Source organism: Leptolyngbya sp. NK1-12 (assembly GCF_032598965.1).
In the GTDB taxonomy this organism is placed as follows: domain Bacteria; phylum Cyanobacteriota; class Cyanobacteriia; order Elainellales; family Elainellaceae; genus Elainella.
Window position 1 is genome coordinate 2750619 of sequence record NZ_CP053586.1, and the last position, 57671, is coordinate 2808289.

General features: G+C 51.0%; 44 protein-coding genes (1 of these 44 only partly in view). 18 read left to right on the top strand and 26 right to left on the bottom strand.

Translation table 11 applies throughout. The annotated features are described in order from the left end of the window. Window positions 1-546: the 3' portion of a histone deacetylase gene (locus HJG54_RS11535; RefSeq protein ID WP_316435089.1), read on the top strand. It extends 387 nt beyond the left edge of the window; only the last 546 of its 933 coding nucleotides appear in the window; the start codon falls outside the window, past its left edge; it ends in the stop codon at window positions 544-546. 66 nt (window positions 547-612) lie between these two features. Continuing rightward, window positions 613-1020, top strand: a complete 408-nt coding sequence (locus tag HJG54_RS11540; RefSeq protein WP_036004904.1) for an ExbD/TolR family protein — start codon at window positions 613-615, stop codon at window positions 1018-1020. A gap of 23 nt (window positions 1021-1043) precedes the next feature. On the opposite strand, the gene HJG54_RS11545 is transcribed toward HJG54_RS11540, so the two are convergent. The 8 genes from HJG54_RS11545 to pheT form a co-directional block, all read right to left on the bottom strand. Next, a complete protein-coding gene (locus HJG54_RS11545) occupies window positions 1044-1817 on the bottom strand; it encodes a Uma2 family endonuclease (RefSeq protein WP_316435090.1) in 774 nt (257 codons plus the stop codon). 103 nt (window positions 1818-1920) lie between these two features. Next, window positions 1921-2307 (bottom strand): hypothetical protein, encoded by a 387-nt coding sequence (locus tag HJG54_RS11550; RefSeq protein WP_316435091.1) that lies wholly within the window; start codon window positions 2305-2307, stop codon window positions 1921-1923. A gap of 19 nt (window positions 2308-2326) precedes the next feature. Next, window positions 2327-2671 carry a type II toxin-antitoxin system RelE/ParE family toxin gene (locus tag HJG54_RS11555; RefSeq protein WP_316435092.1) on the bottom strand — a complete coding sequence of 115 codons (345 nt, stop codon included), beginning with the start codon at window positions 2669-2671 and terminating at the stop codon, window positions 2327-2329. After that, window positions 2671-2985: a UPF0175 family protein gene (locus HJG54_RS11560; protein WP_316435094.1), complete on the bottom strand. Its 315-nt coding sequence runs from the start codon at window positions 2983-2985 to the stop codon at window positions 2671-2673. Before HJG54_RS11560 ends, HJG54_RS11555 begins: the two co-directional genes overlap by 1 nt. Window positions 2986-3012: 27 nt before the next feature. Next, window positions 3013-3249 (bottom strand): hypothetical protein, encoded by a 237-nt coding sequence (locus tag HJG54_RS11565; protein WP_316435095.1) that lies wholly within the window; start codon window positions 3247-3249, stop codon window positions 3013-3015. A gap of 199 nt (window positions 3250-3448) precedes the next feature. Further along, window positions 3449-3949, bottom strand: a complete 501-nt coding sequence (locus HJG54_RS11570; protein WP_316435096.1) for a GTPase — start codon at window positions 3947-3949, stop codon at window positions 3449-3451. A 97-nt stretch (window positions 3950-4046) separates the two neighbouring features. Continuing rightward, window positions 4047-4994 carry a HEAT repeat domain-containing protein gene (locus tag HJG54_RS11575; RefSeq protein WP_316435097.1) on the bottom strand — a complete coding sequence of 316 codons (948 nt, stop codon included), beginning with the start codon at window positions 4992-4994 and terminating at the stop codon, window positions 4047-4049. A 49-nt stretch (window positions 4995-5043) separates the two neighbouring features. Further along, entirely contained in the window at window positions 5044-7548 is a 2505-nt protein-coding gene (gene pheT, locus HJG54_RS11580; protein ID WP_316435098.1) for a phenylalanine--tRNA ligase subunit beta, read from the bottom strand. A gap of 460 nt (window positions 7549-8008) precedes the next feature. Between pheT and HJG54_RS11585 the strand changes: the two genes are divergently transcribed. Further along, a complete protein-coding gene (locus HJG54_RS11585; RefSeq protein WP_316435099.1) occupies window positions 8009-9292 on the top strand; it encodes a family 10 glycosylhydrolase in 1284 nt (427 codons plus the stop codon). Between the two features lie 48 nt (window positions 9293-9340). Here the strand turns inward: HJG54_RS11585 and HJG54_RS11590 are convergent, their stop codons facing one another. Further along, entirely contained in the window at window positions 9341-11605 is a 2265-nt protein-coding gene (locus HJG54_RS11590) for an ATP-dependent RecD-like DNA helicase (protein WP_316435100.1), read from the bottom strand. Then, window positions 11602-11805 (bottom strand): hypothetical protein, encoded by a 204-nt coding sequence (locus tag HJG54_RS11595; RefSeq protein ID WP_316435101.1) that lies wholly within the window; start codon window positions 11803-11805, stop codon window positions 11602-11604. The genes HJG54_RS11590 and HJG54_RS11595 overlap by 4 nt, the downstream gene beginning before the upstream one ends. Here HJG54_RS11595 and HJG54_RS11600 point away from each other — a divergent pair. After that, window positions 11805-12320: an NUDIX hydrolase gene (locus tag HJG54_RS11600; RefSeq protein ID WP_316435102.1), complete on the top strand. Its 516-nt coding sequence runs from the start codon at window positions 11805-11807 to the stop codon at window positions 12318-12320. The two genes, HJG54_RS11595 and HJG54_RS11600, sit on opposite strands and share 1 nt — an antisense overlap. Before the next feature lie 411 nt (window positions 12321-12731). Here HJG54_RS11600 and HJG54_RS11605 read toward each other — a convergent pair whose 3' ends face one another. Beyond that, the gene (locus HJG54_RS11605; protein WP_316435103.1) at window positions 12732-19013 is read right to left on the bottom strand and encodes a PAS domain S-box protein; all 6282 of its coding nucleotides are present in this window, start codon (window positions 19011-19013) and stop codon (window positions 12732-12734) included. 611 nt (window positions 19014-19624) lie between these two features. On the opposite strand from HJG54_RS11605, the gene HJG54_RS11610 reads away from it, so the two are divergent. From HJG54_RS11610 to HJG54_RS11620, 3 genes are all read left to right on the top strand, one after another. Beyond that, window positions 19625-20887, top strand: a complete 1263-nt coding sequence (locus tag HJG54_RS11610; RefSeq protein ID WP_316435104.1) for a hybrid sensor histidine kinase/response regulator — start codon at window positions 19625-19627, stop codon at window positions 20885-20887. A 115-nt stretch (window positions 20888-21002) separates the two neighbouring features. After that, window positions 21003-22004 carry a diguanylate cyclase domain-containing protein gene (locus HJG54_RS11615; RefSeq protein WP_316435105.1) on the top strand — a complete coding sequence of 334 codons (1002 nt, stop codon included), beginning with the start codon at window positions 21003-21005 and terminating at the stop codon, window positions 22002-22004. A 201-nt stretch (window positions 22005-22205) separates the two neighbouring features. Further along, complete coding sequence (locus tag HJG54_RS11620; RefSeq protein WP_316435107.1) at window positions 22206-23951, top strand: putative bifunctional diguanylate cyclase/phosphodiesterase; 1746 nt, start codon at window positions 22206-22208, stop codon at window positions 23949-23951. Here the strand turns inward: HJG54_RS11620 and HJG54_RS11625 are convergent. The 6 genes from HJG54_RS11625 to HJG54_RS11650 form a co-directional block, all read right to left on the bottom strand. Next, the gene (locus HJG54_RS11625; RefSeq protein ID WP_316435108.1) at window positions 23914-26514 is read right to left on the bottom strand and encodes a response regulator; all 2601 of its coding nucleotides are present in this window, start codon (window positions 26512-26514) and stop codon (window positions 23914-23916) included. The two genes, HJG54_RS11620 and HJG54_RS11625, sit on opposite strands and share 38 nt — an antisense overlap. A gap of 12 nt (window positions 26515-26526) precedes the next feature. Continuing rightward, window positions 26527-26988, bottom strand: coding sequence for a response regulator (locus HJG54_RS11630; RefSeq protein WP_316435109.1), 462 nt, complete (start codon window positions 26986-26988; stop codon window positions 26527-26529). 36 nt (window positions 26989-27024) lie between these two features. Then, window positions 27025-30717, bottom strand: a complete 3693-nt coding sequence (locus HJG54_RS11635) for a PAS domain S-box protein (RefSeq protein WP_316435110.1) — start codon at window positions 30715-30717, stop codon at window positions 27025-27027. A 220-nt stretch (window positions 30718-30937) separates the two neighbouring features. Beyond that, a complete protein-coding gene (locus HJG54_RS11640) occupies window positions 30938-32038 on the bottom strand; it encodes a saccharopine dehydrogenase family protein (protein WP_316435111.1) in 1101 nt (366 codons plus the stop codon). Window positions 32039-32190: 152 nt separating this feature from the next. Next, the gene (gene crtO, locus HJG54_RS11645) at window positions 32191-33894 is read right to left on the bottom strand and encodes a beta-carotene ketolase CrtO (protein ID WP_316435113.1); all 1704 of its coding nucleotides are present in this window, start codon (window positions 33892-33894) and stop codon (window positions 32191-32193) included. A gap of 85 nt (window positions 33895-33979) precedes the next feature. Beyond that, the gene (locus HJG54_RS11650) at window positions 33980-34270 is read right to left on the bottom strand and encodes a hypothetical protein (RefSeq protein ID WP_316435114.1); all 291 of its coding nucleotides are present in this window, start codon (window positions 34268-34270) and stop codon (window positions 33980-33982) included. Between the two features lie 408 nt (window positions 34271-34678). Between HJG54_RS11650 and HJG54_RS11655 the strand changes: the two genes are divergently transcribed. After that, entirely contained in the window at window positions 34679-35614 is a 936-nt protein-coding gene (locus HJG54_RS11655) for a hemerythrin domain-containing protein (RefSeq protein ID WP_316435115.1), read from the top strand. Between the two features lie 97 nt (window positions 35615-35711). Here the strand turns inward: HJG54_RS11655 and HJG54_RS11660 are convergent, their stop codons facing one another. The 3 genes from HJG54_RS11660 to HJG54_RS11670 all read right to left on the bottom strand — a co-directional run bounded on the left by HJG54_RS11660 (window position 35712) and on the right by HJG54_RS11670 (window position 39633). Continuing rightward, window positions 35712-38129 (bottom strand): GAF domain-containing protein, encoded by a 2418-nt coding sequence (locus HJG54_RS11660; RefSeq protein ID WP_316435116.1) that lies wholly within the window; start codon window positions 38127-38129, stop codon window positions 35712-35714. Window positions 38130-38411: 282 nt separating this feature from the next. Further along, window positions 38412-38630, bottom strand: a complete 219-nt coding sequence (locus tag HJG54_RS11665) for a hypothetical protein (protein WP_316435117.1) — start codon at window positions 38628-38630, stop codon at window positions 38412-38414. Further along, the gene (locus HJG54_RS11670; protein ID WP_316435118.1) at window positions 38614-39633 is read right to left on the bottom strand and encodes an aldo/keto reductase; all 1020 of its coding nucleotides are present in this window, start codon (window positions 39631-39633) and stop codon (window positions 38614-38616) included. Before HJG54_RS11670 ends, HJG54_RS11665 begins: the two co-directional genes overlap by 17 nt. Window positions 39634-40135: 502 nt before the next feature. On the opposite strand from HJG54_RS11670, the gene HJG54_RS11675 reads away from it, so the two are divergent. The 6 genes from HJG54_RS11675 to HJG54_RS11700 all read left to right on the top strand — a co-directional run bounded on the left by HJG54_RS11675 (window position 40136) and on the right by HJG54_RS11700 (window position 45950). Beyond that, window positions 40136-41026 (top strand): M23 family metallopeptidase, encoded by an 891-nt coding sequence (locus HJG54_RS11675; protein ID WP_316435119.1) that lies wholly within the window; start codon window positions 40136-40138, stop codon window positions 41024-41026. 108 nt (window positions 41027-41134) lie between these two features. Next, complete coding sequence (locus HJG54_RS11680) at window positions 41135-42637, top strand: AAA family ATPase (protein WP_316435121.1); 1503 nt, start codon at window positions 41135-41137, stop codon at window positions 42635-42637. 49 nt (window positions 42638-42686) lie between these two features. After that, window positions 42687-43154: an SH3 domain-containing protein gene (locus tag HJG54_RS11685; protein WP_316435122.1), complete on the top strand. Its 468-nt coding sequence runs from the start codon at window positions 42687-42689 to the stop codon at window positions 43152-43154. Between the two features lie 78 nt (window positions 43155-43232). Next, a complete protein-coding gene (locus tag HJG54_RS11690) occupies window positions 43233-43724 on the top strand; it encodes an SH3 domain-containing protein (RefSeq protein WP_316435124.1) in 492 nt (163 codons plus the stop codon). 248 nt (window positions 43725-43972) lie between these two features. Then, window positions 43973-44143, top strand: coding sequence for a hypothetical protein (locus tag HJG54_RS11695; RefSeq protein WP_316435125.1), 171 nt, complete (start codon window positions 43973-43975; stop codon window positions 44141-44143). 430 nt (window positions 44144-44573) lie between these two features. Further along, a complete protein-coding gene (locus HJG54_RS11700) occupies window positions 44574-45950 on the top strand; it encodes a peptidoglycan-binding domain-containing protein (protein ID WP_316435126.1) in 1377 nt (458 codons plus the stop codon). 17 nt (window positions 45951-45967) lie between these two features. On the opposite strand, the gene HJG54_RS11705 is transcribed toward HJG54_RS11700, so the two are convergent. The 4 genes from HJG54_RS11705 to crtH all read right to left on the bottom strand — a co-directional run bounded on the left by HJG54_RS11705 (window position 45968) and on the right by crtH (window position 51163). Next, window positions 45968-46690 (bottom strand): amino acid ABC transporter ATP-binding protein, encoded by a 723-nt coding sequence (locus HJG54_RS11705; protein ID WP_316435127.1) that lies wholly within the window; start codon window positions 46688-46690, stop codon window positions 45968-45970. Next, on the bottom strand, window positions 46683-47405 hold the full coding sequence (locus tag HJG54_RS11710) for an amino acid ABC transporter permease (protein WP_316435128.1): 723 nt from the start codon (window positions 47403-47405) through the stop codon (window positions 46683-46685). The genes HJG54_RS11705 and HJG54_RS11710 overlap by 8 nt, the downstream gene beginning before the upstream one ends. Before the next feature lie 1002 nt (window positions 47406-48407). Further along, window positions 48408-49205 (bottom strand): transporter substrate-binding domain-containing protein, encoded by a 798-nt coding sequence (locus HJG54_RS11715; protein ID WP_316435129.1) that lies wholly within the window; start codon window positions 49203-49205, stop codon window positions 48408-48410. Window positions 49206-49564: 359 nt separating this feature from the next. Next, window positions 49565-51163 carry a carotenoid isomerase gene (gene crtH, locus HJG54_RS11720; RefSeq protein WP_316435130.1) on the bottom strand — a complete coding sequence of 533 codons (1599 nt, stop codon included), beginning with the start codon at window positions 51161-51163 and terminating at the stop codon, window positions 49565-49567. 372 nt (window positions 51164-51535) lie between these two features. Here crtH and HJG54_RS11725 point away from each other — a divergent pair, with 372 nt between their 5' ends. Continuing rightward, entirely contained in the window at window positions 51536-52921 is a 1386-nt protein-coding gene (locus HJG54_RS11725) for an MATE family efflux transporter (protein ID WP_316435131.1), read from the top strand. Here the strand turns inward: HJG54_RS11725 and HJG54_RS11730 are convergent. Next, the gene (locus HJG54_RS11730; protein ID WP_316435132.1) at window positions 52918-53967 is read right to left on the bottom strand and encodes a potassium channel family protein; all 1050 of its coding nucleotides are present in this window, start codon (window positions 53965-53967) and stop codon (window positions 52918-52920) included. The genes HJG54_RS11725 and HJG54_RS11730 overlap by 4 nt on opposite strands. Before the next feature lie 468 nt (window positions 53968-54435). On the opposite strand from HJG54_RS11730, the gene HJG54_RS11735 reads away from it, so the two are divergent. The 3 genes from HJG54_RS11735 to HJG54_RS11745 all read left to right on the top strand — a co-directional run bounded on the left by HJG54_RS11735 (window position 54436) and on the right by HJG54_RS11745 (window position 56162). Beyond that, window positions 54436-55152 (top strand): hypothetical protein, encoded by a 717-nt coding sequence (locus tag HJG54_RS11735; RefSeq protein ID WP_316435133.1) that lies wholly within the window; start codon window positions 54436-54438, stop codon window positions 55150-55152. A gap of 215 nt (window positions 55153-55367) precedes the next feature. After that, entirely contained in the window at window positions 55368-55637 is a 270-nt protein-coding gene (gene rpsO / locus HJG54_RS11740) for a 30S ribosomal protein S15 (RefSeq protein WP_036004973.1), read from the top strand. A gap of 15 nt (window positions 55638-55652) precedes the next feature. Beyond that, window positions 55653-56162: a PAM68 family protein gene (locus HJG54_RS11745; RefSeq protein WP_316435134.1), complete on the top strand. Its 510-nt coding sequence runs from the start codon at window positions 55653-55655 to the stop codon at window positions 56160-56162. 69 nt (window positions 56163-56231) lie between these two features. Here the strand turns inward: HJG54_RS11745 and HJG54_RS11750 are convergent, their stop codons facing one another. Continuing rightward, window positions 56232-57650, bottom strand: coding sequence for a hypothetical protein (locus tag HJG54_RS11750; protein WP_316435135.1), 1419 nt, complete (start codon window positions 57648-57650; stop codon window positions 56232-56234). Window positions 57651-57671: the final 21 nt, after the last annotated feature.

A 57671-nucleotide genomic window follows, 5' to 3' on the forward strand; every position in this document is an offset into this window, starting at 1 on the left:
CCCAGCTATGGTTCTGGCTTCTGTATCTTCAACGATCTGGCGATTGCGGCGCGGGTGCTGCTAGAGCAAGGACGGGTCGAAAAAATTTTGATTGTGGATCTGGATGTGCACCAAGGAGACGGCACAGCCTTTATCTTTCAAGATGAACCGCGTGTGTTTACCTTTTCAATGCACTGCGAAGTCAACTTTCCCGGCACGAAGCAGCATAGCGATCTCGACGTAGCTCTCACTGAAGGTATGGAGGATGACGACTACCTGCAAGTTTTAGGCAGCTATCTGCCCGATTTGTTAACCGAAGTCAAACCCGACTTAGTTTTCTATGATGCTGGTGTTGATGTGCATTTGGGCGACCGACTGGGCAAATTAGCCCTCAGCGATCGAGGATTGCTTTGCCGCGAAATGCAGGTATTGAGCACCTGTTTGAAACAGGGCTACCCAACGGCTTGTGTGATTGGCGGCGGCTACGCCGATGACTTTGAAGCGCTGGTGTATCGCCATTCGATTTTGCATCGAGTTGCCAGCGATGTGTATCGCCAATATCGTTAGGCTGGTAGGACAAACAAGCTATGCTGATAGCTGATGTCACGGATCAGGCTAAGGCTGAATCAACCTATGCGATTTAAACGGCAGCGACGCGGCTCGGACATTCCGACCGTCAATCTGGTACCAATGCTGGATGTGCTGATGGTGGTGCTGACGTTTTTCATTATTGTGTCGATGACGTTAACGTTACAGCAAGGGGTAGAGGTGCAGTTGCCCAGCCAGGATACACCGACGCCAGTGGAACCAGAACCCAAAATCGCGATTGTCGAACTCAATCCGGAAGGCGAGATTTTGTTTGACGACCAGCCTACAGAAAAAACGGCACTGACGGCAGCGGTGAAAGCCTTTCTGGAAGAAAATCCCAAGGGCATTGTGGTGCTGCAAGCGGCGGAGAAATTGCCCTATGAGCAGGTCGTGACGCTGTTGGGAGAAATGAAAGCTGTGGGCGGCGAGCGGGTGTCGTTGGCGATTGAGTAGCAGTGAGTGGCAGTTCAGTCAAGCTACTCGCTTCTGAATATCGAATCGGGATCCACACCCAATTCTCGTAGCTTGGCGGCTAGTTTTTCCTTCTGCTGCCGCTCCAACTCCTTCTGCTGCCGTTCGGTTTCGAGCTGGGTCTGGGTTGTTCTCAGCACTTCTTCTGGAGTTGGCACGAGTTCGCCCGTTGGCGTAAAAAAGCGTAGTTTGCGGTCGTGGATACCAAGAAATAGCTGAAGTTGCTGGCTCCACAACCAGCCCTGCTGATTTGGCTCTAGCTCGAGGTATTGCCCATCAACCAGATGAAAGCCTTTGAACTCTAACGTTTCTGGATCAAACCAGAAGTAGTCAGGCGTTCGGAATATATCTTGATAAATTTGCTTTTTAGTCGTGCGGTCTGTCTCAGCCGTAGAGGGAGACAGCAGCTCAATAATCACGTTTGGATATTTACCATCTTCCTCCCAAACTACCCAACTACGTCGCGGTTTGCGTTCGGTGCCTAATACTACAAAGAAATCCGGTCCACGTGAATCTTCGGATTTTTTCTGGTTGGGACTGAAATAGACCGTGAGATTACCAAAGGCATAAAAATCCTGCCGATCTTGCCACAGCCATTCAATCATTTGGATCAACAGCAAAATTTGACGAAGATGCAGTTCGGCTTCCACAGGCGGTTCGTTGCTATAGAGATGTCCGGGCGGAAAGACAATTTCTTCGCTCGGCGGTTCCTGAGAAAGCTGGGCTAGCAAAGCGGCTGAGGCGTCGCGAGGATCGGCCAATTCGGGAGGAATCGTCATAACAAAAGCGCCCGATTGATGAGTACAGTTGCTCTGAGTGTAGCAGAACTAGCTTGGAGGTTATCAATTAGGAGGCGCAGAAGCAAACTGCTTGTGAACTTCTTTACTTTGGTTCTTCCATTACTCCTTCCAGCAATGCAATCGCCGCTTTACCCAACGGATTTTGCTCGGCATAATGCTCGCCAACTTTGAAAGCAGCTTTCTTACCTCCGTTCCATAACCGCTTTAGGTTGAGGAAGTTTTGCCACCGCCAAGGTTGGGACCGCTTCATTTCTGTAAATTCTGCATCAACTACTTGAAGCGCTGTTTCGTCAGTAGCATTAGGATATTGCTGCTGTAAATCGTTGAGGAATTGCTTAAAATCGGCCAGTATCACTTCAACAGTTTGTTCTGGGGCATTGATAATTTGATCGCCTTGCACCGTGCCACCAAGATTGACAGCAGTATTATTTGCGTTAAAGTTACCGATATTGAAAGTATTGTTTTGCATGGTAGTTATGGAATGGGTTTCAAGGTTCTAGCGCTTGGAAGCGAGCAATAATTTCTCGAATTTTATCGACTGCAATGTCGTTCTGATCAGACTTAGAGTAAATAGTCACCAATAGGACAGAAACAGAATCTTTAAGCTGGTAAATGACGCGATAGCCTGCACTCTTACCTTTTTGAATGTCGCTGTTTTTGAGCCGGACTTTGAAAACGGTGTACCCAATTCCAGGATGATCGCCAATTAAGTTACCAGCTTGGAGGTCATTAAGTAGGGGTTGCAGATCAGATCGAATGTGTCGATATCGTTTGGCTAGGATTCGCAGCCGCTGTTTGAATTCGTCAGAGAAGAAGATTTGAAACTGAACCATCAGACATCAATGCCGTCCCACAGTTCGGATATGGGATGAACTTTGCCCTCGCAGATCTGTTGAAGTGAGGTGCGCAGACTCTCTAGAATGAGTGTTTCGGGTTCGTCATCGGGATCGTTTGCGATCGTTCCAGAAACATCAATGTTACGATTGGTCAGGAGCTGTTGAAATTCGCTCTGGGGGATTCTAGCGAGTTGGGCAGCTTGGTCAAAGGTGATGTGTTGCTGTTGGAAAAGGGCTATTGCGATTTCTTGAATCAGAGTTGCCTGATCCAGTTGGGCAAGATTATCAGGTAGGTTAATTGTGATCTGCATAGTAAGCGCTGTTTCTACAGTTCTATTTTAGGGGTCGGGCTTGTGAGGTGGATTAATGATTTGAGCGCCTTGCACCGTGCCGCCCAAATTGAGAGTCGAGTGATTGGCATGGAAGGTTTCGATAATGTAGATTGTCTGCCCCTGATTCTCGGTTCCAGCCTCCTGTCTGGCTGGTGCAGGGGGAGTAAATTTGGCAATATCATAGTTATAGAATTTGCACTGTTCTTGAATACCGAGAATTGCCCAAAGCGCTTGCCATTGCATCCTTGAAGAAATCAGCCTAATGAGGTCAGGTAAATGTTCAGCAGTCACATTGCCTTCAATTTGACTTAATACAATAGCAATACCCCAACAACTACTGGAATCTAGCTCATCGTCTTTCAGTAGTTCAATCAATCCAGAGGCTACTTGCTGATTGCCGAGCTTCACTAAGGCTGCAATGATTTCTTTACGGATGTTTGGATCAACATCTCCTAATGCAGTAAGTAGCCTGATGGGTTTCTAAAGGCAATGTATGCCGTTTGAAGAATTCTCGAATCAAGTCAAGCACTGAAGCCTGGTAATAACGAAGTTCTACCAACACAGGAATTCTAGTAGTTTCGTCAATGTCTCCTTGGCTGTGTTGGGCTGCTTCTAGCAGCAACCGTGCTAGTGCAGTTGATTTGCCTGAACCGGGTCGGCCAATCAACAAAACATGCGTGGCTTCAGTTAAAGAATCGCGCAGTCCCTTCAGTACGGGCTGCCGTTCTGGATTCTCAGTTCTCTCCTGTCCTGAGGTTTCTGGTGCTTTGTTTTTTACGGCCTGCACCATTAGATCAAAAGCAAATGGCGATGTTCGCTTGTTTTTGTTGCTGTTGACTGATTGGTTCCCTTCAATCTCTGTCAGGGTGTAGAGGGTTCGCCATTCTGCATAGTGGCGTTGAATGGATTGGAGATACGGTTGAAAATTGATCAGGTCAACCATACAGTCCGAAAGGCAAGAAGTTGCCTCTATGCTAATCGATTATCCTCCAAGCTTCACTGGCTACCCTCAGAAGTCGATTCTAAAAACTTTACTGAGATTACAGCTCCGCTCTCAACCCATCCGGGCGCAGATCGAGCTGTTGCTGAATGCGGGTAGCAAGTTCGCGGTCGTCTTGGTAGATGCGCAGGGCCGCCAGAGCAATTTGAGCATCGGGTTTGCTGCCGTTTTGAATTAAATCCAGCAGAAACTCGATCGCTGCATCGTTCCGCAGCATGGCGATGGCTAACAGTCCGGTTTGGCGCAAATCAGCGTCTTGCGTTTGTTTCCACCAGGTTTGCAGCAGCGGCAGGGCTTCTGGAATCCGAGATTCGCCTAAAGCCAGTGCCGCCATTTCGCTAATTTGGGGATTGGCCTGATTCAGGAAGCGAGCCACCAGCGGCAGAGAAGTGGGAGTTAAGCGCAGCAGGGCGGCAAAGCATTCCGATAAAACAGCAGCCTCGTCTCCGAGCTGGACTTTGAGGCGAAGCAAAGGCACCGCCTGCGGATCCGAGGTGTAGGCCAAGGCACGCACCGCGCCAATCCGGGCTTCGGATTCCGGGTCGGCCAGCAGATCGGCCAGTTCCACCATCACATCGGGGTAATTCATCCGCACCAAGCCAAGCGCACAAGTGGCCCGCAGTCCGGGAGCCGTATCCACCTGACCGCCCCAAACGGGTTCCATTTGCACATGGTGAATGCCGCTGAGAAACAGGAACTCCTCGGAATACTCCAGGTGATACAGCGCTTCCGCAATTGCTTTTTTGCCGAGGCAGTTGGGGTCAGCAGTGGCCGGATTCTGCATCAGGCGATTAAAGGCCGTCACCAGATCGGGCATCAGTTCGCGCAGGTTGGCATCGCGGATGATCCGGGCGGCTTGGGCAATGGCGATGTTGTGTTTACTGGCGAGAATTTGCCGCAGGACTGCAACCGCCTCGTCGGTGGTTGGTTCAGCCCGGATCTGGTTGAGCTGCGCCTGGAGTTCTTCGAGCTTGCGGGATTTTGGCATGAATCACCCAGGATTAACGGCGGGATTGAGGGCGGGATTGAGGGCGGGATTAACTGCGGAGCGCGGCCTGGAATTTTTCCTCTAGTACTTCCCGCACATTTTGATGCACAGGGTCGATGTCTTCGTCGGTGAGGGTGCGGTCGCTGGCCCGATACACCAACCGAAACGCGAGACTGCGCTGACCCTCTGGGACATTTTTACCGCGATATTCGTCGAACAGCTCCACCGACTCTAGCAGCTTGCCGCCCGCCTGCCGGATGGCTCGCTCGATGTCGGCCACCGAGAATTTAGCTGGCGCAAAGAAGGCAATGTCGCGGTCGGAGCTGGGGTAGCTGGAATAGGGTTGGAAGACGGGAATTAGTTTATCTTCTTGCAGCATGTGATCCAGCAGCACATCTAGATCCAGCTCAAAGGCATAGACTTCGTCGGGGAGGTTGCGCTGTTGCCGCACTTGGGGATGGAGCTGCCCAAAGGTGCCGAGCCGATCACCATTCAGCCACAGCGAGGCGGTGCGTCCGGGGTGGAGTAGGGGATTGCGGCGATCCGGCTGGTATTCTACCTCTAGCCCCAGTTGGGTAAAGACGCTTTCCAGCATGCCCTTGGCTTCGTACCAGGTGAGCGGCTGCGGGCGGCCACTCGTGACCCAGCGGCCCCGAAACGGATCGCCTCCCATGATGCCGGCGACCTGATCGGCTTCGGTCAGCCCTTCTTCTTGTCGCCAGAATACTCGCCCGATTTCAAAGGCATTCAGCGGTCCGTTGCCCTGCTCCAGGTTGTACTGAAAGGCATCGATTAGACCGGGAATCAGCTCCATTCGCAGCGCCGAATACTCGGTGAACAGGGGATTGGCCAGCACAATTTGCTGTTCGTTTTCTGGTTTACCCAGCGTGTAGTGGATCACTTCTGTCAGTCCCACAGCTCGCATCGTGGCATGAATTCGGCGTATTGCAGCCTGTTCTTCCGGCAAAAATCCGGCTTCGGTCTTATCGGGCAGGGTGTCGCAGAAGTTGTTGTAGCCGTAGAGCCGCGCCACTTCTTCGATCAGGTCAATTTCCCGCTCTAGGTCGCGATAGCGGTAGGGCGGTACTGTCACCATCCAAACATCGGACGTATCGGTAGAAGCCAGCTCACAGCCGAGGGCGGTCAGGATACGCTCGACATCTGCGGCTTTCAGTTCGCCCAGTTCATCAGAGGCTGGCTCTCCATTGCGGGCGGAGCCATTGCTGCGACGCGAGTCACCATTGCGATGCTGAGCATAGGCGCGTTCCGATTCCAGTAGCACCGGACCGAGGATCTGATTCACCCGTTCCAACCGCAGTTCAATCGTGCGCGTCGTGGTCTGATGGCGGACTTCCTGCACCGCCTGAGTGCCAATCGTGCCGCCCGCCATTTCGGTCATGAGTTGAATTGCCCGCCGACAGGCCAACATCAGCTCGGCCTGGTTAACACCCCGTTCAAATCGAGCCGACGCTTCAGTCCGCATCCCCTGAGAGCGAGCCGACCGCCGAATCGCTGCCGAATCGAAGACCGCCGCTTCTAGCATCACATTCTGGGTGCCGGCATGCACCTCGGTGGATTCACCGCCCATCACACCCGCTAGAGCCACAGGCTGGTCGTTGGCGGTGATCAACAGCGTTTGCTCTTGTAGGCTGCGTTCCTGGCTGTCGAGTGTGGTCAGGGTTTCGCCAGAGTGGGCATAGCGGACACCAATCGTCAAATTTTGACTGTTGGTGACGGTTTGCAGCCGGTCTAGATCAAAGGCGTGCAAGGGCTGGCCCCATTCCAGCATGATGTAGTTGGTGACATCAACGATATTGTTAATTGGGCGACTGCCGGCAGCGATGATGCGCTGTTGCAGCCATTCCGGTGAAGGTGCGGTTTTCAGTCCTTTGATCACCGTCGCGATATAGACCGGGCAGCCCTCCTCGATTTTGACGCTGAGGTCACTTCCCTGCTGCACCGAGAATTCTGGAATCGACGGCAGTTTCAGTGCGGCTCCGGTAATGGCGGCCACTTCGCGGGCAATTCCTACCATGCTAAGGGCATCGGCCCGGTTTGCGGTGGAGGTCAGGTCCAGAATCACATCATCGAGGCCGAGATAGGGGCGGGCATCGCTGCCAACGGGGAGATCGGCTTGCGGAAAAATGTGAATCCCTTCCGATTCTTTGGTAAGGCCCAGTTCGGCCAGCGAGCAAATCATCCCTTCCGAGGGCACATCCCGCAGTTTGCGCGGCTTGATCTTCAAATCTACTTTCGGTAAATAGGTGCCCACCGTTGCCACCGCGACATAAATGTCGGCTCGGACATTGGCGGCTCCACAGACGATGGTAGAGGGTTGCTTCGCCCCAATATCGACCGTACAAACGCTGAGCTTATCGGCATTGGGATGCTTTTCGCGGCTCAACACCTTGCCAATCACCACGCCATCCGCCCAAGCCCGACGGTCTTCAATGTCCTCGACCTCAAACCCAGCCATAGTCAACGCATCGGCCAATTCTTCCGGGGTGAGGGTGATATCCACGAGTTCTCGCAGCCAGTTTAGAGAGATACGCATTGCGCCGCCTAATTTGCTTCAGTCGAGATGAATAATTTTGACCCACCTATTGTATCGCTTTGTATCGCTTTGTATCGCTGAGTTGGCTGGATAGTTGTAGGGTGGATGGGCGTAGGGGAAGATGGGTGGCTTCTGCGCCGTGCGGCAGCCAGGCGCGACGGCTGTTGGGGATGATTGAGATAGGTTAGATTGACTGTCAGGTTTTGGCTAGGCAGCCGGAAGGAAATCGTGGTTGTCAATCAGTCGGAATTTTTTGGATTTGCAAGGAATATAAGAATCGTAAATTAAGCAAAATTAGCTGAAATGTTATAGGAGCCATTTTTAGAGAGAGAGGATAAGATAAACCCATACGTTAAAGGGTATATATTTTGCTTGGGTAATACTCGGTTAGCCAGATCTCTCGTTTCAGCCATCTTCTTATCTCAGTTCCAATTTGTCGGCTACTGTAAGGAGCTATTAGATGTCGCAATTAACAGTCGTTCGGAATACGGTTTTTAAAAGAATGCCGGCTCAGTCTTTTCTGTTGCCAGCTCGTGATAAAGCTAGTGTCAGTGCTGGCAGCACATTGGGAATTGAATATGCCTTCCGGGTTGGGCAGCATGGTTTCGTCAAGCTGAAGCAACCCATCGACCCAGTGGGCAGGTTTGGCTATTTTTTTCTGCCTCATGTTCAAGTACAGTTACAGGAACTGCGCGGTGCATGGTTGACGAATGTTGATAGTGATGTCCTCTGGTCTCGTCACAGTATTGAGACTGGCCTGCAACAACTAAAGGCACTGGGATTCACGACAATTTATCCGGTTGTATGGCAGCGGGGGTTTACGCTCTATCCTAGTCCGGTCGCAGAGACATTTACGGGTGCTTGTGTCTCTCCCGATCCTCATTTTGCCAACCGCGATATGCTGGCTGAACTGGTGGACGCTGCCAAAACCTGTGGATTGCGGGTTGTTCCCTGGTTTGAGTACGGCTTAGCCATTCCGGCTAACTCACCGCTGCACCATCGACAAGCCCACCTGCTGACGCTGGATCAACGCGGCGAACCGATTCGGATCAACCATATGACTGGGCAGCCCGATGTTCACGTCTGGCTCAATCCTTGCCGAGTAGAAGTGCAGCAATTCATGGTTGATTTAATTGCCGATGTGGCGGCTCGCTATGCGGTTGATGCCGTGCAGTTGGATGATCATTTTTGTTTCCCGGTGGAGCTAGGCTACGACTCATTTACGCAGGAATTGTACAAAACAGAAACGGGTAGGGTCATGCCTCAGGATATGTCTAATTCACAGCGGCTAAGATGGTTGGCTGATAAGCTGACGCATCTGTTAACGCAGATTTATAGCGCTGTTAAATCCAAATCTGACTGTCGGATCTCCCTGTCGCCCAATCCGCTGGCGTTTTCCAAAGCTAACTATGCCCTAGACTGGCGAAACTGGGAACGGCAGGGCTTAATCGAGGAACTGGTGCTGCAAGTGTATCGCGATAACATGACCAGCTTTATTAGCGAAATCAGCAAAGCCGAGGTGATGGATGCCCAAAATCATATTCCAACCGCCGTTGGGATCCTCACGGGGTTGAGAACTAGATCAGTCAGTACTGGCCTGGTAGAGCAGCAGCTGCAAGAAGTCCGCCGCCGCAATTTTGCCGGAGTCTCCTGCTTTTTCTACGAAACTCTATTCCACGAGCAACTCTCTCCAACGCCAGTAGCGCGGAGTATGACCGATTTGCAGCGATTGTTTGTGGCATAGTCAGGAGTCAGGAGGAAAAACAGCATACTTGTCCAGGAAAAGGTTCAGTCAAAATGCCTGAAGCCGTTTCGCTAATAGTGTATAGCGCTGCTGATTTTTGATTTGACGCACGGAGAAGCCAATCGCCTTTTGAGTACCGACGAAAATTGCCAAGCGTTTGGCGCGAGCCAAGCCGGTATAGATGAGATTACGAGAAAGCAAAAGGTAATGCTGCATGTATATCGGTAAGATAACAGCCGGATACTCACTGCCTTGACTTTTATGAATGCTGACGGCCCAAGCTAAGTCAATTTCGTTCAGATCGGCCAAATCATAAACCACGGAACGCTCACCGAATTGCACAGTCACATCTTGTTCTTCGACATCGATGGTGCTAATGGTGCCCAGATCGCCGTTAAACACCTCTCGGTTATAGTCATTCACCTGCTGAATCACCCGGTCTCCGACTCGCAGGATCCGGCCTCCCCGAATCAGTTCGGCTTTGGCAGCGCTAGGCGGATTGATCAATTGCTGCAACGCTTGGTTTAAGCTGCGCGTGCCGATTGCACCCCGCGTCATCGGACAGAGGACTTGCACATCGCGGGTCGGCTCAAACCCCAACTGGGGAATTAAATCGGTGACTAAATCGCGAATCGCCTGGATGCCGTCTTCAGGTTGGGGAGCCGCTAGCCACAGACAATCCGACCGAGGCTGGCTGGAAACGGGTTCCAACTGAGGCATCTGGCCCTGATTAATGCGGTGAGCGTTATGGACAATTTGGCTGGTCTGGGCCTGTCGAAACACTTCGGTGAGACGAATCACTGGCACTACGTCTGAATTGATCAAATCGGCCAGCACATTGCCCGGCCCGACGCTAGGCAGCTGATCCACATCCCCTACCAGCAAAAGCTGTGCATTGGGTGCAATCGCCTTCAGCAACGAGTGCGCCAAGAACAAATCCAGCATCGATGCTTCGTCGATCACAAGGGCATCGGCTGCAATTGGATTATCGAGGTCGCGCTTAAACTTCATCGTTGTTGGGTCAAATTCCAGCAGGCGATGCACGGTTTTGGCTTCCTGCCCGGTGATTTCCTGCAACCGTTGGGCGGCTCGCCCGGTAGGGGAAGCCAGAGCAATCGACTTGCCCATGGCCTTCCAGAGGGCGACGATCGTGCGCGTACAGAAGGTTTTGCCGGTTCCCGGTCCGCCGGTGAGCACCAACATCCGCTGACTGGCTGCCATTTCAACGGCCTGACGCTGTTGCTTAGAAAGGGAAAGCCCGGTTTTTTCTGTAAACCGATCGATCCAGCGCTGCACACGCGGCAAATCAACACTGAGTGGCTCGCTCAGCAACAAAGCCAACCGCTCCGCCAGTTTGAACTCAGCGCCGTAAAAGGGTGGGTGGTAGCAAATAAACTCTCCTTGCTGGTCGCCACTGCCCCCCTGCATCACTAGCTCTCCATCCAGAGCCATTTGGGTAGTGAGGGCGGTTAATTCTGCTGGATCGGGTTGGTGATCGCCCAGCGCCAAGCGTTTCACCGTCTGTTCCACCAGTTCTGTCTGGGGCAAAAAGCAATGGCCGTCCTCGGCAGCCTCTTGCAACACATGCAAAATTCCAGAGCGGTAGCGGTATTCTGACCCCGGAGAAATGCCCAAATTGCGGGCAATTGCATCGGCAGTGATAAAGCCAATCCCATACACTTCCGCCGCTAACTGATAGGGATTCCGGGTCACTGTTTCAATTGCCTGATCGCCATACTGCTTATAAATTTTGACGGCATAGGTAGTGGAGACCCCGTGGCTCTGCAGGAACAACATCACTTCTTTGATCACCCGCTGAGCTGCCCAAGCGGCCTGAATCAACTTGACGCGTTTCTGAGCAATGCCGGGCACTTCGGCCAAACGCTCGATCTGGTGTTCGATAATATCCAGCGTATCCAAGCCAAAGTGGGCCACAATTCGCTTTGCCGTCACGGGTCCGACGCCCTTGATCAAACCGCTACCCAAATATTTTTCGATGCCGGTCAGAGTAGCAGGCTTGGTTTCTCGATATTTTGTCACCTGAAACTGCTGACCATATTTGGGATGATCACGCCAGGTACCTTCTAGATGTAGCGTCTGTCCGGGCTGAATGCCAGCAAAATTGCCAACGATGGTAATCAACTCGCTGGTCCGGGGGGCTTTTAAGCGGGCTACCGTATAGCCCGACTCTTCTGAATGGTACGTCAGTCGCTCGACAACGCCCTGAACCGACTCAGGAGGCGGTGATGAGTGTGGTGCAGCATCCGGTGAGGATGGACTGGAGTGGGATGGTTGGTCGGATGAGTAGGTCACAGGCACAGCATCGGCTGCACAAAGACAGCAGGAATGACTCGGTTTAACTCTAGTATGCCAATCGCCAGTATGCCAATCGCCACCATGCCATTAATCTCTGACAGAAGTGAAGCCGGCAGTTGATCGAGTTTGGTTGAGCATCCGCAGGACTTGATCTGAGTTAAGGTGGTGTGGATAGAGAACACGGGATTGTAGGACAATGCAGGACGAATGGCTCGATATCGTCGATGAGACCGATCGGGTGGTGGGGCAACAGTGGCGAGCAGAGGCGTATCAGCGAGGCTTGCCCAACTTTCGGGTCATCAATGCGTTCGTGATCAACACACAAGGGCAACTTTGGATTCCGCGTCGAACCGCCTATAAACGCATTTTTCCAAATGGGCTCGATTTCAGTGTTGCAGGTCATGTAGAACACGGAGAAGGATACGACGAAGCATTTGGCCGTGAATTGCAAGAAGAGTTGAATTGGAAGATAACGGCAGTTTCCTACCGTCAGTTATGCTACCTCAGTCCCTACAAAAACGATGTACCAGCTTTCATGACGGTATACGAAATTCAATCCGATGCAACACCTGCCTATAATTCCAATGATTTCTCTGAAGCGTTTTGGCTTACCCCAGCCGCGTTACTCAAACAGTTGATGAAAGAAATTCATCCCGCGAAACCCACGTTGGCGAAATTGGTGCAGCAGTTTTACCTCAGCAATGAACGCTGATAAGTAGGTCAACCGAATTTTTTAAATCCTATAGTTTGAATCCTATAGTGCGGCCATCTCGCCCGCTGCGAGCGGGACGCCCACACTCTGCTTATTGTTCAATTTGGTTGAATTACCTGGTAGTTAAGAAACATCTTGAAAAATAAAAAAGTATTAAAATTTAGAACATGTTCTAAAGTTGTTAGTTAAGATACAGATATATCAAAACCGCTGACCAAACTCACTTTATTAAGGTCAGCATATAGCTTAATCAAATAACTTTAAACTAGCCCAGGTTAGGTTCATCATTGAATTTGTACCTGGGTTATATTTTTTAGGTAGTATTCTTACAATTATTTTTTGGTCAGTAAATTCTTTCATTGGTCTACAAATTTCTAGTCAGTTTATACATTTCACTCTGTACATTTCACTCTATACATTAAACTCTTCCGGATCAGCTTCACTACCTACCTTCGCTTGGGTAATCTGAATAATTTGCTCTAAGTGGAAGTGATGCACCAGTTCTCGCAGCGTATTAGCCATTTGACCCTGAGTAGCTGGAATTTCTTCGATTAGCTGCAAAATCATTTCTTCATCGGCAATTTGAGCGGCCCGATGCAGTTGTTCGATCCAAGTAATAGGCATCTTGGATAGCTGGTCCGACATCGGCTCAAGTGCCACATCAGTGAGTGCAGTCGGCTTGTTCGGTAGATGGGTGATTGCACCAGAGGTAGGGTTGGCATAGATGTACTGCACGTTCAAATATTGGGCTATTTTTTCTAAGAGCATGCGTTCAGGTACGGGTTTACGCACAAAATCATCACAGCCAGCCCCAAGAATGGCTAGCCGGTCTTCCTCAAAAGCGCTTGCGGTGAGGGCAATAATTACCGTGCTGGGCTGAGGAGACGGTCGATTGGCAATTTCAGCTCGAATTCGTTGGGTTGCTTCATAACCATCTAGCAGTGGCATGCGGATATCCATCCAGATCAGATGCGGTAGCCAGGTCCGCCACATCTCAATTGCTTCCTGACCGTTTGTGGCAGTTTGCACCTCAAAGCCAATCAGCACCAGCAAATCAACTAGAAGCTGACGGTTAGCCCAGTTATCTTCTACCACCAGAATGCGATATTGCGGTTGACCAGGAGCTAAGCCAATTACGCGCCGATCGGCTAATTCAAGCTGAGGTGTTGCCTCCTCTACCTGCTGAGTAGGAATATGAAAGCGAAAAATACTGCCTTTCCCCAGTTGACTTTGCACGGTTAATTCCCCGCCCATTAAGTGAACAAACTGGCGGCTGATCGGTAAACCCAATCCCGTACCTTCCTGTGAGCGGCGACCCGACTCGGTCTGCATAAAGGGTTCAAACAGGCGATCGAGTTCGGATGGATTGATGCCTGGACCTGTATCTTCCACTTCAAATCCAAGGGATGAGGTAAATGCAGTAAGTTCTGGTATCAATTGGGAATTATCAGCGTCAATATCTTTAGGCTGATTTTCTGATTGATTTGTTGATTGGGTTTGAGAATACCAGAAGACTCGTAGCGTCACACAGCCAGATGACGTGAACTTAATCGCATTGCCCAGCAAGTTGATCAGAACTTGACGCAGTTTTCCTTCATCAGTGTAGATGAACTGGGGAACATCAATGGCCTGCTCAACTACTAGATTCAAACCCTTAGAACTGGCTTTAAGGCGAAACATTTCTTCTACGCTATGGAGCAATCGATAGAGGTCAAGATTGTTCGGGTTTAGAACAGTCCGCCCTGCCTCAATCTTAGACATCTCTAAAATATCGTTGATCAGGGTGAGCAGATGTTCACCATTGCGGTTGATGATGCCAAGCTGCTGCTGCTGTTCTAGCGTGAGAGACGGATCCCTTGTCATCAATTGGCTGAAGCCCAGGATGGCATTGAGTGGCGTGCGCAACTCGTGACTGATGTTGGCTAGAAAGGTGCTTTTAGCAAGGCTGGCGGCTTCCGCGGCTTCTTTGGCCTGCCTCAGTTCAGCTGTGCGGGCTTCGACGCGGCTTTCTAGCTCCAGGTTAGCCTGTTGCAGTGCAGCTTCGGCGCGTTTACGGTCGCTAATATCTCGATGAGTGCCGAGCATGCGTAGCGGTTCTCCGGCAGGATTGCGGGCAACCACTTTACCGTGGGCTGAAATCCATTTCCATTCACCCGATTTGGTTCGGAGGCGAAATTCAGCCGAGTAGGAACTCGTATGACCAGACAAATGGCGACGGAGCTGTGGTATTACAGCCACTCGATCGTCTGGATGCATCAGCATCTTCCAAGTCTCTACGTGGGCTGGCCATTCATTGGCTTCGTAACCTAGCATTTCAAACCAGAGCGGGCTAAAATAGCTTTCTCCAGTGAGCACATTCCAATCCCAAAGCCCATCTCCCGATCCCTCTAACGCCAGCTGCAAGCGTTCTTCACTTTGACGGATCGCCAGCTCTGCCCGTTTACGATCGCCGATGTCTCGCATAATTGTAGACAGATACTGGACTTCTCCATTGCCAGATGTATGGCGTAGGATGAGCTGGGATACAGGAATATCTTCACCATTGGGATTATGCAAGCAGGTTTCTCCTAGCCAAATTCCGTGTTGAGCCGCATAGGGAATGCCTTGGTTGCAAATGATTTCTGTTGCCCAACCTGGATGAAAATCGACAATTTTGTACTGGGCGAACTGAGCAGCGCTAGCATCGGCAGGTAGGCCAACCAACTGTTTGAACTGGGCATTGAGCCACAAAACATCGCCTGTAGGGCTAGCGATACCGACGTAATCAGGTGAAGCTTCCAGAATGGCCAAGAGACGAGCCTGTTCTTGCTCTAGCTGTTTGCGATCGGTAATATCCTGCGCCGTTCCAATAATCTGGGTGACTTTTCCGGTTGCACTGCGTCGGAATACGGCGTCACGACTATAGAACCAACGCCAATCACCATTTGCATGGCGGATCCGATACTCAATCTCAAGGACTTCTCCATCCGTTGCAGCCGTAAGGCGACGACCATGGATACGATGCGCTTCTAGATCGTCTGGATGCAATAGGTTCATTAACTGGTCGAGGTGCATTGCTTTGACTTCAGCAATTGTATATCCCAAACAATTAACCAACTCTCGATTGATATACATGTGACGATCTTGTGTGAGATCATAAATGTATAGGACATTGGGTATGTTATCTGCAATTCGCTGGGCAAACTGCTGACTCTCCTGTAAGGCGGCTTCGGCCCGTTTCCGGTCGGTGATATCAAAGGCCGTGCCAACAATGCGATAGATCCTGCCCGTCTGATCGCGTAAGGGGTTGAGCGTGGTCAAATACCAGGATGACTGGCCCTGAACATTCTGGTATTCCTCCTGGGAAATGGAGGTGCCTGCCTGCAGGCAGCGCGTGAAGAAGGCTTGCATTTCTTGTAATCTGGCCGGATCCGAAATGATTTCCTCTAATTTTTTGCCGTTGATTTCAGCGTTGGTTTGCCCGATTTCTCGCTCACAGGCTGGATTCCATCCCGTCTGCCGGAAGCTTCCATCTGCCAACACATCCAGCACAAAGATTGGATAATCTACCCCCTCGTAGATGCTGCGAAGAAACTGCTCACTTTGCTGAAGCGCAGTTTGGATCTGAAGCAGTTCTTGGGTTCGCTGCACCACCCGCTGTTCCAACTCCTGATTGAGCTGGTGCAACGCCAACTCTGCCTGCTGGCGTTCTAGTTCCGCCGCTGCCCGCACGGCAAAGAGTTGAAGCAGGGTCAGATAGCGAGAAGGGTTTAACAGCGGCTTGCTGTCCAGAATGCACACGGTGCCGATGGCCTGTCCTTGGCTGTTGACTAAAGCAACTCCTAAATAGCTCTCGGCTTGCAGCATTTGAATCGCTTGGCAGCGGCCATGAAATAGGTCTTGGGCATTGCGTTCACAGCAGAAAACCCCCTGCTCTAGAGTCAAGCGGCAAGCTTGGACAGAATCAGCTCTATAGATCCGATGCGGCTGCAACTGCCCCTTTGACCAGAAAGCAAGCGTATGGAAACAGTCGTTCTGATAGCGTGATACAGTCGCATGTTCCACATTCAGAGCTGCTGCTAACTGACTGACCAAGGCCGGGAAAAAGTCTTCACCCGTGACACTCGCCGTACCCGCGACCAAGCTCTGTAATGACGCTTCAGTTTGTTTGCGGTCAGTAATGTCGCGAGCAATGCCCCGGTAGCCACAAAATTGGCCGACCGCGTTGAAAACCGGCACACCGCTGGTTTCTAGAAATACCAGATGGCCATCTTTGTGATAGTGCACCTTTTCTAGACAGTGAAACGGCTGATACCGAGCCGCAATGGCATTCCAGATTTCGGCTACTCGCTTCGCGTCTTCAGATGGCATCAGATCTAAGGCAGATCGGCCCAGAATCTCCTCTGGTTTGTAGCCCAACATTTCCCAGCAGCGCGGGCTAGCGTAGGTAAACACAAACTGTTGATCAACCTCCCATACCCAGTCGGTCGAGGTTTCCACCAAATTGCGAAATCGTTCCTCACTGCGCTGGAGGGCTACCTCTGCTTGTTGGCGTTCTGCTTCGGTGCGTTTACGCTGACTAATATCCCGGATAAAAATTAGCACCTCATCCGCAGAGAGTGGACTAATCCGAACTTCTTCATCCCGATATTCATCATCAGATTCATCATGACATTCGTCACGACTGGTAGGAAATTGGTGCTCATAAACTTGAATCTGTCCTGTGGTCAGAGCTTGGCGAATGTAGAAAAGCTGCTGTTCGAGCAAATCGGGCGGTAGCACTTCAGCAAGGTGGGACTGAATCGGTACAAACTTCTGAGTTCCGTGTTTGGGTGGAATCAGATCCAGGCAAGTACCATCGTGCCGCACTCGCAGCATCAGATCGGGGATGGCGTTGATGATAGCTCGATTGTGGGCTTCACTTGTTTGTAGCTCGATTTCAGCTAGTTTGCGTTCGGTGATGTCTCGTCCTACACTTTGCAGTTCTAACAAATTGCCGTCAGCATCATAGAAAGCCTGATCTGTCCATTGCTGCCAGCAAATCCGTCCATCGGGTAAAACGACTTGATGTTCGCAGGTGATGACGCGATGGTCAGGTGTCAATCTAGCTAAGCTAGTTCGCACTGCTTGCCAGTCCATTTCTGGAATCAAGTTGAAGAAGGATTGGCCAATCAGTTCTTGCCGGGAGCGACCAAAATAGCGACAGTAGGCTTCGTTCACAAAGATGAGGGTGCCATCTGGTAAAAAGCGACAAATCAGGTCTGTCTGTTGCTCGACAATTTGCCAATAGCGCACCTCACTGGCTTGTAGGGCTAGCTCGACCTGTTTGCGGTCCGTAATATCACGAGCTTCACCCAGGATTTGATAGACCCGACCCGTCTGGTCATACAAAGGCTTGCAGGAGGCATCCGTGATCCGAACTTCTCCAGTTTTGCCACGGAGGGCCAGCTCAAACCGGCAGATTTCTCCTTGCACTGCCTGCTGAAATGCTTGTCGCAACTGACTTTGAGATGACGGCAGCTGATCAAACCAAGGGGTATCCCAAACATAGCGGTCGATAATCTGCTCGCGGTTCAACCCAGCAAAGTCTAGAGCCGTGCAATTAGCATCTAGGAAGCGGCCCTCTGGGGTAAACACTCCCATGAACTGCACCGTTGAGTCAAACACTTCTCGAAATCGGGTTTGGCTTTGTTTGAGCGCCATCTCTGTCGTGCGTAGTGCCGTTAGGTCTGTGTTACACCCCACTAAGCGGACAGGTTTTCCCTCCGTGTTTCGTTTGACTACACCTTGCGAGCGAAACCATTTGTAGCGCCCATTGCGGCAGCGAATCCGATATTCGGCACTATAGCGAGGAGCAGCCCCAGTCAAGCAAACATCAATCAGCGCCACAACTCGCTCACGGTCATCCGGGTGAATTAACTCAATCCAAGCTGTATGAAACGGCGGTACTTCACCTGGAGTGTAACCCAATAACTCATACCAATGGGCAGAACGATAACTCTTTCCTGTACTTAGATCCCAGTCCCACACCGCAGCATTGATGGCTTCAATCGCAAATTGCCAACGCTGCTGATCCAAACGCTCTAGGGCAATGACAGCTTGACTACAGAGAAATCGAATTAACTGAATCTCGTCTGCATCAACTGCGTCAACTCGCTGAACCGGGCTGAGGGCATCAATGGGATGAGGATTAACCCCATCAGCAATGGAGCAATTTTCTGGGTAATTTTCTGGGTAATTCTCGGGGCGATTTTTTAGGTAATTTTCTTGATATTCCAGGTAAAAAATTCCAATTAACGTTTCTTGCACTACTAACGGCAACCCTATCACCACAATGGATTGCTCTGTTGGGAATGATTCAAATTGCTGCTTGAGCTGCTTGAGCTGCGTGAGGTAGGGGTCATCTGCAAATGGACTCGGAATCGGTTCTGATAAAATCAGCTCAGTTTGAGTACAGTCTACATGCTGCAACACCGACAGTGGCACAATCCGGCTAGACACGCCTGCCGCAGCAGCCCAACCAGTGACCGAGCAGGGTGAGCGTTGTGCTGTTGCGGCTATTTGCCAATCGCAGTTTTGCTTCAGCAGCACGAGTCCCCGCTCGATATTGGTATAGTCCAGCACGAGACGCAGAAGCCGAACTAGCACCGCCTCCAAACAAGTTTCGTTTGCGATGGCTTGAGCTGCTTCTGTCAGTGTAGCAATGGTTAGCATCTTTAAGTCCTTAACGGCTGGTACTAACTGGCTGTGGTCTAATTGCTATGATGCTGTAGGGATTGGGAATTGCTGCTGGGATGTCAGTGGTTTAACTGATTTTGCCGAGTCCTCTGGTCGCAACTCAAACCTTTGCTTTATCTTATAGAAGATGTTTTCGTAAACGGCATTTCTAATCATGTGGTTTAGCATCGGAGCTTGCTTTGGCACTTGGCTGGAAAGCAGTTGATTGGAAAAGTTGATAGAAAACCTAAACAGTCAAACGTTGCACAACGTTGCACCCAATTGGGCTGGATGGGTAATATCTAACCTCGACTCCATTCTGGGAGGGTTGCCACTCCTAGATTTCCCGTTTTGACTGAAATTTACAAATTGTATCAGGTAGGACTGACCTTGAGGACAGTAATGGGGTGCTAGGATGCCCCGCCGGGTTAGTTGTAGGAGTGATAGCACCACTCCGGTCTGCCTCTGGCGTTTGGTCATGAGAGTGTTGCTCTGTTGTCTAACGTTGTCTAACGAGAATTTTATTCATTTCTCCTACTTTTCCAACTTCATCAACTTTAATTCTAGTCGGGTGCGGTTCCCTTGCAGGCTCAAAGCGTAAATAGATCATGGATAACAGAGAGAATATCTTAGTGGTTGATGACAAGCCAGACAATTTAAGATTACTGTCTAATATTTTGGTGAAAGAAGGATATAAAGTACGAAAAGTTCTAAATGGACGGTTGGCAATCGACGCAGCCCAGCTTGACCCGCCCGATCTAATTTTGCTCGACATCATGATGCCCGACCCCGATGGTTACCAAGTGTGCCAAGCCCTAAAGGCCAATCCCCAGACGCAAGAAATTCCAATTATTTTTCTGAGCGCTCTAGATACCGTCACCAACAAGGTGAAAGCTTTTACTGTTGGTGGTGTAGACTACATCACAAAACCGTTTCAGCAAGAAGAAGTGTTGGCTAGGGTCAAAACCCACCTAAATCTGCAGCGGTTAAATCGCGCACTTCAGCAACGGAATTTACTGCTTAAACAAGAAGTAAAACGGCGACGCAAAACTGAAGCCACGCTCAAACAAACCCTGCAAGAACTACAGGACACTCAAAAACAGATCATTCTCAAAGAAAAACTGGCATCGCTCGGTGCTTTAATGGCGGGAATTGCCCACGAGTTGCGCAACCCCCTCAATTTTGTCAACAACTATGCCGAAGGCTCCATCGAACTGGTTGATGATATTTTGGCAGATTTGGTCATCCAGCTTGCCCCTGACCAATCCGAGGCTTTACAAGCAGCCTTAGCAGAAGTGCGAGCCAATGCCGTCGCGATTCACCAACACGGACAGCGAGCCGAGCGGATTATTCAAACAATGATGCAACATACCCGCACGGAGCCAGGAGAGCGGCAACTCGTCAACCTTGCCAATCTACTAAAAGAAGCCACCGAATTGGCCTACCACAGTCGGCGTGCCCAGTTTCCCGACTTCAATGTCACCATTGAAACCGATCATGATGCAACCCTTGGGTTCGTTAACGTTGCTCCTAGCGATCTGAGCCGAGCCTTCATCAATTTGATTGATAACGCCTGCTATGCTGTCTACAAACAACAGCAACAAAACCCAGCCCATGCACCAAGGATTGCCATTACGACTCGCAAATTGGTTGATCAAATTGAAATCAAAATTTGGGACAACGGCATTGGTATCGAATCCGATACTCTAACTAAGGTATTCGACCCGTTCTTTACGACCAAAGCTAATGAAGGAACGGGATTGGGGCTTTCCATTACTTACGATGTGATTGTTGGTCAGCATCGCGGCACGCTGAGTGTTAATTCTGAGCCGGGTAGTTTCACGGAATTCATCGTCACGTTGCCTCTGTAATTCCGTAATTTTTCGAATGTTTATTGCTCAGAAGGACTGTATAGCTAAACACGATGGGGTGGTAGGTTTGCCCCCTCGCCTCTTCGTGATTTGATTGGATAGTAAGCGAGCTGGTATGACACCTGCAAAAATCCTAGTTGTTGACGATGAGGTGGAGTTGGAGCGTTTGATTCGGCAGCGCTTTCGCAAAAAGATCCAGGCTCAGGAGTTCGACTTTTTGTTCGCTGCCGATGGTGTAGAAGCACTGAGATGGCTACAATCCGGTAGCCAAGTGGATATGGTGCTCACCGACATCAACATGCCCAAGATGGACGGCCTCACCCTGTTGGGCCACCTTGCCGAAATTGATAAAACGTTAAAAGCTGTTGTGATTTCGGCCTATGGAGACATCCCCAATATTCGCAGGGCGATGAACCGGGGAGCCTTCGACTTTCTCACCAAACCCATCGACTTCCAAGACCTTGAACTCACGATTCAGAAGACCCTGCAGTCGGTTCAAGCAATCCGAGAGCAGCAGCAGCAACTGCAGCAAGCGCAGCAAGCCCTGATGCGTGTTGCCTACTACGACTCCCTGACTGGCCTGCCCAACCGCAGTTGGTTTATTCAGCGCTTGGCGCAGCTCATCGAGCAGCCCCCTGCCAATCGCCTCTATGCAGTGCTGTTTATCGACCTCGACCGCTTCAAGCTGATCAATGATAGTTTCGGTCATGTAATTGGTGATGCATTGCTGACGCAGGTGGCGCAACGACTCCAATACTCCCTGCAATCATGCCCACAATCACCCGGTGTAGTCGCCCGTTTGGGGGGCGATGAGTTTGCGATTTTGCTAGAAGATGTAAAAAATATTGCAGAAGTTATTGTGATTGTGCAGCAGATTCAAACCCAACTAGAACGTCCCTTTCAGATCGAGGAGATGGAGATTTATTCCCAAGCTAGCATTGGGATTACGCTCAATTCTCTGGGTCTCAAACGCTATGACCGGCCAGAAGAGTTGCTGCGCGATGCGGATGTCGCTATGTACTGCGCCAAGGCTCAGGGCAAGGGCCGCTTTCAGGTCTTTGCTCCCACTATGCAAATTCCTGCCAAATCAGCGCTGTTTGTCAAGGAAAGTAGGTAATGCACTTCGCCTATTTTGTGTTGTTGTGTTCATTTATCACCGATTTCTTGGTGTATAACTGCTTTCACACCTTTGTTCTTTAGATTCTTTCTTTCATTTGCTGTAGCAAATTTCATTTGTGAAGATTAGCCATTTCCAGTTACTCTAGTTTACTCAAGTCGATTAGGACCAATCAGGCAAAGCAGAATAGCCGAGAAAGATATGCCACCTGCAAAAATTCTAGTTGTTGACGATGAGGTGGAGTTGGAGCGTTTGATTCGACAGCGCTTTCGCAAAAAGATCCAGGCTCAGGAGTTCGACTTTTTGTTCGCTGCCGATGGTGTAGAAGCACTGAGATGGCTACAATCCGGTAGCCAAGTGGATATGGTGCTCACCGACATCAACATGCCCAAGATGGACGGCCTCACCCTGTTGGGCCGCCTTGCCGAAATTGATAAAACGTTAAAAGCTGTTGTGATTTCGGCCTATGGAGACATCCCCAACATTCGCAGGGCGATGAACCGGGGAGCCTTCGACTTTCTTACCAAACCCATCGACTTCCAAGACCTTGAACTCACGATTCAGAAGACCCTGCAGTCGGTTCAAGCAATCCGAGAGCAGCAGCAGCAACTGCAGCAAGCGCAGCAAGCCCTGATGCGTGTTGCCTACTACGACTCCCTGACTGGCCTGCCCAACCGCAGTTGGTTTATTCAGCGCTTGGCGCAGCTCATCGAGCAGCCCCCTGCCAATCGCCTCTATGCAGTGCTGTTTATCGACCTCGACCGCTTCAAGCTGATCAATGATAGTCTGGGCCATGCCGTTGGCGATCTGCTGCTGCAAAGCGTGGCACACCGGCTCAAAAACTGTCTGAGAGAGTCGGATGTGGTCGCCCGTTTGGGGGGCGATGAGTTTGCGATTTTGCTAGAAGCCGTCGAAAACATTGCAGAAACGGAAGCAATTGCGCGACGCATCCAAGCCCAACTGAAGCTCCCCTTTCAGATTGAGGAGATGGAGATTTATTCCCAAGCTAGCATTGGGATTACGCTCAATTCTCTGGGTCTCAAACGCTATGACCGGCCAGAAGAGTTGCTGCGCGATGCCGATGTCGCTATGTACTGCGCCAAGGCTCAGGGCAAGGGCCGCTTTCAGGTCTTTGACCCCATCATGCAGATTCGAGCTAAAGAATATCTCGATCTGGAAAATGATTTGCGGCGAGCGATTAGCCGTCGTGAGCTGAGCTTGCACTATCAGCCGATTATTTCAACCGAGAGCGGCAAGCTAGACAGTTTTGAAACGCTAATTCGCTGGCAGCATCCGTCGCAAGGGCAGATCTCGCCTAGCAAGTTTATTCCACTGGCTGAGGAGACTCGCCTAGTTGTGCCGCTGGGCTGGTGGGTATTTGAGGCTGCCTGTCAGCAACTCCAGATGTGGCAGCAGCAGTTTCAGCAGCAGTCAATCAGGCTCAATATTAACTGCTCCGCAATTCAGCTGCAGCAGAAAGATTTGGTGGAGCGGATTAGCAGAACGCTTCAATCCAGAAATTTACGAGGCGAACATTTGAAGTTGGAAATTACCGAGAGCTATCTCCTGGAAAATATTGCCTCGCAGACCGATACCCTGAACCAGTTGAAGGAGCTTGGCATCCAACTCTGTATCGACGATTTTGGCGTGGGTTATTCGTCTTTAAGTCGCTTACATGAGTTCCCAATCGATATTCTCAAAATCGACCGCTCCTTTATTCAACGGGTAGATATCAGTGCAGGCACCAACTTAGAAACGATTAAAATGATCATTACCCTAGCCCACAGCCTGGGAATGGATGTCGTTGCAGAAGGAGTAGAGACGCCAGAGCAACTCGCCAAACTGCGAGAGTTGGGCTGTAATTTTGTTCAGGGATATCTGTTCTCTCACCCAGTGGATAGTCAGGCCGCTAGTCGGTTTTTAACTCAGGGCAGTTTTTTTGAATAGATGTTTCAGCCTTCACCAGTTGCGTTACCGTAGCAATCAATCGATCCGGCTCAATTGGTTTAGCCAAATGGGTTTGAAAGCCAGCTGATAAAGCTTGATGACAATCCTCATCCCTGGCATAGGCAGTCAAGGCAATAGCAGGAATCTGCCCACCTTGATCAGATGGAAGTTGCCGCACCTGATGCAGCAGCATATAGCCATCTTGGTTTGGCATGCCAATGTCGCTAATCAGCAGATCGGGTTTGGCTTGCCGCAGGGTTTCTAGTGCATCTGTCGCAGACATCGTAGCCAGCACCAGAGCACCCGATTGTTCTAGCAAAAAAGCAATATATTCCAACGCATCCTTGTCATCATCGACAACTAGAATTCTGATGCCCTGCAAGGGAATGATTGGCATCGCGGCAGGAGAGGTTGGTTCCAAATGCGGCCGTTGTGATTGCAGCAGTGGCAATTGCAGCGTAAAGGTAGCTCCCTGCCCTTCTCCAGCGCTAGCCGCCTCGATGGTGCCTCCATGCAGCTCGACCAAGTGCCGCACAATCGCCAACCCCAACCCCAATCCCCCAAAAATGCGCGTGGTGCTGCCATCGGCCTGACGGAAATAATCAAACACATAGGGCAAGAAGTCTGGGTTGATGCCTTGACCTGTGTCGGTGACGATGATTTGAGCGTGAGGCGGGGAAGATTGCAAGCGCACTTCAACCCGTCCACCCTGGGGGGTGAATTTGATCGCATTGGAGAGGAGATTCCAGATTACTTGCTGTAAACGGTTTGCGTCTCCCAGTACCTGCAGCTTCGGATTTTGGATTTTAGAGTTTGGATTTTGGTCGGGGGAATGAGCCGCTGGGGAGGATGTTAACGGATCTAATGGTTCGGCAGAATTGGTCAACGATGAAGTTTCTCTAGCGTTGTTCAACCCAAAATCTGAAATCGTAAATTGCAAATCGATCGTTTTGGCTTCTGCTGCGAGCTGCACGGTTTCTAAGGCGGCTTGGACGGTTGCGATTAAGTCAACGGGAGCAATGGTCAGGCTGAGTTTGCCGCGCAGGATCCGGGAGACATCCAGCAGGTCTTCGATCAGTTGAGTTTGGGTTTTGGCATTGCGTTCGATGATTTCTAGGGCGCGGGCGGTAGTGATAGCGTCGTATTGCCTGGTGCGCAGTAGCTTGGCCCAACCCAGGATTGGATTCAGCGGCGTGCGCAGTTCGTGGGACAGAACCGCTAAAAATTCGTCTTTGATGCGGTTAGTTTGGCTCAACTGCTCGGTCTGTTGCTGCAAGGAATGAAGCAAACTGGCTCGCTCTAGGGCAACTGCCACCTGATCGGCAGTGACTTGCAACAAATCTAGTTCTTCTGAGGTGAAGGCAAAGCGGCTGCGGCTGCCAAATGAAAGTGCTCCCAGCAACTGGCCTCTAGCAGATAGAGGATAGCCCGCATAGGCAGTAAGGCCCAAGGAGCGGATCAGGGCGGCTCTGGGCAGGGTAGAAGCTTGTACATCCGGTAATATGACTGGACAATTTTGGCTGATTGCCAGCCCACACATGGTGGATTCGAGGTCGAGTTGGTGCAGCGTCTGGGCTTCTATTACCGAGATCCCGCTGTAGGCGGCTAACTTCAGCAAGGGTTTGTCATCCCCGGACTCGACCAAAAAGCCGAGATAGCAATGCAAGTCGATGTGGCTAGAGAGTTTTTTGAACAGATCATCGAGTAGGGTGATCGGCTGACTGGTTGAAAGCAGGTCACTCGTAGTTTCGTAGAGCAGCTTCAGGCGGGCATTGCGTTCTTGCAGGGCTTTTTCCGATCGTTTGCGTTGGGTGATGTCTTGCCAAATTGCATGCAGATACTGCTGATTGCCAATCGTGATCGCCTGAACGGTGATCAGCACATCTCGCAATTCGCCTGACTTGGTGTAGTGCTGCGACTCAAACTGATCAAACCCCTGCTGCACAATTGCCTGACTGTGATCGGCAATCTGCTCGGGGGATTCTCTGGCTTCAATCTGGTAGAGCCGCAATTGAGCAAACTCGTTGTGGCTGTAACCCAACTGTCGATGGGCCTGGGAATTGAATTCCACAAAGGATTGATCATCCGGGCGAATGAGCAACACCCCAAACGGCGATTGCTCAAACAGCGAGCGATAGCGATCTTCAGTTGCTTGCAAAGCCAGTTCAGCCCGCTGCCGTTCTTGGCGCTCTTGGGTTTCTCGCAGGGCACGTTGCACTGCCGGTACCAGTCGGCCTAGACGCTGTTTCACCACATAATCAGTAGCGCCACGCTTGAGAGTTTCGATTGCTAACTCTTCTCCTAACGTCGCTGAAACAAAAATAAACGGCACTTGCGGACAGTACTGCTGCGCCAATGCCAACGCAGAGATTCCGTCAAAGTTGGGGAGGGAATAGTCAGATAGGATCAGATCAAACGAGTCGGATTGTAAAGCCGCCACAAAATCTGCACGGGTCTGAACTTGTCGCAGCTCAAACGCAATGCCTCCGTCTTGCAGGGTTGCTTGAATCAGCTCTGCGTCTAGCGGACTATCTTCGAGTAGCAGGAACTGGAGTGTTTTCATCAGCGCATGTCCTTACTCAGAAGGCATTGGGGCAGGCAGGTCTGGTGGCGGTTGATTGACCACGGCCCAAAATAGACCGACTTGCTTGATCACTTCAACAAACTCATGGAAATCAATGGGTTTGACGACATAGGCATTAGTGCCCAGCTCGTAGCAGTGAAGCAAATCGGGTTCTTCTTGGGATGAAGTTAACACGACCACTGGAATCAGCCGAAGCATGGGATCGGCTTTGAGGGCAGAGAGCACTTCAATACCATCAATTTTAGGCAGTTTGAGGTCGAGTAGAATCACAATCGGGTTTCCCTCCAGCCGCAGCCGAAATACACCACGTCGGTATAGATAATCTAAGGCTTCTTCACCATCCCGTACCACTACTACTTCATTGGCTAATGCATTCTCTGACAAGGCTGTTAAAATCAATTCCACATCATAGGCACTGTCCTCGACTAATAGAATACGTTTCAACTCGGTCATGTTCTGTTCTAGCTCTAATTTCAATTTTGAGGCTTCCTATTTACCGTTTGTTTTCTGTTTCATTGGCAGTTCTACTTTCTGAATAGCTGGTTGTTCTGCTGTTGATTCGATTGGCTTTTCTGTGGATTTTTCTGTGGATTTTTCTGTGGATTCCAGCTCTGTCATCTGGTTTGGTTCCACGGCCAATTTAGGCAACGAAATGTAGAAGGTGGCTCCGCCATCAACCATGCCTTCAGCCCAGGTCCGTCCTCCATGTCGATGAATAATGCGACGAACATTAGCTAAACCGATTCCCGTACCTTCGTAGTTGGGATCACTATGCAACCTTTGAAAAATACCAAACAGCTTGTGAGCATATTGCATATTAAACCCAATTCCATTGTCTCGCACGAACAGCACATTTTCCTGATCTGTACTGCTGCTGCCAATCTGAATCTCTGCTACAGCACGAGAGCGCGTATACTTGAGGGCGTTTTCTAGCAAATTGCGCATCACAAGCCGCAGCATCGCCGGATCGCCCTGCACGATGGGTAACGGTTCAATTTGCCACTGAATTTGTCGCTGAACTGTTTCTGGCTCTAGTTCGCGGCAAATTTCCTGCACGAGCTGGTTCATATCGACCTGGAGCCAGCGCATTTCGCTGCGTCCCATGCGGGAAAAGGCCAACAGATCGTCAATCAAGGTTCCGGCTTGGTGAGTGGTGTCAGTAATAATCGTCAAATAGCGCTGACTTGTCGCATCTAGTGTATGGGGGTCTAGCCGTTTCCGCAGCAGGTCTACGAATCCAGCAATGTGGCGCAGCGGCGCTCGCAAATCGTGGGAGACGGAATAGGAGAAGGATTCCAGCTCTTTGTTGGCCGCTTCGAGCTGGGCCGTGCGTTCCTTCACCCGCAATTCTAAGATCTCGTTTAGCCGCTGCATGTCGGCTTCGGCTTGTTTGCGGTCGTGGATATCGACACAGGAGCCAATGTAGCCACAAAAGTCGCCTTCTAGGGTAAAACGCGGGACCCCAATATCCAGAATCCAGCGGTATGCGCCATCGAATCGGCGCAGGCGATACTCCATCTCAAATGGCTGGCAGGCGTCAAAGGCATTGACGTAGGTGTCTAAACAGCGCTGTAGATCCTCTGGATGCACCCCCTCGATCCAGCCATTCCCCATTTCTTGTTCTAGGCTGCGTCCGGTAAAGTTCAACCAACCGGCATTGAAGTAGTTGCAGAGCTTGTCGGCTCCCGACATCCAAACTAGCAGTGGAGAGGTATCGGTTAAATGGCGAAAGCGAGCTTCACTTTCCCGCAAAGCCGCTTCCGCCTGTTTGCGCTCATGCACATCATTAACGGTGCCAACCCATTCTCGAATCGTGCCATCCGGATTGAGGATCGGAACGGCGCGAGCTTCAAAATAACGATATTGCTCAGAATCGGCGTGCCAAACTCGTCCCTCCACCTCATAGATCTGCCGCGAAACTAGCGCCTGTTGCCAGCATTGCTGAATTCGTTCCCGATCCTCTGGATGTAAAGCAGCGGTCCAGCCCCAATCTCGGTATTCCGCAAAAGTTTGGCCCGTATAGGCTTCCCAGAGCGGTTGGCGTGTTACAAAGCGTCCGTCTCCATCGGTTGTCCACACCACAGAAGTGAGAGCCATCACCAGTGAGCGGTAGCGTTCTTCACTGCGCTGCACTGCCATCTCAGCCTGCTTGCGAGCGCTCAGGTCTAAGACATAGCAGATGGCGGTATTGGTATCATCGGCCAAGAGGGCACCGCCCACTAACACTGGCACCCGCCGACCGTCTTTGCGAAAGTATTCCTTCTCCCAAGCTGTAAAAATTCCTCGTTGCTGCAGATCAACCAGCGCCCGCTGATCTTGAGACCAATATTCTGGGGGCGTCATATCTCGCCAGCGGATTTCACCGGCCACCAGCTCGGCTCGCGTGTAGCCCACGAGGTCTAAAAAGGCTCCGTTCGCGTGCGTGATGTTGCCCTGGAAATCAGCAAAAACAATGCCGATTGTATTGGAATCAAACAACCGTCTAAACCGAGCTTCGCTTCGGCGCAGCTTTTGTTCGAGCTGTTTGCGGCGGGTCACATCATGAGCCACAGCATAGATTAGCCCATCTTCCAGCACCGGCACACTCACCCAATCCAGCCAGCGGTAGGTGCCATCTTTGCAGCGATAGCGGTTTTCAAAATGAATCGCTTGCTCTCCCTGAGCCAATTGTTCCATTGCCGCCAGGGTTGCGGCCCGGTCCTCCGGGTGAACAAAGTCGATAAACGGCTGGTTGAGCAATTCGGTTTCGCTGTAACCCAGAACTCGTTCAAACGCTGGGTTGAGTCGCCTAAAATGGCCGTTCAATTCAGCGATGCAGAGTAGATCCAGCGAAAGACTAAAGAACCGATCTCGTTCTAGTTCAACTTGTTTACGCTCAGTGATATCTTCAGCAACACCGCTGACGTAGCGCACAGTTTTCGATTCATCGTAAACCGGATAGCCGCGATCGCGAATCCAGCGAATGCTACCATCAGGACAAATAATCCGAAACTCTTCATCGTAGCCGCCGGTTGATCTGCATGCCAAAAACCGAGTTTCTACCCGCTGCCGATCCTCTGGATGAATAGCCTCTAGCCATTCCAGCCAGTTCGCCTTGATTGCTTCTAACGAACGGCCCCAGATCGATTCAAACTGAGGGCTAACATAAACGCATTGTGCGTTAGTCAGATCGGCCATCCAAAATACATCGTTACTGCTCTCTGTAATTTGGCGAACGCGCCATTCACTTTCACGTAATTCGGCCTCTACTTGACGCCGTGCTGCTTCGAGCCTGCGCCGCTTCAAGTCGTTACAGTTCAGAATACTAGCGCTGATCCCAACCAGAATCGCCTGCACAACGATCAACAGCAGGACCAGCAGCGACATAGCAAATCCAGATTCGTAATAGTTGGCCCGATAGCCTTGCACAATCAGCCAGCCCAAAATCAGCGGCAGCAGGATCGCCGCCGGCAGCAATTGTCTCGCGACGATCCCGCCATCCAGGTCGGTCGTAAAGATGCGAATAATACCGTGGGTCGGATAGAGGGCTAGGATACCGCAACCCAAAATCATAAACGTAATGGCTGTGTGAAATGCAATTGAGGTAGTGCGGGTGCTGATCTGATACAAGACTGGTACATCATAGGCAAATCCAACTAGGGCCTGTAGCGTTACTCCCAAAGCAATCAAAGTCAACAATTGGCCCCAACCAATTTGCCTCAGATCAGGCTTGTTGGAAGATAGCTTGAGAAAGCGTTGATTCAGCAATAGCAGCGTTGTCCCCATCAAGCTGAAGCTGATGGCTGTATTCACTCCCATGCGTCCTGGATGACTAGTCGCGGCTGTGATCTGATCGGCAAACAGCAGTTGATCAATGCCCCAGTTCCAGCCAAATGCATACTGACTCAGTGTTAAAGCACCCAGCAAAACAGCGAGGAAGGAGCAGATTAAGCTGATAGTAGATAGCCGCTGCCTGTATTTCTGCCTCCCTTGCGAGTTACCGATTGCCAACAGTTTGAGCGCGCTTCCCGTCAGGACAAAGCCCAGCGCCGTATTAGCTTTCATGGTGGCCAGACCGCCAGGAAGCCCAGTTTTCAGTAGGGCAATATCAAACTGCCAACCGATTAAACCCAGGATTCCTACCCCCAGCACTAGCCAACCGGCTAAGTTTGGAATGCGCGCTGCTTGCTGCAACTGGGCCATTATGTTCCAACTCCTCGATTAGCAAGGCTGATCCACCAATGCAATTGCCCTCCCACACCAAAGGCGAGGAGGAAGCTTGATGACCGCTTCAATTTTAGTGCAGCTAACATTCTCTGATGCGGAAACAATTACTCGTAAGACATCACCCGTTAGACATGGATTGTTTCCTATCATCCAATGTTTTGAACCCCTTGTCTGTCTATCTCAAGATAGAGGCAACTTACTGACAATAACCCGCTTCGACTGTAAGCTGTCGTTCTTGCAGACCTCGTTCAAAGAGCGGTGTGGGTAGCGCCTGCTCAATGCTCCACACGCCCGGATTGCTTAACTCGCCTGTGATCAGAAATTGGGCCACCATTCCGGTTCCTTGACCGGCAGCCGTAGCTGTATGGGGGTGGGCAAAGGTGGCAGAGTAACAGGCTGGTTGGCCCTGTTTTAGACCGCGTACTTCTGCCCGCATCGCTACGCCAATTCCCGTCACCCGATCGGTTACAGACGTCATCTGGTGACTCACCTTTGCCAAAAATTCGATCATCCTGGGTTGGCGCATTAGCTGCGCCGGAAACCGAGCTGCCATCCAGGTTAGATGATTGTAGAGATCGGGAATCGAGCCAAACTTGGTAATCACCGTCTGCACCGGAAAGGCTTCTGGCAGGGTAAAGGCTTCTGGCATGTCGAACCAGTAAACTGCAGCCTGACCATAGGGCTGAGGAAATTCAACCCGCTCACGCGCTGTATAGGGTTTGACGGTCTGCCATTGACCGTCAATCCAAACCGGAAATGGATGTTGCAGTCCTAAAAACGTGGTGCGCATCACGGTGACACCCGCCCCGCCCGATCCAACAACCACGTAGCTGAGGTGAATTCGTTCAGCGACATCTAGCTGTTCCACCCCCAACCGCACCATGCTATTGGAAATGCCCGGAAACACTCCTGTATTGATTACAGCTGTGATGCCTGCGGCTTGAGCTGCCGCTCGCAGTTGTAGCGCCTTTTGGGTAAAAGAGCGATCATCGCTGACATCTACGTAATTAACGCCATGATCAATGCAGTGTTTCAAAACCCGCATATCTCGATAGCGGAATGGTCCCGCACAATGGATCACCAGTTGGCTAGCGGCTATCCGTTCTACTAGAGCCTGTTCATCAGCCAAGTCCAACGGCTGATAGTGAATCCGCGCCTGATTAGGCAGGTTGGTTTGGGGAGAAAGCTGTGGAGTGCGGCGGGTGAGAATGAGTTCGGCTTGAGTATGGGCCAACAAGTCAGCCGCCACGCTCTGACCAATTCTACCCTGTCCTCCCAAAATCAAGACTTGTGACAACGCTTCCTCCTAACTCTTGATGGCAAGAGAATCATCAAACAAAAGTGAGGCGTAGAAGTACACCTGCAGAGATAGATTCATTAACACCTATTGCTATGAATCGATCTTACCGGTTCCACTCCGCGCCTCACTCCTAATTAAGGTAGAAACCACTATCCCTTAAAGACAGATTCTACCGTGGAGAGAACTGAATCGCGTACCTCTCTAATTTTCTGCGCGACAGGCTCCTGAGTATGCAGAAACACACGAGCGCAGTTACGACCCGGCATGCCAGAAATTGAGCCACCGGGGTGGGTGCCAGCTCCCGTCAGGTATAGCCCTTCGATTGGCGTTTTGTAATTGGCTAGTTCTGGCAACGGACGGAAGAACACCATTTGCTCTAGCGTCATATCGATGTGATAGTAGTTGCCTTTGTAAGCCCCCAAGCGTTCGCCCAGTTCTGCCGGACTTTCGACATGGCGAGCAATAATCGACTGCTTCAGGTTAGGAGCATACTCGGCCAGCTTATCAATCACCCGATCGGCGACCTTATGCTTCAGATCATCGGTCCAACCCGTGCCTTTCAAGCCTGGATTTTGCGGATCGATTTGCTCTGGCTCAATTTGGTAAGGCGCAAAGAATTCGATCCAAAGCGTGTGCTGGCCCGCAGGAGCCATTGACGGATCGAGCATGGTAGGGACAACCGCATAGAACGAGGGATCGGCGTCGGGAATTCGACCAATGCTGGGTTCACTATGGGCCAACTCCACCTGTTTGAACGAATCGGCAATCAAAACCGAACCGATCAGGTAATCATCCTGGTGCTGATGATGTTCAAATCGAGGTGCTTCAGACAGGGCACAGTCAATTTTCAAGATCGTTTCGTTGTTGTTCACAATGCGTCGCTCCAACCGTTCCCGCAGCTCTGGATCGGCCTGATCCAGTTCGGATTTATCCATGAGCTGCAAAAACACTCGCTTAGCATCAATGTTAGAAATCACGCCTTTGGTAGCTCGATATTCCTGCCCGCCTGCGACCCGCACACCCACAGCCCGACCGTTATCGATCAGAATTTTTTCTACAGTTTGGTCGGTAAGGATTTGTCCCCCTAAGCTTTTCACCAAGTTCAACAGCGCCTGAGTCAGAGCACCTGTGCCGCCACGAGGTCTGGCCATGCCCGGATTGTGCCGCATTGCCATCATGATCGCCCCAATCGCCAAGTTCTTTTGGCTGGGTTGTGCCCCCATCTCGGAAGCCAAACGAGCCAAAGGTGCTTTGAGAAATTCCGAGTCAAAATACTCGTTGAGCATATCCTCGGCGCTAGTCAAGAGGGTGCGAATCAAATCCAGCGTTTTGTTGGGTGCACCCAGGACCGAAAACAGATCCCTAATTTTCTCAAAATCGTAATTGCCTAGAATATCAACAATCGATTTGGGTGGCGCATTAAAAATTGGGATCATGCCCTTGAGTAACCGCTGCCAAAAGTCAATAAATTCAGCATATTTCTCAGCATCTCGCGTGTTGAACCGAGCAATTTCAGCGCAAGTTTTTTCTACCGATTGGTGAGCCAAAAAATACTTGCCGTCGGGATGAGGGCAAAATACTACCGGATCGCAGAAAAGATACTCCAAGCCATACTTACCCAACTCCAGTTCTTCCACAACCGGCCCCAAGTGGATAAATTCGTGGTCAATGGCACAGCGGTTAAACCTAAAACCAGGAGCTTCGTTGGGCAACAGCTCCTCCGTAGTTGCACCACCTCCGGGAACGGATCGTTTCTCTAGCAGCAGCACACTGTAGCCTGCCTTGAGCAAATACGCGGCACAGGTCAATCCATTGTGGCCTGCCCCAATCATGACAACATCAAATGCTTGCATAGGTTACTCCAGTTGACGTGAACAGAAGTGAGAGAAAGGATTAATCTCTATGAATTCGAATAGGAACTACAAAGTTACAGAAAAGTTACAGATTAATCTCCATCACCCTCAGCATCAGAAAAGTAGAAATTGCCAGCATGGCCAATCGACCATTCCACAGCTCTGCCTGCGGCGTGAATCCGAATACGAATGCATTCCGACTGGGTCGATCAGGCCGCTCAAGGTCCTTCGAACAATCAGCTTGCAAACAGTCAGCTTGCAAACAGTCAGCTTCTAAACGGCCAGACCCCGAACAATCAGCCTGAACAGACCTGCCAGAAGTGGAAGTGCCAGAAGGCGCAGCAGAAAAATATTCAGATAACTCTGAGTCAGACACGGTGATGGAATCGATAGAATCAGAAGCAGAATTGAATACTAGCGAATTAACTGGTGAATTTTCTGAGGAAAGACTCTCCATAAGAGGAACCAGGGCGCTCTGCACTTTTACACAGTAATAACAATTTGTAACCTCAGTACTCTCTCTTTAGACAGAAGTCAGCAAAAGCAACGGTTGTTTGGTGCTCTACCTTTAGACAGCCTCTGTAGCCAGATCCGCCCCACGAGAGATGAGTTGGAGAATTTGGCTATGTCACCGTGAAAGCAGTTGTGCATAGAGCAACAATCTTTTGAGGGAGAACTAGCAATGGTAACAAGTTTAGATGACGCCAAGCGGATAGCTATCGCTTCAAAGTTGGCAGACATGAAAGAAATTCAGACGCTGCTAATAGAGAATGAGCAAACGTTGATGTCAGCATGCAATGACGAAGAAATTCGTCAGCGTTTGCAAGATATGCTAGAGGATGACCGGAAGAATATGGGCATTCTCGAAACGGTGATCGTTCAGTATGGCGTCAAGGGTGAACCCAAGTCTACCACCCAAGAAATGGTCAAGAGCGTCAAGCGGTTGATGCAGGGTTCGGAGTTGTCGCTGTATGAAAAGTTCGCCCAACATGAACTGCTCAAGCATGGCCAGACCATGAGCGGATTGCTGATCCACAAAGCTGCCCAAGTAGTTGGGGCTGATGTAGAAGCTGCTATTACGCCGCTGAATACAGTCAATTTTGAGAACCGCGCTCACCAAGAACAGCTGAAGGGGGTTCTAGAAGTTATTGGTGTGCGTGAACTCACTGGTAAAGAAGCCGAGCAAGGGCTGTGGGCACGAGTTCAAGATGCCGTAGCCGCTCTGTCAGGTGTGGCCGGCAGTGTGGTTAGCCGCACGGATGATGAAATGAACATTCAAGATGTCATCCGCATGGATCACCAGAAAGTAAATATGCTGTTTGCTCAGATCGAAGGTAGTGATGATCCGCAGAAGATCCAAGAGTACTTCGGGCAAATCTACAAAGATCTGACGGTGCATGCTGAGGCTGAAGAGCAGGTAGTGTATCCGGCAGTTCGCCCCTTCTATGGCGAAAGCGATACTCAGGAGCTGTATGACGAGCAAGCCGAAATGAAGTTGATGCTGGATTCGATCAAAGCAATGAGTCCATCGTCTCCCGAGTTCAAGCAGCAGGTCAAGCGCCTGAAGGATGCAGTGATGGATCACGTGCGTCAGGAAGAAAGCACCATGTTTGCTGCCATCCGCAACAACTGTAGCGATGAGCAGAAAGAGCGGCTCGCAACCGAGTTCAAAGCGGCCAAGGCTAAGCTACAAGAGCGTTTAGCAGCAACGATGAAATAGGTTGGCGTTTCGCACCAAAGCGGGTTAGGCCTACCCGTTGAGGCAATAGGTTCCAGCTTATATGAAGGGGTTAGATTTTGCGATCTAGCCCTTTTTTCTATTTTGTGGTTAGCACGTAAACTCCATCCCAATCTTTGCCAGGGGGAGTTATTAAGCAATCATTAGCTCGCTGGAGCTGGAGTTGCACCGCGCGATCCTGGGGCCGTAGTTTTTGGGCGGCAATAAAGTATTGAATGGCCTGACGAAAATTGCGATTGCTGTAAGCCTGACGGCCTGTTTCATAAAGGCTGATAAATTCTGCGGTTTTGTCATCTAGTGGTGCTTGGCGTTCACCGATCAGTTCGTAGATGCGGATGGGTTTGGTTTTGCCTTTAACACAGATGCGGTCCAGTTCCCGTGTCCAAATCTTATGGTGACAAAATCGGTGGGTGTACTCACTGAGAATAATGTCACAGCCGTACTCTTTGGTAATTCCCTCTAAGCGAGCGCTGATATCCACACCATCCCCAATCACGGTATAATCCATCCGCTTTTGGGAGCCGATATTGCCCGATACTACTTCGCCGGAACTGAGGCCAATGCCAATGCTGATGGGAGGTTGAGAAGGGTGATGCCGCTGGTTAAATTCGGCTAAGCGCCGCCGCATATCCAGAGCCGATTGCACCGCCATCCAAGCGTGATTCTCCAGCGGCAGCGGTGCCCCAAACACAGCCATCAAGGCATCGCCCATGAACTTATCGAGGGTGCCTTCAAAGTTGAACACCGCCTCTACCATGGTTTCAAAATAGTTGTTGAGCAGGGCAACCACTTCTGCGGCCTCCATTTTTTCGGTGAGGGAGGTGTAGCCGCGAATGTCGGAAAACAGAATCGAAACTTCTCTGCGTTCCCCAATCATTAGCGCATCGTCTCCCAGCGCCATCACCTGCTCGGCCACATGGGGGGTCATGTAGCGGTAGAGCGTGGTTTTCATGCGCTTTTCCCGGCTGATATCTTCTAATACGACCAAACCACCTCGCACCCTACCTTGTGGGTTCGTCAAAGGCGTAACGGTCAAGTTCATGCTGCGTTCAATGGTGTGGTCACCGCTGGATAAATTTAAGGTCTGTTCGGGCAGGTAATGGCGGGCCGCGTGGGTGAGGCTGTCTTCTAGACGCATTTGCAGGTTTTCGATCGGCACTACCTCCCAAACTGGACGCCCCACAACCGGCAGTATCATGTCCTTGCTTTGCAGCGCTTCTGTTTCGGTCGATGCCCAACCCAGAAGCAATAGTGCTGCATGGTTAATAGTGACAATGTTGCCCTGCATATCGGTGGAAATGACTGCGTCTGAAAGGCTCTGCAGCATGTCTTTTTGGTACTGCTGCTCCAACAGCACCCGTTCAAACAACTGAGCATTTTCGAGGGCAATCCCCGCCTGAATATTGAAGGCCCGCATAAATTCTTCATCCGAAGCGTTGAAGCAGCCCTGATGTTTGTTAATCAGCTGGGTGACGCCGATCAGGGTTTTGTTCGAGTTGAAGACCGGCATACAGAGAATCGTGCGGGTCCGATAGCCCGTGCGCTGATCCACCGAAGGATCAAAGCGGGGATCTTCATAGGCATTGGAGATATTCAGCGTTTGTCCGGTCGAGGCGACATAGCCAGCAATACCGCGATCGGCAGGAATGCGAATCTCCATCATTGGCTGACCATCGGTTGTAGCCACCTTCGACCACAATTCGCCTTTTTCGCGGTCTAGCAAAAACAGGGTGCTGCGGTCTGCCTGCATCAGATCGCGAGCTTCATCCATTACTGCCTGCAGCGTGATGTTCAGGTTCAAACTCTGACCCAGACAGGCTGTTGCCTTCAGCAGGGCTGCTACACCCCGCTGATTGCGAGCCGCGATATAAAATGAATTGCAGCTTTCGAGAATGATCCCCATCGAGCCAGCAAATTCCCGAAATAGCTGCTCATCTTGCTCGTCAAACGGCTGCTCTCCAGCTTTGTTGAGCAATTGCACCACAGCTACTACCTGCTGCTTGGTGTCAAAAATTGGCATACAGAGAATATTGCGAGTCCGGTAACCGGTCTGCTGGTCGATTTCGCGATTAAACAAAGGATGGCTATAAGCATCGGCAATGTTGAGGTATTGGCCTGTTTTAGCCACATGACCAGCAATCCCAGAGCGCATCGGCACTCGGATCTCTAGCATCTCTCCGGCTTTAGCTTGGGCGATCTTAGACCAGAGCTGCTCTTTTTCTTCATCGACTAAAAAAATAGTGGTGCGGTCGGCCTGCAAGATCTGCCCGATCTTCAGCGTCAGGGCTTCCAGAATTTGCTCTAATAGCGACTCTAGAGAGTCATTGTTGATCAAATCAATCGCACGCAAAAAGTGACCAAACTCGCTGGTGATTTGGTCTAGAAACTGCCGAAACTGATCAATCGGTAGATCTCGCACCCGGTTGGTTAAATCACCCTTACGGTTCACAAGCGAAAAAGCGGCCAACATACTATCGGGAGAGCGTGTAGGGGGCATAACTCAGACAGGGAACAGAGTACGGACGGGAAGCTCTGCCAAAACGAACCAGTCAGAGAAGCGAACCGAAGCCAAGTAAACTGAAGCCAAGCAAACTAAACGTCGAGCAAGCTGAAGAATGAGGAACACAGAGTCTATGGTCAGACTCATAGAACGAATTCAAACACCTGGGCGGTCCGGTGGGAATTCGGTAGTACCGACATCCCACAATCCTAGACGAATCCAATGAAGCTCGGCGAATCACAGAACCGGTAGTCAGAACTTGATGACTAGAACTTGCAATTAGAACTGGCTAGACGCTGCTCCTTGCTGAGGCAAAACAGCGCTACCCCCGTTATAGGCGATCTGCCGCCGAATAAACAGTACCCATGCGGGGAAAATTGATTTAGATGCAGCGACTAACAGGGAACTACGAACTGGCTGAGCTAGCACCGACTCCATACCGTAATTTGTCGTAATAATGCTGTGCAATTCAGGTTGCAGTTCAACGTCGGTACTCATCACCACAATCGCCGATCAGTTGATACAGATCGCGTGAACGATTCAGGACTGTTTCGAGCAGAGTTCGATCTTCATTATCTAACGAAAAATTGAATACTTGGGCATTGTCTGCCAAATGCTCAGCTACCCCCAACCGTGCGCCCACAATTACCCCGCCCACTGCCGGCTGTTCCAGCACGTACCGCACAGCTACATTAGCAATGCTGACTCCATGTTTTTGGGCAATGGTTTGCAGCGTAGACAGCAAGGTTTGAAACAGGGACCAGTCGCCCCAAGCGTCGATCATATTTTTGTACTTGCGCAGCGAAGCCGTATCCAGATCCCAGCGGCCCGGTTCAGGTTGACCCAGATACTGCTCAGATAGCAAACCACCGCAGAGACTGCCATAGGCAAAGAGCTGGATGCCGTGTTGCCGGCATAGGTTCGCCATAGCCACCTGAGGCCGCTGATCGATTAGTGAATACTGTACCTGGTTGGAAACAATTGGAATGCCGTGGTCGAGAATAATCTGCAAATGCTCGGTATCAAAATTAGTCAGCGCCAGATGCTTGATCTTGCCGGCGGCCTGTAGCTCGGCCATATATTTGAGCGCATCCAGGTAGCCGGAATCGCGGTATTCCCACCAGTGGAATTGCAGCAAATCCAAACTAGCTACATCCATCCGTCGCAGTGAAATCTGGATGTTTTCTTCCACGATGGCGTGAGTCATTCGCCCCGGACGCGGCACCCACTTAGTAAAAGTTTGAATTTGATTCAGGGCTGCTTCGCCGCGTTGCGCCTTGAGTTGACGACGAAATTCACCGATAAAGTCTTCCGCAGGACCATAGTGATCGGCCAAGTCCCAGGTAGTAAATCCGGCGTCCAGGTAATCAAACATGGCGGGCAAGGCTTTTTTCGGATCGATGGATCCATGTGCTCCCGACACCTGCCACATCCCGTTCAGAATCCGGCAGATGTTTAAATCGGGCGTAAACTGAAGCCTGGAGGAGTCTGGTAGTTTCATACTGAACATCCCATACTAGGCGTTTTAACATTACTTAACTTTATTAACGATATCCTGATTCTGCTGTTTGGGTTCTGCTAGCTAGGAATAGCCACGACCTGGCTGTAACCAAGTTATTTGATTGACCGGATTTGGCCAGATTTGACCAAACTTAACAAACTGGCCGGTACACTGGTTTGGATCCTCAAGTATTCTGGATGGTTAATTAAATTTCTAGGAAAAAAATTAAGAGTGGGTGGTTCAGCTTTGCTAGATCGCTCGTGCTTTCCTACCCGGTAGCTTGCTAAGATGTTGGCTGGTTTGCCTTCATCTGTACTGAACTTGAGAAAACGGTTGACTGAATGAGCAGACAAAGAAATATAGACGAAGGTCGCCTATTCCCGCGAACGCTTGCCAATTGAAATTCAAGCTAATTGAAATTCAAGCTAATCAGCAGACCCAAAAGTCAGTGAAGTTCATTTCCTAAGGCTTTTAATGGAACGGTATGATGCGAAAAGACAGTATGAGACGTTTCGGTAAGGTGGCGCTCTGGGCAGCAATTGGCCTCTGTTGTATCGCCGCTATTGAAACCGGCCAGGAAATGGTGAAGGCAACCGATACAAACCCTGCCCCTCAAGTGGCTGTCAGTTCCTCTTCTACACCCGCTGTCCCCAATTTGCCTGCCCCAACGGCATCTCAGCCTGACTCAGCCAAGCCCAGTACAGGGCTAGATCGATCTGCCTCTAGCGGTGCGACTCAAACGAACCCAGCGGTTACGCATCGATCGGCTCAGGCTCAACCGGCTCAGGCTCAACGGCCTGCCCAATCTCAGAAGTTAGCCATTAGCACCGGAACGGCTGATGATCCGGCTCAGCGGATTGCTCAAATCAATCCAACTCAGGTAGCCGCTCGAACATGGGAGGGAGCCTCGTTTCCGGTAGAAGGGTTTCAAGCCTATACCTCTCCCTTTGGCTACCGCGCTTCCCCCTATGGCGGCTACACGCAAGAGTTCCACTATGGTCTCGACATGGCGGCTCCCGAAGGTAGCTATATCCGCAACTGGTGGAGCGGCAAGGTGGTAGAAGTGTCAGACGACAGCAATTGCGGTACTTCAGTAGTCGTGGAATCCGGCCCCTGGCTGCATATCTACTGCCATATGCAGGGCCATGTGGAAAAAGAAAACGGCAAGCTGTACATGATTGACCGAGAGGGCGGTATCCAAATCTGGGAAGGACAGCAGATTCAGGCGGGTGCTCGCTTGGGCCGGGTGGGAATGACCGGACGCACCACAGGTCCTCACCTGCATTGGGGCTTAAAATACGACGACAACTGGGTGGATCCGGCTCTGGTGCTGCGGGCAATGTACCAGAATCAACAGCAGACGGCGGTGAATTTGCAGGAGCGGGTGCAGTAGAAAATGGAAGAGATAATGATTAGCATCAGAACTTATTGCTGTAGTTGGTTGTAGTGGGGTCGGTTGAGATGGTAGGTAATTAAACAGTCCTGCCTTTCTTGAGGTTCCATGAGCTTTAACGACGAGTTTGAGCTTCTTCTGCGCGCTCGCTATCCTCTGATCTACATTCCAACCCGGGAAGAGGAACGGGTAGAAGCGGCTATTGCCTACTCTGCCAAACAGCAGGGAAATCGCGGTGTCTATGTTTGGGACTTTGTTGACGGCTATCAGGGCAATCCCACTGATGCGGGGTTCGGCAAACGCAACCCGCTGCAAGCGCTAGAGCTGGTGGAGAAAATTCCGGCTACGGTTCCGGCTATTTTTATTCTGCGAGACTATCATCGGTTTCTGGATGATGTGGCGATTGCTCGCAAGTTGCGGAATCTGGCCCGGTCTTTGAAATCTCAGCCCAAGAATGTGGTGATTGTCTCACCCCAACTGAGTATCCACGAAGATTTGAGCGAAGTGCTGACAGTACTGGAATTTCCGCTGCCGACGCTGAGCGAAATTCGCTCGGAGCTAGAGCGGCTGTTGGTGGCTACCAATCAGGTGAGCGATGCCAAGCTGGTAGATGAGGTGGCGCGCTCCTGTCAGGGGCTGTCGATGGAGCGAATTCGCCGCGTGCTCGCCAAGGCAATTGCCATCCACGGCTCGCTTCAACCCGAAGATGTCGAGCTGATTCTGGAAGAAAAGCGGCAAACGATTCGGCAGACCCAGATTCTCGATTTTTACCCAGCCACGGAGCGAATTTCCGATATTGGCGGGTTGGATAACCTGAAGGATTGGCTGTTGCGGCGGGGCGGTGCTTTCTCAGAACGGGCACGGCAGTACGGCTTGCCCCATCCAAGAGGGCTGCTGCTGGTCGGGATTCAGGGTACTGGCAAGTCGCTGACGGCAAAGGCGATTGCCCACCACTGGCACCTGCCCCTGCTGCGGCTGGATGTGGGTCGCCTGTTTGCTGGATTGGTAGGTGAATCAGAATCGCGGACTCGCCAGATGATTCAGTTGGCCGAAGCCTTGGCTCCCTGTGTGCTGTGGATCGATGAAATCGACAAAGCCTTTGCTGGAGTGGATAGCCGTGGCGATGCGGGCACCACTAGCCGCGTGTTTGGCACCTTCATCACCTGGCTGGCCGAAAAAACATCGCCGGTATTTGTGGTAGCAACGGCCAATAACATTCAAGCTCTGCCGCCGGAAATGCTGCGTCGCGGACGATTCGATGAGATTTTCTTTGTTGGGTTGCCTAACCAGGAAGAGCGTCGCGCCATTTTTGCTGTGCATTTGTCTCGCTTGCGGCCCCATAATCTGCAAAGCTATGACCTGGATCGGTTGGCCTATGAAACGCCCGACTTTTCTGGGGCAGAAATCGAGCAAATGCTGATCGAGGCGATGCATATTGGCTTCAGTCAAAATCGCGATTTCACCACCCAGGATATTTTGGAGGCAGCCAGTCAAATTATTCCGCTGGCTCGCACCGCTCAAGACCAGATCCAACTCTTGCAAGATTGGGCTACCAATGGCAGAGTCAGGTTGGCCTCCCGGCAGACCAGTTTGGGTAGCAGAATTTCGTAGCAATCTCTAAAATGAGGAGTCCTGATCGTAACCAAGGCGATATGGCGATATGACAATCAGTTTGGCTGGGGTCTTTCGAGTCATTTTGGGAGTTTTTTTAGCGATTGCGCTGTTATTTCTGACAGGAGCCGGAATGACGCGCTATTTGCTAGCTCGTTTGGCTACTCCACCGCCGCGACCCACATTCACCAACGATCCGTCTCCAAGCGTGGCGGCCAGTCCTGCAGCCAATCCGGAGGCCAGCCCCGCCGCGAGTCCGCAAGCGAGTCCTGCAGCTGAGGCCAGCCCTTCGCCTAGTCCTTCACCATCACCGCAGGGCTATCCGGCACGAGTGACCCAGCCAATTGGCTTGATTATTCGGCAAGAGCCAAGCGTGAATGCCGTTCGGCTCGGTGGGGTAGAGTTCAATCGGGAAGTAATGGTTTTAGAAGACACTCCGGATGGGGCATGGCAAAAGGTCCGCCTCGGTAATCTCGAAGGCTGGGTCAAAGGTGGTAACACTGAGCGCATTAATTAAGCCCATTAATTAAGCCCATTAATTAGGGCACTGAATGGTCGTCGTTACCCATCGGGCAGCAATCGGGATGGTACTAGCATGATCTTGAAGCTCAATCCGACTGGACTGCGTGGATTTGTCTGGGGATTTTGCCTCGCGGTGTTGGGGCTGTTTTTTCTGACGACGTTTCTGGTGAATACATTACTGAAGACGCTTGTTGGAACTTCTAGTTCAACGACGCCAGCTAGTCCGGTCGCGCCAGCTAGTCCAGCTAGTCCTGCGGTCAGCCCGGCTCCCAATACCAGCACCACCCCTAACCCAAATTCCACCCCTAACCCAGCGGTAGAATCTCCTCCAAGTCCCAGTGATCCCAGTTCTGAAACTCCGCTGGTCCCCCAGAGCTATCAAACTAAATTTACCCGGCTAAATCCTGAGCCAATTCGTCAAACTCCTAGCGCCGATGGTGCTGAAATTGGACAGGTGGAATTCAACCAAGAAATTACCGTTTTGGAAGAAAGCCCTGATGGCCTATGGCGGAAGATTCGGGCAGACAACATTGAAGGTTGGGTGAGAACTGACCGACTGCAGTAGAGCTGCGATTTAGCGCGGATGAACAGCCGAGATGGATGAGATTTGTGGCTGCCAGAGGGCCGCTAGAAGCGCGCTCTTTACATTTCTTCTGATTTGCCGCGTTTCTATTAAGAAACTTGAGTAAACCTAAATCTTGGTTACAAGATGAGCGGCTGAAATTAAGCCAGAACAGCTTCGATGGTAGGTTGATGTCTAACGCAATTTTTTAAAGTGACGACTTCTTGTTACATCAACCTTACTATCTGCTCATGTACGACAAAAATACTAAAAAAGATTGGCTAACTGCCTCAGTAACGGCTGGGGTGGGTGCCGGCATCCCTGCCTACATTGCTGTAACTCAAGGGCAAAATCCACTGCTAGCCTTGGGCATTACCGGATTTGCAGTCGTTATCGCCTTAATCATTGATCACTACTGGTAATTCAAGCGATTTACCAATCATCGAGTTTTGTTAATTCTTGCTAAAGGCTACTACCGTAACAACCTAAAACAGCTAAAAAGCACGAATAGCGTAGATTGTCTTACCTCCACCTCTAACTTCCACTGCCTAATAAGCTAGTAAGCTTGGGACATTTCCACTCAACCAGTTTTCCGTAGGGAAGCTGGTTTTTTGTTGGGTTTTATCACAAAACGCTAACGAATCTTCGCAACTTCACGGATTTGATTTGCCAAAAATGCCTTAAAATTTATCGCTAGTCAGTCGAAATCCAAAGCCAAATTATTGGAGATACGCTACATATAGAGTGACAAAATCAAGTTCCCCTTCTCTCAACTCTATTTACAGCAACTCCGTTAGATTCAATCCCTGGGAGTTGCCCGATGAATCTTTCAAGGAGGCATTGCAGTTATCTATGACTACACCGATTCAATCTTTATCTACCTCACCTTCGATCAACCCAAGACAAGCGACTTGGTTCTCCTGGTGGTGGCTGCTTGCTGTGGTGGCTGTTCTTGGTGTGAACAGTCCGGCGCAAGCCCAGACCTATCCCCAAGCTGCCTATCCTGATGCTGGCGGCGTTCTACAGCCCAACGACCAAGGAGGTGCCGTGGCTGACCTGCAGCAGCGGCTAGCTGACTTAGGCTATTACAGTGGTCCGGTGACTGGCTATTTCGATACATCAACCCAAGAAGCCGTATCTCGTTTTCAGCAGGCGCATGGTCTTGCTGCCGATGGCATTGTTGGGGTCGCAACGAATCAAGCGCTGGGGCAAGTCGGCTACGGTGGGGTTGGCACTGCTGCAACTGACTCGGGAGTGAGTCCAGCGAGCGGCTACATCCAGCTCAACGATAGTGGCAATCAGGTGACTCAACTCCAGCAGCAGCTGATTCAGCTTGGCTACTACAACGGTACGGCTACGGGCGTTTTTGATTCGCAAACCCAGGCTGCTGTCATGAGCTTTCAGCGAGATCGGGGACTGGCTGTGGATGGGGTGGTGGGCAGTATGACCGAAGCGGCTCTTTATCAAACGCCGACCCAACCCGTTGCGGCTGGAGCTACTGAAGCTGGAACTGCTGCCTATACTCCTGTCTCCACACCTAATGACGGTTTGCTGCAATTGGGCGATGTGGGTGCAGAGGTTAGCGATTTGCAAACCCGCCTCCAGGCGTTGGGGTATTACGATGGGCCAATCAGCGGGAGCTTTGGCTCCCAGACTCAGTCGGCTTTGATTGCCTTTCAGCAAGCCCAGGGGCTGACTGCCGATGGCATTGCTGGCCCTAGGGTGAATGCTGCTCTCGGTGGGGGAACTGCCTCAGTTGCCGCTACCTCGCCTGTAACGACACCGGCAGTTACACCCGCAGTTACGCCAGCCGTTACACCTACAGTCACACCTACAGTCACAGCTCCAGCCGTCCCTGCATCGCCTCAGCCGCTCCAGACTGGCGTGGCGGCCCCAATGGGTACCGCATCCGTTGCTCAACCCAGCACGATTCAAACTGTTCCTATCGGCCAACCGCAACCAACTGGCACGGTGCAAGTGCCAGCCTTACCGGATCCAACGGCTTCCAATGCTCCGTTTCAGTCTACAGCTGAACCTAGCACCAATCGGCAACAGATGCAGCGCAGCGTAGAAGGCAGCCGATTTAGCGTCATGGAACTCCAGCGGCGCTTGCAGCTTCACGGGTTTGATCCGGGCGATGCTAATGGCGTGTATGATTCTGCCACCCAAAATGCGATCAATCAGGCTCAGGAAGCCTATGGCCTAAGCCAAAGCGATTTGTTTGAGTAGATTTCGCTGATAGCTTGCTACAGCACCTTCTCCAGGAACTGGCAGGCCCGCTCGCTTCTGGGGTTAGTGAAGAAAATATCCGGGGGTGCATCTTCGGCTAGGCGACCCCCCTCCAGAAACAAAATTCGGTTTGCCACTTCCCGCGCAAAGCCCATTTCATGGGTGACGATTGCCATCGTGATGCCGGTCCGAGCCAGTTCTTTCATCACATCCAGCACCTCCTTCACCATTTCGGGGTCAAGGGCAGAGGTGGGTTCATCGAACAGCATAATTTCTGGCTGCATGGCTAAGGCACGGGCAATGGCGACCCGCTGCTTTTGTCCACCCGATAGACGCGAAGGATAGGCATCCGCTTTCTCGGCCAATCCGACTTTGGCTAACAGATCCAGCCCTAGTTTCTCAGCTTCGGCTTTGGGCAAATGCTTCACCTTCAGAGGGCCATAGGTGACATTCTCCAGCACCGTTTTGTGGGGAAACAGGTTGAAGTGCTGAAACACCATGCCCATGTTTTGGCGGATTTTTTTGATGTCTACCTTGCCGGTAGTAATATCCATGCCATCGATATAAACTCGGCCTCGCGTCGGCACTTCTAGCAAATTCAGGCAGCGCAAAAAGGTCGATTTGCCGCCTCCCGAAGGACCAATGATGGCAACGACTTCGCCTTTTTTAATTTCAGTGGAAATATCTTTAAGAACGTCAAGCTTGCCAAACGATTTACATAAAAATTCAGTTCTAATCACTTTTCCGCATCCTCCTTTCAAACCGCTGGGCCGCCCAAGTTAAGGACATCACCAGCACGTAGTAAATCAATCCAACAAATAGCAGGGGTTCAAAGTAGATAAATTTTTCCGATGCCACAATTTGCCCCCGCCGCATCAGGTCCAGCGCCCCCACAGTAGAGACCAGCGAAGAATCCTTCAGCAGGGCAATACTTTCGTTAACCAAAGCTGGCAGGATGTTCTTAAACGCCTGAGGCAGAATAATATCCCACATCATCAAGGGATAGGCGACTCCAAGCGTCATAGCAGCCTCGCGTTGGCCCTTATCGACAGCCAAAATACCACCGCGAATAGTTTCTGAACTGTAGGCTGCCGAGTTGAGTGCAAAAGTGATCACACCAGCCTGAAACGGAGGAATTGCATAACCAGTTAGCTGGGGGGTTGAGAAGTAAATCAGAGCCAACTGCAAAATCAGTGGCGTACCTCGAAAAATCGACGTATAAAAGTCGGCAAACCACTTCAAAGGTTTGATATTGGAAATCTTAAAAATTGAAAGAATTGTCCCCCAAGCAAAGCCAATCACGGCTGAGACGATTGTAAATGCGAGCGTGACCCAGATCCCTTGCACAATAAAGGGAATGCTGGGCATGATCTTGGAAAAGTCTAGATTTAGCCCGGTCTGGCCCAGCAGATAGAACTGGCTAATATTAAACGGATCAAACCATTGAAACATCATGCGTCAGTTATTCCTCACCCGGTCTGCGCTGTATAAAACTGGAGGCTGTATCAATAATTTAGCCATAATTTAGATGTGATTTAGAGCTGCTCTATGGATGGATCGCACCTAAGAGATAGCATCGTTAAAAAAGCTTAGAATACTTCGGTTGCTCCAATTTGGTCTAGCTGTAGGTGACAAAAGTTTACTACGGGCAAACTGCTAGAACGGTAGCAAAAACAGCAGGGCCTTGCCTCTAGCCACAAAGCTACCGGATATTCATGTAGTCTAAGCTTTTCTCCAATCCCTCTTAGGCTGCTTGAGTCAGGTAGGCAAATTTAGACGTAGAGCAGGGGGACACCTACTAACAAAAAGATGTCTGCTTACCGGCGTTGCTGAATTAGGGTATGAATCGTGGCGTTGCTGTACGTTGGTAGCCCCCTTTTCTGGGATGCCCGCAGGGCTATAATCCCCTTTCTGGTAACCCGGTTAGGGCTATATGCTGGGGACTTTGAAAAGGTCCGGTTCCCCCCAGAATTGGCTACCTTGTACACCGATCTCGATCGCGACGCAATGTAAGGGTTTGATCCTCCTAAATCCCTACGGGGATGCGCCTTCGGCATAGGATAAGGGGGACTTCAAGCCGTGGTTGGTAGGTGCTGCGCACAGGCTTTGCCTACGGTTCCCCCCTTTTGTAAGGGGGGTAGGGGGGATCTTCGACTTGGTGTGTACACCGTAGCCCAGAATTGGGGGCTAGGAGGGCAATTCATACTCTTCAGCAACGCCAATTTACCTACCCTCAAGCAAGCTTGCAACTCAAGTGTAAGCAAATGGAAAAGTAGATTACGGGTGCAGCCTTCCGGCAGCTAACACAAAATTCTCTACAAACTTTTGTGATGGCTTGTCTTGTGATGGCTTGTCAGGGGGCTGTTTCAGCACTCGGCTGCTAGTTAGCACTCGGCTAGCTGGACAATTCCGGTAACAGAACTGCCCAGTTGACGCGGCAAGTTTATGCCCCAACAGTTAGCTGGCTTTAGACGCAGGTGACTCTTCCCCAAACCACTTGTTCACCAGCTCCTCCATTTTGCCGCTGCTCTTCATCTCAGCCAGAATTGGGTTGAACTTATCAACTAGCTCTGACCCTTTTGGAAAAGCAATAGCTGAGCCAGCTTCCCCTTCGTTAGGAAGCGTGTTGAACGCTAGATCCGGATTGTTGGCAACGAAGCCTTTAGCAACCGTGTCTTCCATAATCAGGGCATCAACCCGGCCCGCCTTTAGTTCCTGCACCATTTCGCTGATTCGGTTCAAGGGCTTCACGTTAGCGCCCTGAATTTTTTTGGCAACTCCTTCCTGGATCGAGCCGAGTTGCACCCCAACCTGCTTGCCGTTAAGGTCGGCAGCGGTAGTCAGGTTGCTGTCTTTCTTCGAAACAATGGTGTTTTTGGCTTCAAAGTAAATATCTGAGAAGTCAACGTTTTGTTTACGCTCTTCGGTGGGTGTCATCCCGGCCATGACAAAGTCAGCTCGCTTGGATTGCAACGCTGGGATTAAGCCATTGAAGTCGATGTTATTAATCGTCAATCCATAGCCCAATTGCTCAGTGATGTACTTGGCAATGTCTACGTCAAAGCCGATAATTTCTTGGCTACCGCTAGACGAATCGACAAACTCGTAGGGCGGATAGTCCGCCGAGGTTGCCATGGTTAGGGTTTGGGCACCGCTGCTCGTGTTATTGCCTCCCCCTGGATTGCAAGCTGTAACAGCAAAAATGGTCAGTAATGCACTCAAAAATGCAGTCAGTAAAAAGCGAATGTGTTTCATAGCAATTTAGCCTGATCAAAAATGTCAAAACGAAAGCCTGCTCAAGATGCAGAACAATTCTTGTATCAGATAAAGTGACTAGAAATGACCACCGGTGGAGTGGGTCACAAGGGGGGCGCAAAGGTAATTTCAGAAAATAATAGACGAGCTACCACTTTGCCATGACTCTCCTGAAAATCACCATTTCTCAAGGATTTTTCAAGGACGTTATAATCCTCCACCTCCCTTGTTCGGGGATCAGTTGGTTTTCTATATAATTCCAGCCTAAAGATATCACCCTTTTTCAGCCTTAAGGATGGCTCCCAAGATACAAAAATTATAGAAAAGGCAGGCTAGGGGCCAGCTTTAACCCGTTAAATTTATAGCCCCAAATCAACCGCAACCCGATGGGCACAGGCAAAACCAGAAAAAGCCACAGCATTTAGCCCCTGACCTGGAAAGGTACTGTCTCCCACGCAATAGAGGCCAGGAATCGCGGTACGGTTGAAGGGCATACCCAACAGACCCAGCAGTTTACGGCTCGGAATCGGGCCATAGGTACCGTCCATCCGGCCTAGAAAGCGCCGGTGCGTGCGTGGTGTTCCGGCTTCTTGATAGTCCAACCCGGCTGCTAATCCTGGAAACAAAACTTCTAGGCGGTTGACGATCTGAGCGGCAATCTCTTCTTTCTTAGCGGTATAGTCCGCGGAGGACAGATGTTGCCAATCCTCAATCCAGCAGGGAGTAAAGGTATGGATGATGTGGTAGCCTGCCGGAGCCAAGCTGGGATCGAGCAAGGTAGGAATGGAAACAAAAATTGTGCCGTAGGCCGCTTCCATCTGCGACCACTCTTCCAGCAGGATATGGTGACACTCGGTTTCGGCTGGTAGGACTTCGGCTTTTACTCCCAAGTGCAGACTAAAAAAGCTAGGAGATTTTTGATAGCGCTGTTGCCACTTTTGCTCAGAGCGGGGCATCTTTTCCGGGGGCAGCAGCTTCTCGAACGTGTCCCAGCGGGTGGCGTTCGAAACAATTCGTCTGGCCCGATACACTTCTCCCGTAGCCAAACGCACGCCTGTGGCCCGCCCATTTTCACAGATAATTTCGACGGCTCTCGCCTTGTAGCGAATCTGGCCGCCTGCTTTCTCCAGTCCTTCGACCAGCTTTTGAGCGATTTGGCCGACGCCGCCCTTGGGATAGTTGATGCCGCCATAGTGGCGATCGCTGAATACCATGCCTGCATTAATCATGGGCGTCCGGTCCGCCGGTACCACCGACCAGCAGTAGCATTCCATATCGATAAATTGCAGTAGCTCTGGATCTTGAATGTAGCGACGGGCAATGTCTCCTACGTTTTGAGGCAAATACTTCACTAACCCCAAACAGGCCAAGGGATGCTGGAAAAACACTCGGGTTAGGTAGCGGGGTTCCTCCAGCGACAGCAATTCCATCGCATTCAGGCAGTTGAACACCCGCCAGCACTCGTCATAAAACTGGCGAATGCCTTGCTGCTCATGGGGAAAGCAGGCTGAGAGTTCTTGCAAAAATTTCTCATAATCTCGGTGGACTTTCAGCGCCAGACCGTTCGGCAGATGGTAGTGAATCTGTACCGGGTCGGGGATAGTCTCTAGGCTGACGTTCACTGCTTTCAAGGCGCGAGTCAGCAAATTAGTGGTGCCCTGCTCTCCGAAACCAAAAATCATTGAAGCACCCACATCAAAGCGATAGCCCGCTCGTTCAAAATAGCCCGCACTGCCTCCTGGAATCAAATAGCGCTCTAGCACCAGCACGTTGGCTCCCTTGGCTGCAAGCTGAGTTGCTGTAACTAAGCCACCAATTCCCGAGCCGATTACAATCACATCGAATTCTTGGCTGGTCTCGCTGGGTTGGTGAGATTCGGCACTCTCAACTGCACGACTGGGGGATGCTGACAATTCGGTAGAGACGCCAAAATCAGAGGGTTGAGAAGCGATAGGCATAGAAACAGGCAGGCAAACTCATTTGACTTACTTCATCAGTGTATCGATCTATGGACCTCGGATTTCCTGCTGATTAGGACCAGCGTTAAAAAAATGGGGGATCAGTCTGCCGACTAACCCCACCTGCCGATCCTTTGAGAGGAGAACACTATAGATCGATAGTAAGGTTGTTGAGAATAAATGTCAATAGTAAATAGAAGCTATTGAGAATAGTTTTTTGTGCTGTAGGCAGGGGACAGCTCCTGGCTGTGCAGTAGTGGTGAAGTAAACCCTGGAGTAAGCCGTGGAGAAAACCATTGCAGCCTATGATTGAGTGCGTGTTGCTTGCCAATTGCTAAGTTCAACGCTCAGCATCTACCTAAACCACTGTCCATGAATCCGTTGAAATCGACCGTCAGTAAACCAGCCTTAGCGGCTGAGATCAGGGCCTGCCTCTTACTGGCTGCCCCCTTGGCAGGTGCACAGTTGGCCCAGGCGGGCACTACCTTTTTCGATACGGTGATGATGGGGCTGTTAGGCAGTTCGATCCTGGCCGCCGGTGGCTTGGGAGCAGCGGTATTTCAGTCACTGGTGCTGGTGAGTACGGGGGTAATTTCGGCGGTTAGCCCTTTAGTGGCAACGGCCTTCGGAGCCAATCAACCTGCGGTTGCCGGTAAAGTGGTCCGGCAGGGCTGGTGGTTGGTGGTCGGCTTAGCGGTGCCAATTGGACTGTTGGTTTGGTTTGCTAATGTTTGGCTGATGCAGCTCGGTCAGGATGCGGCTACGGTAAATTTGGCCCGCCCTTATCTGCACTCAATTGTTTGGGGCGTACTGCCTGCTCTGGGCTTTGCTTGGCTACGCAGTTTTGTGACGGCGCTCTCTCAGCCGCGTCCGGTGATTGTGATTATGATTGCCGGAACGCTATTCAACGTTGGGGCTAACTATGTGCTGATGTTCGGTAAGCTGGGGCTGCCGGCGTTGGGTCTGGCTGGCATCGGCTGGGCGAGTACGATTTCGTTGTGGGGCATGTTCTTGGCGCTGCTGCTCCACATTCGATTTCAGCCGCGCTATCGCGCCTATCAACTGTTTCGTGGACTGCCCCACCTCGACCGCCGCATCTTTTTTGATTTGATGCAGATTGGCATCCCGATTGGCGTGCTGTCGGCTGTGGAAACCGGCATGTTCACAATCACGACTTTCTTGATGGGGCAGTTGGGCACGGCCATGCTAGCAGCTCATCAGGTAGCACTACAAACGGCAGTGATTACCTTCATGGTGCCGCTGGGGATTTCGTTGGCAACGACGGTGCGGGTCGGACAGCAGATCGGGCAACAGGATACACGGGGTGCGCGACTGGCGGGTCAGGTCGGCATCGGCATGGCGGCACTATTTATGAGCCTGATGGGGCTGCTGTTCTGGCTGTTTCCTGAACGTATCGTGGCGTTGTATCTGGATGTCACCAATCCGGCCAATGCGGAAGTTGTCGCTCTCGCTAAGCAGTTTTTGCGGGTTGCGGCCCTCTTTCAAATTGTGGACGGAATTCAGGTCAGTGCTGCCGGAGCCTTGCGTGGCCTAAAAGATACTCGCATTCCGATGCTGATTGGCATTATCGCCTACTGGGGCATCGGCCTCACGAGCGGATACTTCTTAGGGATTCAGCTACAGCTTGGCGGTGTTGGTCTCTGGTGGGGGTTAGCACTCGGCCTTGCCATTGCAGCTGCGATTCTCACCTGGCGGTTTTGCACCAAGACTTGCGCCCAGACCATTACAGAGCTTTAGGATTTCGCTCCCCGGTAGCGAATCTGCCGTTTCTCGAACAGGCGGGTAAACTGCGGAATGTCACCTCGGTGGCCCAGCACAATCACTACATCTTTGGCTGAGAGCGGCATGTTGTGATCCGGATGAGTGATGATTTCGCCACTGAACTTGCGTAGCGCTACCACAATGAAGGTGCCTTTGCCTCGGACTTCCAAGTCGCCAATTGTGCCGCCTACGAGTGGTGAACCGGGTGGAATGGTGAGTTCGTCAACCTGGACATCTATTTGGGCTAGGAGTTCATTGAGGCGGGTGCGCTCTTCGCTTTGATCCAAAAACTCAATGGTGTTGGGATGGGTAATCAAATTAGCCATCCGCATGCCGCTGATGCTGGCTGGAGAAACGACGTGATCGGCTCCGGCTAGACGCAATTTCTTTTCTGTACTGGGCATTTCACCCCGAGCCACGATTGTCAAATTAGGGTTGAGGCCGCGTGCGGTTAGGGTGATGAATACATTTGAGGCATCGTCCGGCAAGACGGTCGCCAACACTTTGGCCCGCTCAATTCCGGCTGCTAGCAGGGCTTGTTCGTTAGTGGCATTGCCTTGATAAACTCGATAGCCGTTTTCTTCAGCGTTGGCGAGTCGTTCTGGGTCATTGTCTACAATCACAAAGTTTTGTTTGGCTTCGGTGAGTTTACGGGATAGCACCTGCCCAATTCGCCCATAGCCGCAAACAATCGTGTGCTGTTCCAAATTTGCCAAATCCTTGGTTTTTCTGCGATGCTCCAGGGCGGCTTTGATTTCGCCTTCTGTGATCATTTGGATAAATCCTCCCACGGTGTAGGCTGCGGACGAGTAACCAGAGACAATCACTAAAATGGTAAGCATGCGCTGCAGCGGCGAAATCGGACAAAACTCTCCGTAGCCAATCCCAAATACGGTGATCACCACCATATAAACCGCATCCGAGACCGGGCAGCCAAACAGGACATACCCAGCTACAGAGCCGATTAAGGTAATGCCAAAGAAAACGGCACCTGTGATGACCCGCCGCATTGGCGATCGCATGGGTTAGTCCTCGTGCTGAAAACGTTGGATTTGCTCTGGTTCACTGACTCAGGTGTCGCAACTCGGTTAAGCCGCAAACTCAATAACACAAACTCAATACAGCGGTTTTCACTCATGTAAGGTATGGGGGGTGTGGGGGCACGGGCAGGCACCCCGTTTTTCGTACTTCACTAGCCTGAAAAAGGCTGTAAGAGTTGATGAATCAACTGGGACAACGCTCGATAGATGGGCACGAACAGTTGGTAAATGTCATGATCAGGCTCGAATCAGCAGCAGCTTAAGCTCATCATGTCCTCCAGAATGTAGCTGAAGCTACTCTCATCCCAGCTTTATGGCTTTAGCCCAACCTACTTTCTTGATTCCGCTGCGACGGAACTAAATCCATCGATAGCAGGACCTCAAAAATCGCTTCAAGAGATTAAGATATGTAAAATAATGTGAATCTCTCTCCCAGGATAGAAGCGCTGGATGCAATTTTTCAACTCCGCAGAACCAATTTTTCGTCACAAACAGCACACGCTCGATATTCAAGACCGTTTGGGTCTACTGCAAATTCACTGGCAGATGGGGAATTGGACCCTGTTCTCTCGCTTCTATACCCGAATTGATCAGATTTTTGTGGTTTGGGGCTTGATTACAGCCCTAATTTTTGCGGTGGCGCAGTTCAGCCCAATCAGCTGGACTCAGCAAGCCCTTCTGTGGACAAGTCTAACCCTGCTGGGTGTGGTGGCGATGGCTGTTTTAGCCTGGTTTTGGGTTACGGTAGAACGTCTGCGCTGGCTAATTTATAGCTGGGCGGGCCTGATGGGGCTAGGCATTCTTTACACCGATCTAGGCATCCTCTGCGGCTATTGGCAGTTTCTGCTGTACCTCTGCCCAGTCTGGCTGGGTTTGAGTGCCGTCGGCTACTTGATCACGGGATTCGGTATGGGATCCCGCACCTTTCTGTTAACTGGCGTAGTGCACCTGCTAGCGATTCCACTGTTGCCCTATGCTACCGGGTGGCAGTTTTTGGTGACGGGCTTGGTTATGGCCGGTAGCTTGCTGTTTTTATCGGAAGTGCAGTGGGACATGCGCTTGCCGATTGAGTATGAGCTGCTGACCCCCGAACAACGAGAATTTAACCAGGAGCAGCATCGGTTAAGGCAACTAGGTTCCTTGAGCCAAGTAGGCGAGCGGCTGTAAGCGATTCAGCCTCAGCAGTTGGCTAATTTACTGAACGGCAATCAGCTTTTGATAAAGGAGTTTTTGGTAAAGAAGTGCTGTTCGACAGCATTACTTTGACTCGATCAGCCAATCGAATAGCTAGCGCAACGATGGTCGTGAAGCCTCCCCACGCTTTATAGGGATGTGATATCATAAGCGACTGGGCTTATATAAGTAGGAAATTAATTAGTTTCATGGCACTGCTGCAAGAGCGTAAACAAGAAATTATCTCGGAGTACCAAGTTCACGAGACAGACACCGGATCGGCAGATGTTCAGGTGGCAATTTTGACTGAGCGCATCAACCGGCTCAGCGCTCACCTCAAAGAGAACAAGAAGGACCATGCCTCTCGGCGCGGTTTGCTGAAGATGATTGGTCAACGTAAACGGCTATTAGCTTACATCCTCAAGCAAGACCAAGAACGCTATCGGGCACTGATTAGCCGCCTAGGAATCCGGGGATAAAGCGGAGATAAGCCAATGTCTGCGAAGCCAAAGCCAGATGCCTCTAAGGGTTCGAGCGATGCCTCGAAGCGCAAAGCGATGCCGTTTGAACCCAGAAGCACTCAGACTGAGAAGCAGAATGAGAAGAAGTCTGGTAAGCCTGCTGGGCAAAGCGCTTCTGCTACTAAGAGCAACCGCACGTCCAAATCCAAGCCTAAAGTCCGGACAGAGGGCATTCCTGAGGTGGTGAGTCGCCGCATGGTGAAGCGGGTTGCCCTGTTTTGCGGTATTCCGACGGCTTTGGGAATGTCCACCTTTATCGTCAGCTACTTGGTCGTTAGCAACGATTGGTTGCAGTTGCCGACCTATGCGGTGCTACTGGTCAGCCTGCTTTGGTTTGGCTTGGGAGTGTTGGGCGTCAGCTATGGAGTTTTGTCGGCGTCCTGGGATGAAGATAGGGCGGGCAGCTGGCTGGGCTTCTCAGAATTCAGAACCAACTGGGGCCGCATGACGGAAGCATGGCGAGCCAATAAAAAGCAGGAGTAATACGGGTAGGAGTAGCACCAAGCTCGGTTTAATCTCTCGGACAGATCGATTCAGGTCCTACTCTCGGACCTACGAATCGGTTGTATCAACTCCCAGTTCGTCAAGCTGATGTTCGATATGGTGCAGCACTTGACTCAGCTTGGGTAGCATTTCAAACTTGGGTTCTAGCAAAGAAGGCTGGGAGTAGGCGCGGGCGCGAATTTCATTCAGCTTATTTTGGAGCTGTTTGGCAATTGTTATGGCGTCATGTTCCAGCTTGTTCAACTGCTGCTGCTGATAAAACTTGAGGGCAGCTCCCCGCAGAACCTGGACCGTTGCTTCTTCGCCATATTGACCCGGCATAAACCGGAATCGCAGCAAAACGCCACTGCGGTCATACAAGTACTCTAGTTCGGCCTGTTGGGGTTGGGTGACGGGCAACCGAGCAATGCAGGCCATAGTCTTTAGCTCCTGAATCACGGCCTGAAACACCGGCAGTGCCACCGGATCAAGCACAGATTGCAGGACACCATTTTGGCTCCAGATCACTCGCCCATGCTGGGCATAGCACTCAAAATACAAGCGCCCAATCCCACCAAGCAACACGCGCGCCAGCAGTTCCTGCACCAGTTCCTGAGGGGGTAAGGTGGTTAGTGTCTCGATTGGGCTGGTGATGTGCTTGGTTTGGAGCTGGAGCATGGCTAGAGGCTTAACGGGTGCTGTGGCTGCCGGTTGTGCCTCTGGTGACGGGGCTGGAGCGGGCGAGTTCAGCAGCGGATGGGCATCTGGCTGGGGCAGTTCACGTGGCTGGGATGGTTCAGGACTAGCCACTGGCTCAGTAACTTCAGCCTGTTCTGGTGGAACCTGTTCTGCTGAAACGACTGGTGACACCGCCGCCTCGGAACTAACTGAAGGTTGGGTTGCAGGTTGAGCTGACCGATTCTCAGCTGGTTGTTCTGTTAGGTTTCCGGCTGCTGCGGTGGGGCTAGGTGGCGCTGTAACGGGACTTGCCGTTACCTCAGCTCCGTCCATCTCGCCATACAGGTCATCTGGGCTATCTACGACTAGCGTCAGGCGTTCGTTGGGATTGCTGGCTCGGTCACTTTTGCGAGTAGTGTGGCGGTAATGGCCGTAGTTGAAGGCTTCGCGGCTAGTTTGCTGACTGCCAACATGGTTGAGATAGGCCGTTAACGCCACTCGCAGAGCTTCAGAAGAAACGGCATGGCAAGTTAGAGAATAGTTCAAATAGGAAACAATGTGGCGCACATAGTCACTGGCAGCCATATCATCGGGGCTGACCATACCTAGATGCAGCTGATTGCCCTCTAGAAACAGGGGTAAAACTTGATAGTACAGACAGGCTTCAAACGGTAAAACGCCGTCAATCAAGACAAACATCTGATCGACATTCAAACGGGTCGCCCAATTGTCTTGAAACTGGGAGAGAATGCGTTGATGAACTGAGTGTCTGAGATTCGACGCCCGTTGGTTGTCTAAAGGCGACGCCATAGCTGTTACCCAACCCTTAAG

Excerpts from the sequence above, each read along its gene's own strand:
- HJG54_RS11615 (WP_316435105.1), top strand. The coding sequence starts at position 21,003 with ATGACACCTGCAAAAATCCTAGTTGTTGACGATGAGGTGGAGTTGGAG.
- HJG54_RS11620 (WP_316435107.1), top strand. The coding sequence starts at position 22,206 with ATGCCACCTGCAAAAATTCTAGTTGTTGACGATGAGGTGGAGTTGGAG.
- HJG54_RS11750 (WP_316435135.1), bottom strand. The coding sequence starts at position 57,650 with ATGGCGTCGCCTTTAGACAACCAACGGGCGTCGAATCTCAGACACTCA.
- HJG54_RS11695 (WP_316435125.1), top strand. The coding sequence starts at position 43,973 with ATGTACGACAAAAATACTAAAAAAGATTGGCTAACTGCCTCAGTAACG.
- HJG54_RS11605 (WP_316435103.1), bottom strand. The coding sequence starts at position 19,013 with ATGCTAACCATTGCTACACTGACAGAAGCAGCTCAAGCCATCGCAAAC.
- HJG54_RS11550 (WP_316435091.1), bottom strand. The coding sequence starts at position 2,307 with ATGCAAAACAATACTTTCAATATCGGTAACTTTAACGCAAATAATACT.
- HJG54_RS11675 (WP_316435119.1), top strand. The coding sequence starts at position 40,136 with ATGAGACGTTTCGGTAAGGTGGCGCTCTGGGCAGCAATTGGCCTCTGT.
- HJG54_RS11715 (WP_316435129.1), bottom strand. The coding sequence starts at position 49,205 with ATGAAACACATTCGCTTTTTACTGACTGCATTTTTGAGTGCATTACTG.
- HJG54_RS11610 (WP_316435104.1), top strand. The coding sequence starts at position 19,625 with ATGGATAACAGAGAGAATATCTTAGTGGTTGATGACAAGCCAGACAAT.
- HJG54_RS11600 (WP_316435102.1), top strand. The coding sequence starts at position 11,805 with ATGCAGGACGAATGGCTCGATATCGTCGATGAGACCGATCGGGTGGTG.
- HJG54_RS11735 (WP_316435133.1), top strand. The coding sequence starts at position 54,436 with ATGCAATTTTTCAACTCCGCAGAACCAATTTTTCGTCACAAACAGCAC.
- HJG54_RS11710 (WP_316435128.1), bottom strand. The coding sequence starts at position 47,405 with ATGATGTTTCAATGGTTTGATCCGTTTAATATTAGCCAGTTCTATCTG.
- HJG54_RS11565 (WP_316435095.1), bottom strand. The coding sequence starts at position 3,249 with ATGCAATGGCAAGCGCTTTGGGCAATTCTCGGTATTCAAGAACAGTGC.
- HJG54_RS11545 (WP_316435090.1), bottom strand. The coding sequence starts at position 1,817 with ATGACGATTCCTCCCGAATTGGCCGATCCTCGCGACGCCTCAGCCGCT.
- HJG54_RS11665 (WP_316435117.1), bottom strand. The coding sequence starts at position 38,630 with ATGAGTACCGACGTTGAACTGCAACCTGAATTGCACAGCATTATTACG.
- HJG54_RS11730 (WP_316435132.1), bottom strand. The coding sequence starts at position 53,967 with ATGCGATCGCCAATGCGGCGGGTCATCACAGGTGCCGTTTTCTTTGGC.
- HJG54_RS11575 (WP_316435097.1), bottom strand. The coding sequence starts at position 4,994 with ATGCCAAAATCCCGCAAGCTCGAAGAACTCCAGGCGCAGCTCAACCAG.
- HJG54_RS11555 (WP_316435092.1), bottom strand. The coding sequence starts at position 2,671 with ATGGTTCAGTTTCAAATCTTCTTCTCTGACGAATTCAAACAGCGGCTG.
- HJG54_RS11745 (WP_316435134.1), top strand. The coding sequence starts at position 55,653 with ATGTCTGCGAAGCCAAAGCCAGATGCCTCTAAGGGTTCGAGCGATGCC.
- HJG54_RS11625 (WP_316435108.1), bottom strand. The coding sequence starts at position 26,514 with ATGAAAACACTCCAGTTCCTGCTACTCGAAGATAGTCCGCTAGACGCA.
- HJG54_RS11680 (WP_316435121.1), top strand. The coding sequence starts at position 41,135 with ATGAGCTTTAACGACGAGTTTGAGCTTCTTCTGCGCGCTCGCTATCCT.
- HJG54_RS11690 (WP_316435124.1), top strand. The coding sequence starts at position 43,233 with ATGATCTTGAAGCTCAATCCGACTGGACTGCGTGGATTTGTCTGGGGA.
- HJG54_RS11725 (WP_316435131.1), top strand. The coding sequence starts at position 51,536 with ATGAATCCGTTGAAATCGACCGTCAGTAAACCAGCCTTAGCGGCTGAG.
- crtH (WP_316435130.1), bottom strand. The coding sequence starts at position 51,163 with ATGCCTATCGCTTCTCAACCCTCTGATTTTGGCGTCTCTACCGAATTG.
- HJG54_RS11660 (WP_316435116.1), bottom strand. The coding sequence starts at position 38,129 with ATGCCCCCTACACGCTCTCCCGATAGTATGTTGGCCGCTTTTTCGCTT.
- HJG54_RS11700 (WP_316435126.1), top strand. The coding sequence starts at position 44,574 with ATGACTACACCGATTCAATCTTTATCTACCTCACCTTCGATCAACCCA.
- HJG54_RS11635 (WP_316435110.1), bottom strand. The coding sequence starts at position 30,717 with ATGGCCCAGTTGCAGCAAGCAGCGCGCATTCCAAACTTAGCCGGTTGG.
- HJG54_RS11560 (WP_316435094.1), bottom strand. The coding sequence starts at position 2,985 with ATGCAGATCACAATTAACCTACCTGATAATCTTGCCCAACTGGATCAG.
- rpsO (WP_036004973.1), top strand. The coding sequence starts at position 55,368 with ATGGCACTGCTGCAAGAGCGTAAACAAGAAATTATCTCGGAGTACCAA.
- pheT (WP_316435098.1), bottom strand. The coding sequence starts at position 7,548 with ATGCGTATCTCTCTAAACTGGCTGCGAGAACTCGTGGATATCACCCTC.
- crtO (WP_316435113.1), bottom strand. The coding sequence starts at position 33,894 with ATGCAAGCATTTGATGTTGTCATGATTGGGGCAGGCCACAATGGATTG.
- HJG54_RS11570 (WP_316435096.1), bottom strand. The coding sequence starts at position 3,949 with ATGGTTGACCTGATCAATTTTCAACCGTATCTCCAATCCATTCAACGC.
- HJG54_RS11655 (WP_316435115.1), top strand. The coding sequence starts at position 34,679 with ATGTCAGCATGCAATGACGAAGAAATTCGTCAGCGTTTGCAAGATATG.
- HJG54_RS11685 (WP_316435122.1), top strand. The coding sequence starts at position 42,687 with ATGACAATCAGTTTGGCTGGGGTCTTTCGAGTCATTTTGGGAGTTTTT.
- HJG54_RS11540 (WP_036004904.1), top strand. The coding sequence starts at position 613 with ATGCGATTTAAACGGCAGCGACGCGGCTCGGACATTCCGACCGTCAAT.
- HJG54_RS11630 (WP_316435109.1), bottom strand. The coding sequence starts at position 26,988 with ATGACCGAGTTGAAACGTATTCTATTAGTCGAGGACAGTGCCTATGAT.
- HJG54_RS11585 (WP_316435099.1), top strand. The coding sequence starts at position 8,009 with ATGTCGCAATTAACAGTCGTTCGGAATACGGTTTTTAAAAGAATGCCG.
- HJG54_RS11670 (WP_316435118.1), bottom strand. The coding sequence starts at position 39,633 with ATGAAACTACCAGACTCCTCCAGGCTTCAGTTTACGCCCGATTTAAAC.